Here is a 57,671-nt window from a genome sequence, read left to right on the forward strand (position 1 = left end):
AAATGCTTCTCCATTTGGTGTGCTAGAAACGCCAAGCTCTTTTCGGGTATTTGGCAAATATTCGTTTTCAAAAAACTGTTTAATTTTTTGATATTCACCAACTACATTATTTTTAACACTAGTTTTTGCCACTTTTATGACGGAATCTTTGTATGTTTCCGAGAATGATTCAGGTAAATTTAAAAATGGTTTGTAAAATTCACTTTTGGTAACATCTGCAACAATATGTTTATCATAAGTAATGTTGTAATTATTAAATATAGCACTAGGTTGCGCCATTCCCTCTTTTACTGCAGTTTTTAATAAGCTAAAATTATACGAAACTCTATTTGGCAAATCCTCTAATCTTTGAAGATAGTTTTTTACTTGTTTTTTATTTTTAAAACGAGTGCTTGCCATTCTACTAAAATTTAAATGAAACGCATTCTCATTTGTAATTGTATTTAAATACGTTTTGTAATTGTGTGCGTCTATTTTATCCTGTAATACAAAAAGCAATAAATCTTTAGATATTTTATCAGACTCAGATAAACCTTCAGATGAAATCTGGTCCAATTCCTTTATTAGATTTTTAGAAAACTCGGCCTCAGCTTGATAATATTTTGCTGTGTTCTCAACAGATGCATACCGGTCAAATTCATATTTTCTATCTGATTCGTACCTATTAATGATCTCCTGTAGTTGCTCAACTTCTGTCGTTTTTTCACATGAGAACAAGACCAATAGTAATGTTAAAAATGTGAATTTTAGATTTTTCATTTGTTATTGTATTATAGAGTCCCGTTCATATTTCTTTTAATTCCCAGTGGATTCTCATTCTGTAGTTCTGCTGGCAATAAATGATTTGGCCAATCTTGATAACTAAAAGGACGCACCCAACGTTTTATAGAAGCGATCCCCACGGCAGAAAAACGACTATCTGTTGATGCTGGATATGGCCCTCCATGAACCATAGATTCACAAACCTCAACACCCGTTGGCACACCGTTAAAAATAATTCTACCAACTCTATTTTGTAGTGCCGCAATTACAGCTTGATAGTTGCTCACTTCGTTTTCATCAGAAATAACGGTTCCTGTTAATTGCCCTTCTAAACTCACAATTACTTGTTCTAATTCATCGGTGTCTTCACACTGAACAACCATTGAAAAAGGTCCAAAAACTTCTAAATGTAAGGTAGCGTTTTCTAAGAATGTTTTTCCATCAACTGAGACAACTGCTTGTTGTGCATAATTATTTTCAACATCAGATTCATAATTTGCTGTAACACGAACATAATCTTGAGAAACTACCTTTTCTTTATTGGCATTGTATCCTTTTTTGATGTTGGGATGCAACATACAAGAAGGATTTATATCCATAATTTCTTGGGATAAATTATTAACAAAAGTGCTCAAAGCATCACTTTTAATTCCTAATAATAAACCCGGATTTGTACAAAACTGACCTGTTCCTAAAGTGATCGAACCTGCATACGTTTTTGCAATTTCTGCTTGTCTATTTTCTAAGGCTTTTGGTAAAATTACTACAGGATTTATACTGCCCATTTCTGCAAACACAGGAATTGGTTCAGCTCGTTTAGCGGCTAAATCTAACAAGGCTCTTCCTCCACGAATACTTCCTGTAAAACCAACTGCTTTTACTTTTGGATTCGAAACTAATTGTTGCCCAACCTCTATTCCACTTGAATTTAGGTTCGAAAAAACGCCATTTGGCATTCCTGTTTTTTTTGCTGCTTTTACAATTGCCGACGCTACCAAAGCTCCTGTTCCCGCATGCATTGGATGCGATTTTACAATCACCGAACAACCTGCGGCTAATGCTGCTGCTGTATCTCCACCTGCGGTTGAATATGCTAAAGGGAAATTACTTGCTCCAAATACCACAACTGGCCCTAAAGGAATTAGCATTTTTCTGATATCCGATTTTGGCATTGGTTCTCTGTTTGGCTGCGCAGCATCTATAGTTGCTTCCACCCAAGACCCTTCTGCTACTAAATTTGCAAAACTTCTTAATTGCCCAACGGTTCTGCCTCTTTCTCCTTTTGCTCTTCCTTCTGGCAAACCAGTTTCTGAACAATACATTTGAATTAGTTCATCATCTAATGCTAAAATTTCATCTGCAATTGTGTTTAGAAATTCGGCTTTTTTAGTTCCTGATATTATTCTGAATTCTTTAAATGCCTCTGAAGCTAAATCAACTGCTTTATTTATTTCTTCTATTGATGCTTCTGTAAAAACAGTTTCGTTTTCTTTATTTAATTCTGGGTTATAGGTTTTAAATGTTTTATTGCCTTTGGCTGATTCTAAATTACCTATGTAGTTTTTTCCTGTAGTCATCTTTACTTATTTTTTTAATGCTTTTTTTCAAATTTACTCATTTATAAGCTACTTTTTTTGATAATAGGTGTTTTTGAAGTAATACCTTGAAATGAAAAACCTTTTCTCATAACCATCTCTAGAATTATGAAAAACGTGTTATAAAGCTTCCATTATGCTTTCTGTAGAAACGAACCTTTCTCATTTTTGAATATTTGAAAAGATCAACTTATTAAGTCCAGAACTTCAAGTCTTTCTTTCGCCAATATATATCTTGCACGTACATCATCAATTTGCTGTTTCGTTAATTTCTTACCAAAAGTACGCAGCCCTCCAGCAACATCATTATGATGAATTCCCATAGCAAGCTTAAGATATTCCATAAGCAGCGGCTGAGCATCCAGATACGATAAGGAATTTAAAGCCTGAGAAATTTTGTTTGCCTTAGCCCATTCTCCATTTAAAACATGCTCCTGCATAGTAACACTTGCTTTAGGGAAGATCGTACCTACACCTGTAATTCCACCACATGCTCCAGCGAGCCCTGCATGAACTGTGACTGTGTCTACTCCTGCCAAAATTTTTAAATCTTTGTTCTCTAACATCAGCGTTTCAATAATTGAAACATCTATGGTCGATATTTTAAGAGCAGTTACTTTAGGCAGCACAGAAAGTCTTAAAAGAAGGTCAGTTGAGAGTGCATGATAACCTGCTGCATCAGGATTGTTATAAGGCATAATTGTTACGCCTACATCTTTTGCAGTTGCTTCAGAGAGTGCATAGTACTCATACATTTCTTTTTCAGAAGGAACCGCCTTCGTTTTTGGTGGCATAACCATGACGGTATCAACTCCTACTGTTGCAAGTCCTTCAATGATTTTTGCAAGTTCTTCCTTAGTTTCTGCTGAAGCTCCGCTGATTAAAGGAACATTGTATTCTTTAGCAACCTCAGAAAGGGATTTCAATAAAGAAAGACGCTGTTTATTGCTCAGGTAGCTATTCTCACCTAGAGTACCAGAACCTACAAGTCCGCTCATTCTGCTTCCGCCCTTTCCTTGAACTTTTAAAATACCTGCGGCCTGTTTTTGTGTTGCATCAAGGTCAATTTCAAGAGCGCCGGATTTTGACTCTTTCAGCCATGTAAACACTGCAGGCATTACACCATCCCAATTACATTTCATTTTGCTATAATTTGTTTGATATAAAATTATGAATCCTAATTCTTTTAAATTAGGATTAAACTATTCAATTTTAATACTATATTATCCTTAGCAAATACCAAAAGTGTATTTTTGAATAACTTTGTATCAACAATAAGTTAACTTCCATGAAAGTTTTACCTTTTAAAATTCCGAAGCCAGAAAATAATGCATTGATTTATCAAGAAGATATTGAATTTGTTTTTTACGATAAATTACATCAACATGAGGAGATTCAGATTAGTTTTATTGAAATAGGAACAGGAACTTTATTGGTAGGAGATACCATTTCTAGTTATGCTGAAAATGATATTTTTATTTTAGGAAGTAACTTACCGCACGCTTTTAAGAGCGATAAGAAGGAAGCAGAAAAGTCTAAAATGTTGACTTTATTTTTTACTAAAACTTCTTTTGGGGAATCCTTTTTTGAATTGAATGAGTTTACAGAAATTAAGGGTTTCTTTTCAAAATCTTTACAAGGTTCTATTCTGAAAACCAATCAAACTGAAATTATTAAACTCTTTTTAAGATTAAAAAAGGCCTCTAAATTTGAGCGTTTTATGTTGTTTTTAAAGATTTTAAAAATTATTTCTAACTTTAAAACCGAACCGCTTTCTAGTTTTGTTCATCGTAAAAAATATTCTGATACTGAAGGGAAAAGAATGAGAACTATTTTTGAATTCACGATGGAAAATGCCCATCAAAAAATTTCTTTAGAAGACATTGCGGGTATTGCAAACATGACTAAAAATGCGTTCTGCAAGTATTTTAAAAAGCGAACAAATAAAACCTATATTAGTTTTTTAACAGAAGTAAGAATTGAGAATGCTTGTAAGTTTTTAAAATCTAAGGAAGAATTTTCAATCGGGGATATTGCTTATAAATCAGGATTTTATAACATTTCAAATTTTAATAGAAAATTTAAAGAAATCAAGAAAATGACACCTTTACAGTATAAATTTTATCATGGAATTTAAGTAAATCTGCTCTGGTCAAGAAAACTAAATTAAGCTACTTTACAGTGCCTCTAATTCTTTTTGTAATTTCTTAGTCAGTCCTTTTACCACTAAATCATAAGAATGGTTGATGAGTTCTTTAACCAAAGCGTCAGAAACATCCGCAGTATTTATGGTTACTGTGTTCCAAAGTCTTTTGTTCATATGCCAGCCAGGCTTAATGCCTTCATATGCTGCTCTTAACTCTTCTGCTTTGTCTGGATCACATTTTAAGTTGATACTTTCTTCTCTTTTTTCCCAAGCATCTAAACTCGATAATGCAAACATTTTATGCATCACTTTAAAAACTAAAGTAACCTCGTCAAAAGGAAAATGTTCCGTGACTCCCTTTTTAGCTATACAAAAATCTCTTAACTCTTCGATATTCATTTTTGGTTTTTTTGGTTTTTGATAAGAAATAATTATCTGGATATCATTTTTAAAAGATATAAAAATATAATTAAAATGAACTTTTAGGAATTTAAAAGTATCTTTATAAAACCAAATCTACAATAAATTTATGATGGAGCAGGAATTTTTAAAACATACATCACTTATTAGTTATTCCGCTAAAAGTTATCAAAAAAACTATTATGAATCTGTTTCAGACATTATTTTATCTAATAAAACGCCTTCTACAGAATGGATAAATACCTATGGAAATAAATATTCAGAAATTTTTAAGACGATTGTGGCAAATAACAACTTAGATGATTTTTTAATGAAATTATTTATGGATGATGAACATTCTAATAAAGTGATTTTACTAGACGATTTGGTTTTTGTTTCTACTCGGGTATTAATTACAAAAAGTGAAACCTTAGAATCTGAACAAATGCTTTTTGTGGTTTCCTCTAGTTATTTATGGAGTATTCAGGAAAAAGTTGGTGATTATTTTGATTGGATTCGAGAGCGTTTAAAAGGGAATAAAGGAATCGTTAGAAGAAAAAAAACAGACTATTTATTGTTTTTAATTTTAGAATCTATTGTTGATAATTACCAAGAAACCTATCAAAAAAATGCAGAATTAAGTGCTGATAAATTAAACTCTACTCAAATAAAACCTACTCCTGAATTTACATCTTTGGTTGAAAAAAGAAAACAGGAATTGTTCAATTTTAAGAAAGCAACCCTAAGTTTACGCGATACGATTATCAAATTAGAAAAAATAGAAATCGATAATTTTAATGTAAAATATTTTAGTGAATTAAAAGAACAAACGAGTAATTTAGTTTCTAATATCGATTTTGAGTTGCAAGAATTAGAAAGTAAAATCAATTTAATTTTTAGTATTCAAGGACATCGTTTAAATGAGGTGATGAAAACGTTGACGATTTTGTCTGTGATTTTTATTCCGCTTACTTTTTTAGCTGGAATTTACGGAATGAATTTCGAGAATATACCAGAACTAAAATTCAAATATGGATACTTCGCTTTATTGGGAATTATGGTTTTAGTAACTTTTGGTGCCGTTTGGTATTTTAAACGTAAGAAGTGGTTTTGAGAATTATTTAGTTTGTTTCTAAAATTAAAAAAACAAAACCTTCCTAACTCTGCATATACAAACCTGTGCTGAACTTGATTCCGTATTGAGACTCCGCTATTGAAACTTAGCTATTAAAAATAGTTGACAAACATTAAAAACTTAAAAAAACCATTCAAAACTGTGATTTTTAAAAAACATTTACGAATAATGGTATATAAACAATAGCCAAAAGTGAGTTCATTAAAGAAAACAGAGAGATTTCAAAAAATCATACAAGAAAACAAAGGAATCTTATATAAAGTTATCAATATATACTGTAAGGGTATTGAAGACAAAAAAGACCTAGAACAAGAAATATTGATTCAGTTATGGAGTTCTTTAAAAAACTACAATGAAAACTATAAACTCTCTACTTGGATTTATAAAATAGCAATGAATGTTTCAATTTCTTTCTATAGAAAAAACAAACTTAGAAATACCACAACACATTTACCGATTGATTCAATCTTCATAGAAGGAGAAGTTGATCAAGAAACTGATGAGTTCAAACATCAAAAAAAAGTTTTAAATATATTCATTGATAAACTAAATGAATTCGACAAAGCGATAATCATACTTTATATGGAAGAATACAACTATAAGGAAATTGCTGACATCATTGGTATTTCTGAAACAAATGTAGGAACTAAAATCAATAGAATTAAGAAGAAACTTAAAGAAAAAATAAATTAGATTATGGATTTAAAAGAATTTAAAGAAGTTTGGAAAAAAGAGCAGAATGAACTGATTTCTAGAATTGATATTAATGAAAAAAAAATTGGTGAGTTAGAATTTGAAAAATCAAAAAATGAATTTGACAAATACATAAACACATCTATTATGGGTAGAAACTTTGCATTGATTTATTTTATGATATCAATTTTGCTTGCGTCCCAATTATTTAATGATGAACTGTATAGTATTCCTGCTCTTATTGGAGGTTTTGCGATGCTTTTCTCTTTCTTTCAACATTTACCATTAAAGAAACCCAATTATAGTTTAATGACTATTATTGAATTACAAAGAACAATTAATTCTTTTAGAATACATACATTAAAATACTCAAAATTTGATACTGGAATTGTTATTCTATGGCTTTTATCAATAATACCTGTTTTACTTAAATTAAGTTTTAAAATTTCTATTTTAAGCAATTTCTATAGTTTAATTATATATAGTTTAATTGGAGTCATCGCTATTATAATTATAATAAAATACTTGCCTTTTGATGTTTACAAAAAATGGGATTTAGAATTGAAAAATGCTGAGAAACAATTGAATGAGGTTAGAAAATTTGAAGCAGAATAGCGTTTGGCAACAAAAAAGTATAAAATTTATGGTAACTTTAAAGAAAAATTGTAAAACCAAAACAACCAATTAACATTTGTACTAGACTGAAAATCTTACGGCTTTTAAGCCGCACAAATCTTATACAATCCCGTTCGGGAATTCTTATAAAGAAAATCATAAAACAACTAAAAGTTTCAATATATAGAAACTTTTAGTTAGCTTTGTTGTCTAAATTGCAAAAAAGGAATGAACCCTAAATTTGAAGTTATATTTTTAGAACAAGCTATTGAATTTGTGGAAAATTTAGACAATAAAACGAGAATGAAAATATTCTATAATATTGATAAAGCTAAATTGACCAATGACCCTAAACTCTTTAAAAAACTAAAAGATGAAATTTGGGAATTTAGAACAAAATATAGCGGAATTCAAATTAGACTTTTTGCTTTTTGGGATAAATCTGCGAAAACGGAAACATTAGTAATATCAACTCATGGAATTATTAAAAAAGTAAATAAAGTCCCAAGATCAGATATTGAAAAAGCAGAAAAATTGAGAATAGATTATTTTAATCATAAAAAACTTTAAAAATGGAAACTTCTAAAAAAATGAGAATGATGAGTTTAGACCAACTTAAAGACAAACATCTTGGAGAAGTTGGAACAGATGAAAGAGATAAATATGAATTTGACTTAAAAATTGAAATTCTTGGAGATATGATAAAATCTGTAAGAAAAGAAAGACATTTAACTCAGGAACAATTAGGTAAATTAATTGGAGTGCAAAAATCTCAAATATCAAAACTTGAGAGAAATACTAGAAATGTTACCATTGAAACAATTTTGAAGGTATTTAAAGCTCTGAAAACGAATATCAAATTTAGTATAGAAATGAACGAGGAAGAATTTAAAATAGCTTAAAAGTGCTACTAGTAATAAAGTGCAAAATTAATTGCTTGCTCTTTATATACTTCTGAAAATCCTCGCGACTTTCTATCGGTAATTTTTATTCCGCTTACCTTTTTAGCGAGAATTTACGAAATAAATTTCGAGAATATTCCTAAACTTAAAAACCCAAATGGCTATTTTATTTTATTGGGTGTTATGGTTTTAGTAACCTTTGGTTCCGTTTGGTATTTTAAACGTAAGAAGTGGTTTTGAGAATTATTTAGTTTGTTTCTAAAATTAAAAAACCATACTTTCGTTAAATGCGTATTCTAAACTACATGATGCGCAACAAACCAAAATCTGAAAAAATATGAATTCTTATGCTGACAGTAAACAGAAGAATAAAAGCCAATCGTTAGCTAGTGAATCTTTCCAAAAGAAGAGCAGTAGTGAATCTAATTTTCAGTTTGTAGATAACCGACCTGAAGCTGTTGCGCAAAGAAAACTGCAAAATATAGCTAATAATAGTATGCAAATTGCGCAACTAAAAGGTTTTCAAGACATGGCTAACAATAGCCATGAAGTCGTTCAAAGAATTGGTTGGGACGACTTATTGGAAGCGGGTACTGCTATTGCCGATCAGCTTCTTGGGGAGCGGACCGCAGAAGCTGTGGTCAGTGCTGTGAATCCTTATAACGCATTGTCGCTTGGAGAGCGTGCAAGCTTAATTTTGGCTGCCACTGCAAACGCAACCATGGCAAACTTATCAACTGTGATGGGAGCTCTTGGTGCTGATCCTCAACTTATAAATCTTATAGAAAATGCTGAGGAAGCGAGAGACATCGATGAGTTGGGTCGATGAAAATAGTTCAAAAAATCAATGTGTTTTTAATTTTGCTTTAAATATTCTATTTCATGATCCCATGAAGCCTATAATTTTTAAGAAAACAAAGCATATTACATAGAATAAAAGCAAATAAAATAGGAGTATTCTCACGTTAGCGAATTCTAATAAATTCCTCCAAAATAGCTAAACTCTCTTCAGGATTTTCTTCCATAGGAACGTGTCCTGAATTTTCTAAAACAACCAATTTTGAGTTTGGTAAAGCTTTATCCATTCGTTTTCCATTATCTAAAGGAATCCAGGTATCTTTTGCTCCCCAAATTAATAGTGTCGGAGTTTGGATACTTTTCAATTTTTCTAAATTTGATTTTGTTCCTAGCTTAAAATCTATTTTTGCTCTATCTATAAAGGCTTGTCTATTGCCAACTCGTAAAGCCATTTTATGATAACGTGTAATTAGTTCATCAGTAATTTTAGATTCATTGCCATACACTTCTTTCATGTTTTTTTTGATGAAGAATTTTGGTGTCACATATAAAAATAGTGAATTTAAAACAGGCGTTTTTGCCATTTTGAAAATAGCAGGTTGTTCTTTGTTTGTGGGCAATCCGCTTGCATCAATCAAAATTAGTTTTTCTATTTTTTCAGGATGTTCGGCTGTATAATTCCACGCAATATTTCCGCCTAAGGAATTTCCTGCTAGATGGAATTTATCAACTTTAATTTCCTCTAAAAATTGGTGTAAAAAGTTGGTATAGGCTTTTATAGAGTAATCTGCATTTTTATTGGGACCTGTAATTCCGAATGCTGGTAAATCCATTCTTATGACTCTATAATTTTTGGTGAGCTGTTTTGTCCAATCGTTCCAAGTATGCAAAGAAGAAGCTGTACCATGCACTAAAACAATAGGAAATCCTTTTCCTTCATCTCTATAATGCACTTGCATTCCGTCTATTTCTATAAATTTAGAATGCTCTTTTGCATATTCCTTTTTTAAATCATCTACAGAAATATCGGCATAAAAAATACTACTGATGAAGAGCATTAAAATCACTAAAACTGTGTAGAAATAATATTTTATATTTCTATTTTTCGTCATTCTTATTTTATGATTTCATACAAAATAGGTTTGCTTGGTGTGGCATCATTTTCAAAAGGAGCAATCATTAAATTGAGTAAATATTCGCCATCCTCTACGGAGTTAGGAACATAAATAAACTCAGTAATTGTAGCATCCATTCTGATTTCGCCATCTGTATTCCAAAATGCATTATGTGATAATAACTGTCCATCATCTTTTTCTTTATCTACTGATGGTAAATCAATTAACAAATGTTTTATGCCTTTTTCTCTTAAATAAATAGCCGCTTTCTCAGACAGATATGTTGGGTTTGTATCTGAATATCGCATACTCTTTTTCTCCTCTAAATTAGGCAACGTTCTGATTACAATAGCATCACGTTTTTTGTTTCTCAAGGCATTTTTTAGTTGTTTAACGCCAATCAAAAAATCTCCATTATGAAACAAAGGAGCAATTGTAACAACTTCTGCTAAGAAAATAAAATATTTTAAATTTTTATTTATTGAATGTACTTTCTCCGTAATATGACCCACACATTCTGTGTGTGTAATATGTGAATGTGGATTAAATTGAATATTATTAAAATTAACAACGGCACCATTCGCAACGCTTATTTCATAACCATCTTGTGTTTCCGCAGAAATCTTTGGATCATCCGCGTACCAAGCATTTATATTCTGTTTTGATACATCAATCGGAATTGAAATATCTATTGGATTAGAAATATCTACCTCTATTTTTCTTGAATTATATTCTATAGTTGCTTTCATTTATGCTGAACTTGTTTCAGTAATTTTTTAGTTATTTTCTTACATTTTAATTACGCTAAATTTAGCATAAATAAATCTGACGCCAATCCGTCAGACAAAAATTTTCCCTTTTTAGTAGTTTTTAAAACATCGTTTTCAATATACAATAATTCTTGTTGAATAAACTTTTTAGATTGCATTTGTAAATATTTTGAATAATTGTTTCCGAAATCTCTTTCTATTTTTGATAAAGAAACTCCCCAAATTGTGCGTAAACCTGTCATTACATATTCATTATATCGATCTGTTACAGTTAACGTTTCTCTTTGAATTGCCAATTCGTTTTGATTTATTTTTTTTATATAAATAGCATTATTTTGTACATTCCAACTTCGTTGTTTTCCGTTAAACGAATGCGCTGCTGGCCCTATACCCAAATACGATTTACCTAACCAATATGCCGAATTATTTTTACTGAAAAAACCTGCTTTTCCAAAATTTGATAATTCATAATGTATAAAATCTGCTTTGCTTAATTCTTCTGTAAGAATTACAAATTGTTCTTCTGCTTTGTCATCATCTACATTTTTAATAATTCCTTTTTTTATAAAATTTGCCAACGCTGTTTTTGGCTCTACGGTTAAAGCATAACTAGAAATATGTGGTACTCCAAAATTTAACGTAGTTTGAATATTTTCTCTCCATTGTTCGTTTGTACAATCTGGAATTCCGTAAATTAAATCTACAGAAATATTACTAAAATATTGTGTTGCAATTTGCAAACATTCGATAGCTTCATTAGAATTATGTGCTCTATTCATCAATTTTAAATCGTGTTCAAAAAAAGATTGTACACCAATACTCAATCTATTTATTTTTGATTTAGAAAGCTCAATTATTTTTTCTTCTGATAAATCATCCGGATTTGCTTCTAACGTAATTTCTGGGTTCTCAACCACAATAAAATTACTATAAACAGCTTCTATCAATCTATTTATTTCTTGGGTTGATAAAATACTTGGCGTTCCTCCACCAAAATAAATGGTTTCAATAGTTGCTCCATTTAATTCACTTTTTCGTAATTCAATTTCTTTGATTAAGCAAGATATTAATTCGTCTTTCTTTTTTAAAGACGTTGAAAAATAAAAGTTACAATAGTAACAAGCTTGTTTACAAAATGGAATATGGATGTAGATACCAGAGGCCCCATCTAACTTCCCCAAAGGGGAAGAATTCTCACTATTATGAGACGACTCTAAATATGATTTTTGTGCCAAATTTGTTTATTTTTTCTTTCTCAAATTTACAACGATTCCGCTTTTTGAGCCCCCTTTGGGGGTTTGGGGGCTATTCTGTTTAACGAAAGAAGCCCAACCTGTATAGTTTTTTCCTCCCACAACTTTTCCAGAATTGTAAAAATGACAAACGGCTGCTGCTAAACCATCTGTAGCATCCAAATTTTTAGGCAAAGTTTTTAAATTTAAAAGCGATTTTAACATTAAAGCCACTTGCTCTTTACTAGCACTTCCGTTTCCGGTAATCGACATTTTAATTTTCTTTGGTAAATATTCTGTAATCGGAATTTCTCGAGACAATCCTGCCGCCATGGCCACTCCTTGCGCTCTACCCAACTTTAACATGGATTGTACATTTTTACCAAAAAAAGGTGCTTCAATCGCTATTTCGTCCGGATTATAAGTGTCAATTAATTCGATCGTTCTTTCAAAAATTAACTTCAGTTTTAAATAATGGTCTGTATATTTGGTAAGCATTAATTCATTCATTTGAATAAACTCCATCTTTTTACCAATCACCTTTATAATTCCGAAACCCATAATGGTGGTTCCTGGATCTATTCCTAAAATAATTTTTTCTACTTTCAAAAATTACGAGGAGTTAAAATATTGCCGTTAACAGTGTTTCTGCCTTAAACCAAAGCAATAAAGCTAGCGCTAATAACAAGACTAACATGAGTCCTTTTTTAGGCTTTGATTCTTTCTGTTTCCCAAATTTTCTTTTAAATTTCATTTTATATAATTATTTTGAAATTATTTGTGAATATAAAAATATTTTCGATTCTATTTCGATGAAAAATGGTAATCACTAGAACCGACAAACCGCAAACTACAACGATCAACTGTGAATTTTCACAACAACTGTAAACTGCAATTGCCTTTTACGATCTATTTTTAGTAGCTCTTAACATTTCTCTTTTTCCCGGAGGTCCAGGCAATCTTTCTACCATAAAACCAACAGTTTGCAAGGCTCTTCTTACACTTCCTTTTGCAGAATAGGTGACTAAAATACCCTTAAATTTCAAAGCCGTATACATATTCTGAAAAATTTCTTCCGTCCATAATTCAGGTTGATTTCTAGCACCAAATGCATCGAAATAAATTAAGTTGAAGACATTTTCATCTTGAATATCCGCAAAAAATTGTTTCCTTTTCGTCAGCTGAAAATCTTTTGAAATAGCCAATTTATCTTCCCAAGAAATCTCATGCATGGCATCAAAAATTAATTGATGTTCAGACGCATTTAATTCAGAAACATAATTGAGTTTTTGAATTTCATCCGCTAAAACAGGGTATGCTTCTACCCCGACATACTCTATTTTTACTTCTTTTTTAATGCCTTCTAAAAAAGTAATAAAAGCGTTTAAACCAGTACCAAAACCAATTTCTAAAATCGAAATATTGCCTTTAGATTCAGATTCAAGTTTTGAGCAAACAGGTTCAAACCCACTTTTTATAAAAACATGATAAGCCTCTTGGATAGCGCCATGCTTAGAATGATATTGCTCATCCCAATCTGGTAAATGAATGGTTGTAGAACCATCTGAAGTTATCAAAATTTCTCTTTTCACGATTTATGGAATCAGTAATTTTTTAATTTTTGGAATCGGTCCAATGCAAGTCGTTTTATGACAAGCAATACAGCTGTTAATTGTATTGTTATGTTTTAAAACCAAAGAATCTTTAGAACTTCTAAAAACTTGTTGATAGCTGTCTAAATAAAATTCTGAAAAAGCCTGAAAGGAAGCATCTCTATCCGCCGGATCTGTAAGTGTTGCCGTGTGAATGTTTGCAAACTTTTTCGAAAAATTCACTGGCGTTTTCCCTTCTAAAATAAGCTGTTTATTTTCTAAATTCGCATCATACATTTGTAACATTAAAGCAGCCATTTCTGACTGCTTGTATAGATTACTTTTTTTTATTTGTACTTCCGTCTCTTTTTTAGAAGAACACGCAACGAGCAATACCAATAAAAATATATAAAATAAACTTTTCATTATTTTTTTAACAGAACACCATTCGCCTCAAAAGCAAACTCAATTTTTGGTGCTGTAATCATAGCGATTTCTTCTTTTGATTTCCCTGCATCTTCTGCATAATGTTGCAATTCTTCTACAGAAGTTTCTTGTACAAAAGCTTTTCCTTCTAAAATAACCTCTCTGTCTTTAGCATCTAAAGGCATAAAAAAACCATATTCTTTAAAACGAACCATCGTTTCCTTTTCGCCCACTGGCAACTTCATCCAACATCCTTTTTTAGAACAAACTTCATCTATTTTTGACGCAAATTTTGCAGTAATCGTATCTCCTACTTTCATGTTATTAAATTTTGCCAACATTTCATCAGCAGACATTGCTTTTTCAGCTGTAATTTTATCACCAAAAGCATCAAAATTCATCGCTACTTGATTGGTCTCTTTCTTTTCAGAATTTTCTGTTTCACCCTTTTTACATGCAGAAAAAACTAAAAGTGCCACGGCACAAAATTTAACAAAATTTCTCATAATATAATTATTTAACATTTAAAGAACAAAAGTAATAAATTTACGCAGAAAACGAGTGAAATCTTTGAGATTTGAATACTTAAATTTAGTACATTTGTAGCCTAAATAACCATAAAGAAATGACACCAAATATAGAAATTAATCGTATTAAAGAATCTAAGATTGACTCTGTAGACTTTAACAATTTGCCATTTGGAAGCGTATATTCTGATCATATGTTAGAATGTGATTTTATAAATGGAGCATGGCAAACACCTGTTATTAAACCTTATCAACCAATATCTCTAGACCCTTCTGCAAAGATTTTTCATTACGGACAATCTATTTTTGAGGGAATGAAAGCGTATAAAGATGTTGATGAAAACATTTTACTCTTTAGACCTACTGATAATTGCAAACGCTTAAATAAATCTGCTGAACGATTGGTCATTCCGCAAATTCCTGAAGCTATTTTTATGGAAGGTTTAAAGCAATTATTAAAAGTTGACAGTGATTGGATTCCTAAAAACGAAGGAAGTTCTTTATATATAAGACCTTTTATGTTTGCTACGGGTAAAGGTTTTCATGCCTCACCAGCAGATGCTTATAAATTTATTATTTGTACGGCTCCTTCTGGCGCTTATTTTGCTGGAAAAGTAAAAGTTCTTATTGAAGAAAAATATGCAAGAGCTGCAAATGGTGGTGTTGGTTTTGCAAAAGCTGGTGGAAATTATGCTGCCCAATTTTACCCAACACAATTGGCTATTGAAAAAGGATACAATCAAGTAATTTGGACGGATGACAATACGCATCAATTTATTGAAGAAGCTGGTGCAATGAATATTTTTATCCGAATTAATGACACTTTAATTACGAGCCCAACAAGCGACCGTATTTTAGACGGAATTACGCGTAAAAGTATTTTACAAATAGCCGAAGATAACGGCATAGCAACTGAAGTAAGAAAAATTTCTGTAGGTGAAGTTGTAGAAGCTGCCAAAAACGGAAATTTAAAAGAGATGTTTGGTGCTGGAACAGCTGCAGTAATTTCTCCAATTGCTGGTTTTGGATATCAAGAAAATGATTTTGAATTACCCGTATTAGAGAATCCCTATGCGGCACAATTAAAGAAATTAATTACAGACATACAAACTAACAAAAGCGAAGACCCTTATGGATGGAGGGTTTTAGTAGAGTAGTTTCTATTTAAAATTTTATATACGAAAGCATCAATTTTATAATTGGTGCTTTTTTTGTAGCTTTCACCGTCAAATATTTTTTCATGAAAACCTTTATTTATATTCCGATTTGTTTCATTTTCCTGATGTCGTGCCATCAAAAAAAAGAAAATAAAAAGATTGGCTACGAGCAATACATCACTGTTTTAGGAATTGCACAAGATGGCGGTTATCCTCATATTGGTTGCCAAAAAGTATGTTGTGCTGATTTCTATGCAGGAAGGAAAGAAAGAAAAAGTGTTGTTTCGCTAGGTTTGGTTGATTTGCAAAACCAACAAAAATGGATCTTTGAAGCAACTCCAGATTTACATACCCAATTGGCCGATTTAGAACAAAATCATCTAAAAACAAAGACCATTATTAATGGTGTTTTTTTGACCCATGCGCATATTGGTCATTACACAGGGCTCATGTATTTTGGACGAGAAGCTTATGGCAAAAAAGATATTCCTGTTTTTGTCATGCCAAAAATGAAAGCGTTTCTAACCAATAACGGTCCTTGGAATCAATTGGTTTCCTTGCAAAATATTATGCTCAATGAGCTACAATCAGACTCCACTGTAATTTTGAATAAAAAACTAAAAGTGACTCCTTTTTTGGTGCCTCATAGAGATGAATTTTCTGAAACCGTAGGCTACAAGATTGAAGGCACTCATAAATCTGCCTTATTTATTCCTGATATTGATAAATGGTACCAATGGAAAAAGAACATTCTTGAAGAAGTCAAAAAAGTAGATTACGCTTTTTTAGACGCCACTTTTTTAAATCAGAAAGAAGTAAAAAGAGCGATGATAGAAGTACCGCATCCATTTATTGACGAAACGATAAACTTGTTTAAAAACGAATCTTTAACAACCAAAAATAAAGTAATTTTCATTCATTTTAATCATACAAATCCTGCATTGCAAAAAAATAGTAAAGAACGAATAGCAATAGAAAAATTGGGATTTCGTTTTGCTACCGAAAAAAATAACTACGAACTTTAATAACTTATAAATCACAAAAAATGATAAAACCCATTCTAATTTATTTTTTACTCATCATTTCAATATCGATACAAAGTCAAGAAAAAGAACATACTTTGCAAGCTATTCAAACCACTATTCAGAATTATTATGATGGTTATATAGAAAGAGATCTCAACAAACTCAATAAAGCATTTGATACCGTGAACGGCACGATGAAAATTCCTATTTCAAAAGAAGATCAAACCATGGGTTATAAAAATGCATTCTTTAAAGATTTAATGCCTATTTGGGGAAACCGGGAAAAATTATCAAAAGAAACACTAGAAAATTGTGCTCTAGAAATTTTAAATATCGATGTGGTTGCTACTCAAATAGCAAGTGCAAAAATGCGTATGAAAGTAGATTTAGTAACTTATATTGATATTTTATCGCTTCAAAAAATAAATGGTTTTTGGAAAATAACGAATAAAATTTATATCGTAGAATGAGTATATTTTAGTTTAAAAAGAACTTAAGAAACTTATAATATAGCTTTGTTTATTCATTGCTATACTATTTTTCATGCCCAAGACACTGTATTTTTCATAAAAAAAAACTAAATTTGTTTTCAACCCCCAAGAAAACTCATATGTCTGACTTCTCTAAAACAAGAGTAAAACTAGTATCTAACCTTTCTTTTTTCACTACAATTATTACCGCTATTTGGTACTTTGTTGCTCGATCTATAAACTTGATAGCTTTGAGTAATTGTCTTGGAATTACAGTAATTCTATTTGTTTTATCTGCAATTATTGCTAAAAAAGGAAATCTCGCAATTGCTAGAATATTGTATTTACTGGCCTTAAGCTTTAGTGTTTCTCTTACGGCTTCCTTTATTGGCAGGCCAGGAAGTGTAGAGTTTGTTTTACTATTTGCTATCGGACTTCCTTTTTTGCTTTTTTCTTTTAGAAGAGAACCTTTTTCTGTTGGTTTTTTTGCAATTCTGCCCTGTATTTTCTGGATATTATTGCAACTTACAGATTTCAAACTTTTTACAAAACAGCAAATGAACCCTGAATTAGCTCGAGATTTTATTTATCCCATTTCTGTCATTAGCACAATTGCATTAGCAACGTTTCAATTAATTTATTTCTCTTTACTAAATGGTCGATATTTTGCTAAAATACACAACAAAAAAGATGAAGCTATTGAGGCATCTAATGCGAAGTCTCAATTCTTAAGCACTATGAGTCATGAAATTAGAACTCCTTTAAATGCTATTATTGGTTTATCTTATATCTTAAATGAATCGAAACCACCAGAAAATCTAAAAGAAAATATAGAAGCCTTAAATTATTCGGGTAAAATTTTATTGAATTTACTAAATGATGTGTTAGATTTTAGTAAAATGCAATCGACAAAGATAGAGCTAGATTTAATTCCTACTGACATTCATAAAGCCATACGACAGATAAAAAAAACGCATGAAGCTAGTTGTTTACGAAAAGGAATTACATTAAGTTTAGAGATAGATCATGATATACCAGTTGTTTGGCTAGATATCGTTCGCTTTAATCAAGTTATTAACAATCTGGTTTCTAACGCTATTAAATTTACCAAAAAAGGAGGTGTATCCTTAGTGATTAAAAATAAACCTGCTGATGACCATCAAATTATATTAAATACTACAGTAAAAGATACTGGCATTGGTTTAACACCAGAGCAACAAGAAAAAATATGGGATGCTTTTACCCAGGCTTCTAGCAGCACAAATAGATTGTATGGTGGTACTGGTTTGGGGCTTTCTATTGTAAAAAGTATTATCACCGCGATGAACTCTAGTGTAAAAATTGATAGTTCTATAGGAAACGGCAGCAGTTTTTCTTTCGATTTAGCCTTAAAAATAGCCTCTAAAGACGAACTACTAAAACAAACTGAAAAGAAAGATCGTAATTTTACAAATAAAAAAGTTTTATTAGTTGAAGATAACCTCATCAATGTAATGGTTGGAAAACAAATACTTGAAAAAGCAGGTTTAAAAGTAGAGGTAGCGAATGATGGAAAAGTAGCTGTAAATATGGTTCAAGAAAACCATTATGATACTGTTCTTATGGACATTCAAATGCCTATTATGGATGGATATACAGCATCTTCAGAAATTCGAAAATTTAATACTACGGTTCCAATTTTAGCACTTTCGGCTTCTGTTTTTATTGAAGTGAAAAACAAAATTCAATCCTGTGGTATGAACGGTTTTATTTATAAGCCCTTTGACCCAGAAGACCTTTTGGATAAAATTGAAGAAACCTTTTAATTGTTTTTACTTTTGATGCTCAATTGAATCAAACAAAAATAAAAATTAGGGTAGCCACCTCAAATCCTCTCGATTTATTTTTATTGATTTCGTTTATAGCAAATAACTAAGGGTATGTGTAAAATGATGGTAGCCCTATTTTCTAAACCTAAAATTTTATAGATCCAAAATTCCACTAATATTTGGTTTAGAGTAATTTGGTCCTTTTAAAACTTTACCATCTTCTCTATAAATTGGTTTGCCATTTTCACCTAACTTACTCATGTTACTTCGTTGAATTTCATTAAAAACAGCCTCTATTTTATCTTGCATTCCGTGTTCTATAATAGTTCCACATAAAATATACAACATATCTCCCAAAGCATCTGCAACCTCTACCAAATCATTGTTATTGGCAGCTTCTAAATATTCTTCATTTTCTTCTTGCATCAAATTAAACCGCAATAAATTTCGATCTTCGCCAATATGGGCTACAGGTTCATTGTTCATGTTTAATTTAAAAGCTGTGTGAAATTCAGTTACTGCGGTTATTTTACTTTTCATGTATTTATATTTTAGCGATTCTCGTTTCCAGTAAGCAACTGACTGTCAATTTCTTGTAATAACACCATTGATCATTTGCAATTATTGGTAGAAATATATCGAAGTAGCAGTGCTTTATTTTTTTTGTTTTTATTGATTTATAATGACATCCGAGTTAAATTACAAATGCCGTTCTTACTTTTATTCGTAATTTTGCAAGCAACAATATATAGAAACTTTATGAAAAAATAAAACATCATAAAGGCAAAATATTTTAAACCTTATAAAGAATAAAAAGAATGTTTTTAGGTGCTTATTTTACAACAGGAAGAATTATTTTTATAATTTTCTTTGTACTTGCTTTTGGTTCGCTCATTGTTTGGAGTTACAGAAAAGATCTTAAAAATCATCATCGATATTATAAAGATGCTGGTAAGAAGGTGGCAATTTATGGCGGCATTATTATTGCTGTTTTCGTTGCCATTCGTTTTATATTTGGCAACTAATTTTTACATTTTTTCTACTTCACTTAATTTATCGTGATCTAAAACCGTGAAACCTTCAGCATCAAAACTAGAGGAAGGCACGTATTTTACATCGATCAAAACATCTTTAAAGTCATAGTTATGAAGTTGATATACCTTTTGTGAAAAAGATTCTTCATGATAATTTATGAGTAAGTAAAGATGTGCATCTAAGTTTTTAATTTCTTCTTTCGAATAGGTAACTAACGGACTTTCAGCATTAATTTCATGCACAATTGTCCATATGGTTGGCAAGTACATCACTTTATTCCGCTCTAAATCTAGTGTATGAAAACGACGTTTAAATTCGCCATGCTCATCTTTTTCTGAAATCGACAGTGTTACTGTAATTTCTGGCTCTATCATCACCGTTTTCCGGCTGTTCATCAATCTAAACATTAACGCCCTATGCCCTTTAAAATCTCTTATAATAAGATTTTTACTGAATTTTAAAGACGCTTTAGGTTTTGAAAAACGACCATACAATAAACCGGTGATAAAAGAAAAACTTAACAAACCAATCATCGCTTCAAAAGCTGCAATTAAATTGGCTGTAATTCCTTTTGGCGCAATTCCCCCATAGCCCACAGTCGTTAATGTTTGTGCACTGAAGAAAAATCCGTTTAAGAAATCTGCAAAAAAAGTTCCTTTTGTTTTCGTAATTTGTTCAATACCTATGGCCACATATAGCAACCCAAAAAAGACATTAAAAAGTGTGTATACCAAAATGATTAACAAGAAAAATTGCGACCAAGAAATATCAACAAAAAAGGTATATAAATCATTTATATTTCTTTTTCTGTTGATGTGATTTACATTACTGCCTCCATCATCATTGATAATACTCTTCGCATTTTCTTTTGTATTATAACCAAAACCTGGGTCTCTTGTTTTTCTTGCCATTTATTTTAAGAATGATTCGCCTAGTATTTTTTACTGTTTTTTAAACGAAACCAAGCTATTTTATGTCGTTGTGTATAGATAAAAAAGCAACCAATGTCTAATAAAAAATAAAATAAACTAATACCACTTGGCGGATTATTACTTGGCAAAAACTCAAAAACTTCAAAACCAATATTTGGCCATTTCCAGCAACCAAATGCAGTGCCTCCTATTTCTAAAATGGCGACTAAAATATACATCGTATAAAAAAACAACCGATCTTTTGGTCTTTTTAAAAGCAATAGAAAAACACAAATAGTCATCACAAAACCAAAAACATCTTTAAAAAAAATCAAATAAATAGTGGCAAAAATTGCGATAACGATTGCTAATAATTGCTCTATAGCTTTATGATACTTTCTAATAATAGAAGCTTTACTAAACATAAAAACTCTACCATACAAAGCTGCATGACCAATTGGGACATACCATGGAACATTTTCTAATCGGTAGGTGTACATATTTAATCCTCTAGAAAAAAAATATTCACCTATAAAACCTAAAATAACTGCATAGATCATTAATTCTTTTATTCTAGGTGTGGCTCTTACAAAAAAAATAAAAAAACCAAGAAGCATCAGTATATTAATCCATATTTGCGAGTTCGATATATTGGCGGCAAAATAATTACTATCAAAAAAAAGCACAAAAACAAAGAGTATAAACAGTCCTATTTTCCTATTAAAAACAGCTATAATTTGTTTTAAATCTTCCTTAGGAATCGAAAATACTAGCATTAATTTGGATATTTAAAACAGTCTGTTGTATGATCATTTACCATGCCCACAGCTTGCATATAAGCATACATAACGGTAGCCCCCGTAAACTTAAATCCTCTTTTTTTTAAATCTTTAGACAGTTGATTAGAAATTTCAGTAGTTGCAGGGACTTCTAATCTGGTTTTAAATTGATTTATGATGGGTTGATGATTTACATAACTCCAAATAAATGTAGAAAAAGAACCAAACTCTTTTTGGATATCCATAAATAACTGTGCGTTGGTAATGGCGCTTCTAATTTTTAATTTATTTCTGATAATCCCCTTATTTTGCATCAATTGATTGAATTTACTTTCGGGATATTTTGCAATCTTTTTATAATCGAAATCATCAAATGCCTTTCTAAAATTTTCTCTTTTATTCAAAACAGTAATCCAACTTACACCCGCCTGAAAAGTTTCTAAAAGTAGAAACTCAAACAAAATAGCATCATCATAAACTGGAGTTCCCCATTCATAATCATGATATTCTTGATATAATTTACTTTCTGTAACCCAAAAACATCGGTGTTGCATTTACTCTATTTTTATAGGTTTAATAGCAGTTTGCCTTTCATTTACATAGTCAAATGTATCATCTCCAAAAAAACCTGCCTCTTCCAACATAATTCTAATATCCTTATCCCATTCTTTAATAAAAACTGTGGTATTTAATTCAATGGCATACGCCGTATTTTTTTGAAGCGGATAATCACCATTAAACGGCACTCCTTCCTGAGAATCCCACATACCAATGGTTGTACCAGCACTATGTCCATATTTTCCTAGGGGATGGGTATAAATTGAAGGCCTCAATCCTTCTTTTTTTCCTTGGGATAAAGCTTGTGCTAAAATGTCATTCCCCGTTTTACCAAATTTCATATTGCTCGTTAAAATATCTTGAATCCTATTTCCTTTTTTAAAAGCATCCGTCAGGAAATCAGGGACCTCTTTTTCATCTATATTTAAAACATACGCATGCTGCTGGCAATCTGTATTTAAACCAATGTAGGTGATACCAAAATCGCAATGTAACAAATCTCCTTTTTGAATTATCTTTTCATCTTTCGCTTTTGAAAAAGACTCAATATGAGATTTTAACGCTTCATTATTTCTTTGTACATCTATGGTAGGATGAAACCATGTTGCTAAACCTAAATCGGTTACTTTTTGACGCAGATACCAAACTAAATCTTCTGTAGTAGTTTCTCCGGGAACAATTGTGTTCTCAGAAAAAGTTTCATCAATAATATCATGGGTAATTTTTACTAAATCTCTAAATACAGCCAATTCTTTTTCAGTTCTAGTTTCTATCCAAGCAATCGCTAATTTTTCTGCAGAAACTAATTTAGAACTCATTTCATCCGGTAAATTTTCTTTCAATTCATCATAATCCGTTTTCACCAAACCGTCTGCCAATGCAAAATATTTAGAAAAATTAACACCTATTTTATTTGGATTTCTTTCTTTGATAATGTCCACCAACGCTTTCCATTGATTGGGTTCTTTTTCTTTATCCCAAGCAGATTGTATGCTTTTACCAATATCATATCGGGCAACAGCTAGTCTTTCTAGCGTGTTTTTTTCTTTATTTCTATAAAAAACAATGATGGTTCTTCTTCTAGCATTTAACCAAGTTGCCGGCAACATGGTTTTTAAAACAGGATCTTCATTGTATTCTCTTGAAATTAATAACCACATATCAAGACCCGATTGATCCATTAATTTTGGGAGTAAATTTACAAATCTATCTTCTAAAAGTTCATCTTTTAAAGAAGCCCTATCTACCTCGCTTAAAATTGAATATGTGTTTTTTTCTGGCTCTTTTTGGGAACATGAAAAGGAAATGCTCAAAAAAAATACTGCTACTATGATATACTTCATCTACAAATAATTAAGGTTTAAAATTAATATTTAAAGAATTAAAAACGGTATGTTTTTAAAATAATTTTTCAATTTTTAAATAGATTTACCAACTAGAAGAAGCTCTGAATGCTTTGTAGGTTTTCTAATTTAAAGAATTAACGTGTTTTTGATAAATAATCAGGAAACAAAATAAATACAGCTGAATAGGAATAAATGGATCTAAATTTAATATCTTTAACTTCTATGAAATATTTAAAACAAATACTCGTACTTTTTATTTTTGGAATCTTTTTTTGGGCATGTGGCTCATTACCAAACAATAAAGCATCTGAAATTAAGGAAGAACCTGTTGTAATTGCGAATGACAGTTTAGAATATGAAATTACAATTATTGATATTGGTTTTAATTATTACCTGAATGCAATTGCGCAACCTAAAGGTTTTTACTCACAAGATTATCTTGAAACTAGAAATAGAGTTTGGGTAACTACTTGGAATATGAGAGCTCAAAATCCTGGGCAATTTGACCCCAATATTTATGAAAATATCATTGATTATCAGCCGAACATAAATTATGGCTATGATGTAAACTACAAACTATTCAATTACTTTTTGTTTGCTCAAAGAAAATATAAAATGAATTTAGGTGGGGGCTTTCGAACAGATCGGATTAATTGATGATTTTTTCATACCGCACAAAACTATGCGCTAATGTATTTTTTTCATCCATATCGAAATCTTCTCTTTCTGTTTCTTTCCAAATGTTTAAATCTATTTCAGGAAAAAAGACATCTGCATCGAACTCCTTGTGCACTTGCGTAATATCTAAAACATCAGCCAAATTATTTTCAATAGCCTTCTGATATATCTGAGCTCCACCGATGATAAAAATATGTACCTCTTCTTTTGCCATTTCCAAAGCCTGTTCTAAACTGTGTGCAATTAAACACCCATCTTTAACATAATTTTTATTTCTGGTGATGATCACAGTAGTTCTGTTTGGTAAAGGCCTACCAATAGATTCAAAAGTATTTCTACCCATTAAAATATAATGACCAGTCGTTCGTTTTTTAAAACGCTTTAGATCTGCAGGTAAATGCCAAATTAAATCATTATTTTTTCCTAAGGCATTATTTTTTGCAATTGCTGCTATTATCGTAATCATCTTAATTTGCTATATAATACCCATTAAACTTTACTTTAAAAGGGAGTATAAACTCTATGCTCACTTCTTTATGATCCTTTTGGGCTAATTTTTCTACTTCAATTTTCTCAATAGCTTCCATAAATTTTTCATGAAGCTTCTTTTTTTTAATATTTGATTTTAAAACTTTCAACTTTTTATTTTTATCTAATCGAATTTTAAAGTAAAATTTTACATCCGACTTAAAAGAGCTTTGAGTTTTAGGGTCCAAACTTTTAATGATTTCTTTTTGCATAAAAGCGTTAAAACTAGCCTTATTATTTTTTAGAGAATCTACAACTTTTCTATGCACAAATTCAGGATAATGATCTACTTCTGTTAATTTTACTGTTGTATTTTTATCAAAATGTACATCTTGCGAAAAAACGGTCATCGAAAAACATAAAAAAAGGACTCCTAATATATTTTTCATCGTACAAAAATAAGTCAAATGTTTTGAGATTTCACGTTTTTTAATAAATTACATAAAAAAGAACGCATTAACGAAACCGTTTTCGAGCTAAAATTACTAAAAATAAAGCAAAAAGAAATGCTATTAATTTTAAAAAACCAATAATTAAATTCTACTTTTATTTTGAATTATCTGTAAATAATATATACATTTTATAAAACTGATAATTTTTTCTTCTTATTATCGCATATAGTTTGTAATAACAATCTTCTTACCTACATTTACCCTATAATTTAATCTAATAATTATGGCAATTAAAAAACAATTTTTAAAAAGTAAACCAGTTTGTAAAGTAACTTTTACGGTACCTGCTGAAGAAGCTAGTAGTGTTGCAGTAGTTGGAAGTTTTAATGAGTGGAATGTAGAAGCGACACCTCTTAAAAAATTAAAAAATGGATCTTTTAAGGGTACTATTGATTTAGAAACAGGCAGTTCTTATGAATTCAGATATTTAGTTGACGGCGAATATGTTAATGAACAAGAAGCAGATGGTACTGTTTGGAGTGATTTTGCTGGCGCAGAAAACAGCTTATTAAGCTTATAACTGCATGTAAGCATAAAATAAAAGAGCTTTGAATTAATTTTGAAAGCTCTTTTTTGCTTTGGCAGTAGTTTCTATATCGCAACGACTCCTTTTATATGAGGATGAGGATTGTAGTCTGATAGCTCAAAATCATCAAACGAAAAATCTTCTATGTCTGTGATATCTGGATTTATTGTCATTTTTGGTAAAGGCCTAACATCTCTAGACAACTGTAATTCTAATTGTTTTATATGGTTGTTATAAATATGTGCATCTCCAAAAGTATGGATAAAATCACCTGCCTCATAACCACAAACTTGTGCAATCATCATCGTAAACAAAGCATAAGAAGCAATATTAAAAGGAACTCCTAAAAATATATCTGCACTTCTTTGGTACAACTGACACGATAATTTTCCTTCAGAAACATAAAACTGAAAAAAGGCATGGCAAGGAGGTAGCGCTGCTTTTCCATTGGCAACATTATCAGCAAAAGAAATGCTGGTATCTGGCAATACTGATGGGTTCCAAGCAGAAATAAGCATTCTTCTAGAATCAGGATTTTTCTTTAAAGTATCAATCACTTCTTTTAACTGATCTACTTCATCGCTGTTCCAGTTTCGCCATTGGTGGCCGTAAACTGGACCTAGATCTCCATGTTTATCCGCCCAAGAGTTCCATATTTTTACACCGTTTTCTTGTAAGTATTTAATATTCGTATCCCCTTTTATAAACCAAAGCAATTCATAAATAATAGATTTTAAATGTAACTTTTTAGTCGTTACCATCGGGAAACCCTCACTTAAATCAAAACGCATTTGATATCCAAAAACACTTTTTGTTCCGGTTCCTGTTCTATCTCCTTTTTCGTTTCCGTTTTCTAAAACGTGTTTTACTAAATCGTGATATTGTTTCATAAGCCCATCTGAATCTTCCCAAAGGGAAGAAACACTCTTGTGTTAAAAATTAACTGTAAAAATAGAAAAAGCATCAGTAATTCTATAATTTATTTTTTTAAACCTATTTAAAAAGTCAATAAAGTTATACAAAATTACACCAATACTTTAGAAGTTTAACAATACATTTCAGAAGGTTACGGCGTAATTTCATAGGGATTATTGTTCTTTCCTTTATTCTGAAAATATAAAATATTTCTTCCCTAAAAATTGAGTTTTTTACTTGAACTTAAGTTATAATTGTGGTAAGAACCGTAAAAATTAATGACCTTTTATTTATTTTCCATTTCAGGGAAATATCCTCAAGGAAAAGTGGATTTACCCTATAATCATTCCTGCAATGGTTGCAGACATTAAAGAAGCAATGGTACCCCCTAATAAAGCCTTCATTCCAAATTCTGATAATGTTTTACGCTGACCTGGCGCTAAAGAACCTATCCCTCCTATTTGTATCCCTATCGAGGCGAAATTTGCAAAGCCACATAACATATACGTTGCCATAATGATAGATTTGTTAAACGTTAAATGCGTGGCACTTGCTACGTTTTTTAATTCTGCTAGTTGAATATAACCGACAAACTCACTTGCCGCCAATTTTATCCCTAATAATTGTCCCATTAAAGCAATATCTTCGGATGCAACACCAATTAGCCACATTAAGGGCGCAAAAATATATCCTAAGATGGCTTCTAACGAAAGTGCTTCATAAGCAGTATTTACTGCCATCCAAGAGTTTAGAGTTGTAATATCTCCTACCCATCCTAAGATTCCGTTAAGCATAGCAATTACAGCGACAAAAACCAATAACATTGCACCGACATTTACCGCCAATCGCAAACCCTCTGTAGTTCCGTTTGCAATGGCATCTAAAATATTTGAGCCTATTTTTTCTTGAGAAACTGTAACATCTGTATTGACTTCTTCCGTTTGCGGGTACAACATTTTAGAAATTACAATAGCGCCAGGCGCTGCCATTACAGAGGCTGCTAATAAATGTTTGGCAAAAATGAGCTCTAATTCCTTATCACCACCACCCAAGAAGCCAATATAGGCCGCCAAAACTGCTCCGGCCACTGTTGCCATACCTCCAATCATCACCAATAACATTTCTGACCTATTCATTTTCTCTAAATAAGCTTTGATTAGCAATGGTGCTTCGGTTTGCCCTAAAAAGATATTTCCGGCAACAGACAAACTTTCCATCCCAGAGATTCCTAAAAATTTTGACAATCCAATTGCCAATATTTTTACCACTTTCTGAATAATTCCTAAATAAAACAACAAAGAAGTTAGTGCCGAGAAGAATATAATTGTTGGTAATACTTGAAAAGCAAAAATGTATCCAAATTTATTCATATCACCAACCATACCTGCAAATAAGAATTCACTACCAGCTTTGGTATATTCTAAAATTTCAATAAAAATACTCCCAATAAATTCGAATATTTTCTGAATAAATTTTACTTTTAAAACCCCCACTGCAATTAATAATTGCAAGGACAAACCAATTCCTACTTTTTTCCAATCGATGGCTTTTCTGTTACTGCTGAATAAAAAAGCGATTAAAATCAGAGCAAACATTCCTAAAACTCCTCGCCATAAACTATTTAAAGAAAACCCTTGACTCGGAATAATTTCAGTTAATGTAGAAACTACCTCTGTATTTTGAGAAAAAGTTGAAATGGATAAGAAGCAAAAAACAAAAACAAGTATTTTTTTCATGATAAAAATGTAATTTTAAGAACGCTTACTTATCTCGTCTCTTATTTTTGCTGCTAATTCGTAATTTTCATTATCCACGGCAGTATGTAATTGCTTTTGTAATTCTTTTAAAGTAAGATTTGAAAAATTGCCAGTATCTTTAATGTCTACTTTCTCTGTTTCTAGCGATACCTCCTTAGACCCAAACTTATTTTCAATGGCCATTTCTTCATCAACTTTTAGATAAATTCCCGCTTTATCTATAATATTTTCATACGTAAAAATAGGTGCATCAAACCGAACAGCAATGGCAATAGCATCAGAAGTTCTTGTATCTATGATTTCTTCTTTGCCTTCTCTTTCACAGATTAAACTAGAAAAGAAAACACCATCTACTAATTTATGAATAATAACCTCTTTAATATTGATATCAAAAGCATCAGAAAATGTTTTGAATAAATCGTGCGTAAGTGGTCTTGGTGGTCTTATTTCTGATTCTAAAGCGATGGCTATCGATTGTGCTTCAAAAGCTCCGATTATTATAGGCAAGGTTCTTGCCCCATCTATTTCACTCAAAACCAATGCGTAAGCACCACTTTGAGTTTGGCTGTAAGAAATACCTTTAATGGTTAATTGTATTAAACTCATATATTTTGATCCAAAAAACGATACTATTTAAAATTGATATCGTCATTTACTGTCATTATAAACAATTAAAGTTCTCTTTAAATTGAAATCGACTTCATAAAAAAATCAAGTTCATCAGAACTGTTAGCAATGACAAAATTCTTTATTTTTGTTCTTCTTTTTGACGGCACAATTTAATAAAAATAATAGATTGATAACTTTTATTTCATCAGTTTTTAAAAAAGAAAAATCCTATTGATAATTATACCAAGAGGATTTTATGCATAAACTATGTTTGAATATTTGAATTAAGCTTGCTTAAAAGCTTTTAACTTCTCGATTAATTTGGGTACAACCTCAAAAGCATCACCAACAATACCGTAATCTGCAGCTTTAAAGAAAGGTGCTTCAGGATCTGTGTTAATGACTACTTTTACTTTAGATGCATTAATACCTGCCAAATGCTGAATGGCTCCAGAAATTCCGATGGCAATATACAAATTAGTCGCTACAGGCTTCCCGGTTTGACCTACATGTTCTCCGTGAGGACGCCATCCTAAATCTGAAACAGGCTTAGAGCAGGCTGTAGCGGCACCTAAAACACCAGCTAATTCCTCAATCATACCCCAATTTTCAGGCCCTTTTAAACCCCGTCCTGCAGAAACAACTACATCTGCATCTGCAATCGTTACTTGTCCTGTAACTCGTTCTACTTTTTCAGATTTTACACCAGAATCTGCAATTGTAGCATCAAAACTTTCTGTGGTTCCTGTTACTGGGTTTTCAAAAACTCCGTAAGAATTTTGAGCAACTCCAATCACCTTAGTATCCGCTGCTATTACTGTATTGCTAAAAGCTTTGTTAGAAAACGCCTTTCTTTTCACAGTAAAAGGACTTGTAGAACTCGGCAACGCTACTACATTAGAAACATAACCTGCATCTAGTGCAACTGCTAAGATAGGTGCAACATGCAAAGTATCGATACTAGAATCTAAAATAACTACGGATGAATTTTGAGCATCTGCAACTTGTTGAATTACCGAAGCATATGCTTTTGCATTAAAAGTTGATAAAGCATCGTTTGTAACTGAAAATACTTTGTCCGCTCCATAGGTATACAAAGTTTCTGTATTATTTGCATTTATGGTTACAACAACTACAGTACTTCCGAGTTGTTCTGCTACCTTTTTTCCATAAGAAACTACTTCAAAAGCATTTTTCTTAAATTTTCCGTCTGTTGAATTGGCAAAAACTAAAACTGACATATTTTATATTGTTTTTTATCCTGAACTCGTTTCAGGAATTTATTATTGTTCGTTAAATCTTAAGAAAGACACTGAAACAAGTTCAGCTTAATTTATTTTATTTTTGCAAAAAAAAATTAAATAACTTTTGCTTCGTTATGCAATAAGTTAATCAACTCATCTATATTATCTGCAGCTACTAACTTTACGGCTCCTTTTGGCGCTGGCTTTTCAAATGATGCTATAGATGTGGCATTTTCCCCTGCAACCGGTTCTAAAACTTTTAAGGGTTTTTTACGAGCCATCATAATTCCGCGCATATTTGGAATTCGCAAATCTTTCTCTTCTACAATTCCTTTTTGACCTGCAACGACCATAGGCAAAGAAGCTGTTAAAGACTCATTCCCGCCATCAATTTCTCTTGTTAATGAAACTGCAGTTCCATCAACTTCCATCCCTACACAACCATTTACAAAATTAAAATCTAATAAAGAAGCTAACATCCCAGGAACCATTCCTCCATTATAATCTATGGATTCTCTTCCTGCTAAAACCAAATCATAACCTCCATTTTTCACAACTTCTGCCAATTGTTTTGCAACCGATAACCCATCAACAGACTCCATATTTACACGAATCGCATCATCAGCACCAATTGCCAAAGCTTTTCTTAAGGTAGGTTCTGTAGCAGCTGTACCAACATTTACAACAGTTACACTTGCACCTTGCTTTTCTTTAAACCACATGGCTCTTGTTAAACAGAATTCGTCGTATGGATTAATCACAAACTGAACTCCGTTTGTATCAAACTTTGTATCATTTTCTGTAAAATTAATTTTTGAAGTAGTATCAGGCACATTACTTATACACACCAATATTTTCATAATTGTATTTTTTAATCTTTGTTAGAAGGCAAAGCTACATCTTTTTTTTAAAAAATACTATGCATGCATAGTATTTTTGTTTTATTTAACAATTTTCGAAAACGATTGAGTAATTATAGTAACTCAAAAATGTTAGTTTATAAAATGGAACTAAAAAAATTGATAATTATTTGCTTACTTTTGCTATCAATAATATTTACAACGAAAATATAGATGAAAACAGTTCAATTCAGAGAAGCAATTTGCGAAGCAATGAGCGAAGAAATGCGCAGAGATGAAAGCATATATTTAATGGGTGAAGAAGTTGCCGAATATAATGGTGCTTACAAAGCAAGTAAAGGAATGCTAGAAGAATTTGGCGCTAAAAGAGTTATCGATACTCCGATTGCTGAATTAGGTTTTGCAGGCATTGCTATTGGTTCTGCCATGAATGGTAACAGACCTATTGTAGAATATATGACGTTTAACTTCTCTTTAGTAGGAATTGATCAAATTATAAATAACGCAGCAAAAATTAGACAAATGTCTGGTGGGCAATTTAATTGTCCTATTGTGTTTAGAGGTCCTACAGCTTCTGCAGGTCAATTAGGCGCTACACACTCACAAGCTTTTGAAAACTGGTTTGCAAATACACCGGGTTTAAAAGTAATTGTACCTTCGAATCCTTATGATGCAAAAGGTTTATTAAAAGCAGCCATTAGAGATGATGATCCGGTAATTTTTATGGAATCTGAGCAGATGTATGGCGATAAAATGGAGATTCCTGAAGGAGAATATATCATTCCTATTGGAGTTGCAGAGATTAAAAGAGCTGGTACAGACGTTACCGTGGTTTCTTTTGGAAAAATTATAAAAGAAGCTTATAAGGCAGCTGAAGAATTAGCCAAAGAAAATATTTCGATCGAAATTATCGATTTAAGAACGGTTCGCCCAATGGATCATGATGCTATTTTAAAGTCTGTTAAAAAAACAAATAGGTTAGTCGTTTTAGAAGAAGCATGGCCTTTTGCAAGTGTTGCTTCAGAAATTACCTATAGAATACAAGATCAAGCATTTGATTATTTAGATGCACCCATCAAAAGAATTACAACCGCAGATACTCCTGCACCTTATTCTCCTGTATTATTAGAAAAATGGATTCCGAATCATAACGATGTTATCAAAGCTGTAAAAGAAGTTTTGTATATTAAATAAAAAAAAATAAATAGCTCCTATAAAAATCCTTTTTGATCCCTTTCAAAAAGGATTTTCTTTTTGATAAGAAGATTTACTCTAAATTACTTAAAAATCAAAAAGCTTTCTGAAAAAAATCTTTTAAAGAGTCTTTATTTCGTTATTTTTGTTTTTCATTAAAATTAAAGAAATAAAAAATACAATGGTTAGAGAAGACGAGACTACATTTGATGTTTTAGTAGAAATTCCTAAAGGAAGTAGAAATAAGTATGAATACGATTTTGACTTAAATAAAATTCGTTTTGATAGAATGCTATTTTCTTCAATGATGTATCCAGCAGATTATGGTTTTGTACCAGAAACCTTAGCGCTAGATGATGATCCTTTAGATGTTCTCGTTTTAGGGCATGAACCAACATTTCCTATGTGTGTGATGCAGGTAAAACCCATTGGAGTTTTTCATATGACCGATGAAAAAGGACCCGATGAAAAAGTAATTTGTGTTCCTGTCTCAGACCCTATTTGGAACGGAAAAAAAGATATTTTTGACTTAAATCCTCACAGACTAAAAGAAATTGAACACTTTTTTAAAGTGTATAAAGATTTAGAAAAGAAAAAAGTTGATGTCGGTGGATGGGGAGATGCTGCCGAAGCTATCCAAATTTTTCATGATTCTGTGAAGAGATATAATGAAAGTGAATACAAAAAGACTAATAAATTCAAGATTTAACAAAATTTACAATACTATTTTATCAACCTCTTAAAATTAAACATTTTAAGAGGTTTTTTTTATTCTGATTTTCTTACTTTAGCATCCGTTTTAAACTAATCAAATTAAAAATATTTATGGAGTCAATGATGATTTACATGCCAATTGTAATGGCAGTTTTAGGCTTAATCTATATGTGGATTAAGAAATCTTGGGTAATGAAACAAGATGCAGGAGATGGTAAAATGAAAGAAATTTCAGATTATATTTACGAAGGTGCACTCGCCTTTTTAAGCGCAGAATATAAATTACTCGCTATCTTTGTAGTAATTGTCAGTGTTGCATTAGCCGCTGTATCTTTTATAGTACCTACAACACACTGGTTAATTGTAATTGCTTTTATTTTTGGAGCTGTTTTTTCTGCTTTTGCAGGAAATATAGGAATGAAGATTGCTACCAAAACAAATGTTAGAACTACACAAGCTGCAAAAACAAGTTTACCAAATGCTCTAAAAGTATCTTTTGGTGGCGGAACCGTAATGGGTCTTGGAGTTGCTGGTTTGGCTGTTTTAGGTTTAACAATATTCTTTATTATATTTTATAACTACTTTATGGGCGGTGCAGAAGGTGTTTTTTCTGTTGATAAAATGACCATCGTTTTAGAAACCTTAGCTGGTTTTTCTTTAGGTGCAGAATCTATTGCATTGTTTGCAAGAGTTGGTGGAGGAATTTATACAAAAGCAGCAGATGTTGGTGCTGATTTAGTGGGTAAAGTAGAAGCTGGAATTCCAGAAGATGACCCAAGAAACCCAGCCACAATTGCAGATAATGTTGGTGATAATGTTGGTGATGTTGCAGGAATGGGAGCCGATTTATTTGGTTCTTATGTTGCAACAGTTTTAGCAGCCATGGTTTTAGGAAACTATATCATTAAAGATATGGGAGGTTCAATCGATGATGCTTTTGGCGGAATTGGTCCTATTTTATTACCAATGGCAATTGCTGGAGTTGGAATTATCATTTCTATAATTGGTACAATGTTGGTGAAAATTAGCTCTAATGATGCTAAAGAAGACCAAGTAATGGGCGCTTTAAATAAAGGAAACTGGACTTCTATTATATTAGTTGCAGGAGCTTGTTTTGGTTTAGTTACTTGGATGTTGCCAGAAACAATGACTATGGAGTTCTTCGGAGAAGGACCTCAACAAATTTCTTCTATGAGAGTGTTTTATGCTACCTTAGTTGGTTTGGTTGTAGGTGCTGTAATATCATCAGTAACGGAATATTATACAGGCTTAGGGAAATCTCCAATCTTAAAAATAGTGCAACAATCATCAACTGGAGCAGGAACCAACATTATTGCAGGTTTGGCAACCGGTATGATTTCTACATTTCCATCTGTATTATTATTTGCAGGTGCAATTTGGGCTTCTTATGCTTTTGCAGGTTTTTACGGAGTTGCTTTGGCAGCTTCTGCAATGATGGCTACAACAGCAATGCAACTAGCTATCGATGCTTTTGGACCTATTGCCGATAATGCAGGTGGTATTGCTGAAATGAGTGAACAAGAACCAATTGTAAGAGAACGTACCGATATTTTAGATGCTGTTGGAAATACAACTGCTGCAACTGGAAAAGGTTTTGCCATTGCCTCTGCGGCATTAACTTCATTAGCTTTATTTGCTGCTTATGTAACTTTTACAGGAATTGACGGAATTAATATTTTTAAAGCACCAGTTTTAGCCATGTTATTTGTTGGTGGTATGGTACCTGTGGTATTTTCTGCACTGGCAATGAACGCCGTTGGAAAAGCTGCTATGGAAATGGTACAAGAAGTAAGAAGACAGTTTAAAGAAATTCCTGGAATTATGGAAGGAACTGGAAAGCCTGAATATGATAAATGTGTGGCAATTTCTACGGAAGCTTCTTTAAGAGAAATGATGTTACCAGGTTTATTAACTATTGGTTTTCCATTAATTATTGCTTTTGTTCCAATGATTTTTGGAATGGATAATTTAGCAATTGCAGAAATGTTAGGTGGTTATATGGCTGGTGTTACTGTTTCTGGTGTACTTTGGGCAATCTTTCAAAACAACGCAGGTGGTGCTTGGGATAATGCAAAAAAGTCTTTCGAAGCTGGGGTTGAAATCAATGGAGAAATGACCTATAAAGGTTCTGAAGCACATAAAGCTGCGGTAACTGGTGATACTGTTGGAGATCCGTTTAAAGATACTTCTGGTCCTTCCATGAATATTTTAATTAAACTTACCTGTTTAATTGGCCTAGTCATTGCACCTATTTTAGGTGGTCATGTTGCTGATGCTCATGCTATCCATGATATTAAAAAGGAAGTTATTATAGAACAAAACAACCAAAACGCTATTGCAACATTAATTACGACAACAACAATTGATGGAAAAACAGTTACTGAAACTCAAAAAATTGAAGGAACGATAGCAGAAATAGAAAAGAAAGCAAATTTAGCTGGAGAAATTGTTTCAATGGATGTGAAAAAAAATACAGAAACTACCGAAAAAGAAATTGAAATTATTATTGAGAAAAAATAATAATTTTCTTTTTCATAGCTTATTAAAAACCACACCTAGTGTGGTTTTTTTTGTGAAATAGAAAAGAAAAAAGGGCGTTTTATTGCGGTTATTTCAATGTAGAATTGGCATAGGAAACGTAAAAAGTAAAAAAAAGAATAGTGCGTATTAAAAAGCTGATTAAAAATTATTGTTGTCCGATAAAAGTTAAAAAGACCGCTTTCGCTGTTAGAATCAAGAACAAAGACTTGAATATAACTAACTGAAAAACAATAGTATTACGATTTTAAATTTTTCGATACATCATAAATTCTAAAGCGGTTTTAATAGCAAGGTGTACTACTTTAAAAACTCTTGAAAATCAAGACTATCAATACTTTAAAACACTTTAGCTAATTTTAATCGGTCAACACTAATTAAAAATTATTGCATCCTCCTTTTCCATGAACAGCATGTAGCGATGATGCTATAAAACATATTAAACTAGGATAGGTTTATCAGGATTCTTTTTATCTGCCATCATAGACTTCAATTAGGCTTAGCAAGAAACAAAAATTAAATTATCTTTATACTTTTTTAAAAATTGTGCCAGTATGGTAGAAATTGAAATAATTGCTGATAGCCCAAAAGAAACCATAAATCAAATAAAAAATGTTTTAGGCGGCTCTATTCAAGAAAACTGGGGAGAATTTACCTTAAGGATTGAGAATGAAAATGCCACTGGAAACATCCGATATATCCCTTTTGATTGGGGAGTAAATCTGTTAGATTTCGACATTACATTTCATAAAGAAATCATCTTTAAAATTAAAGCACATCGTAAATTTAACCCCATAAGATTCATATATCCTTCCTTAGGATCTTTAAAACATCGATTTGGAGTTCACATCAAAGAAATACCGGTTAATCAGTTTCAAACTTTGATTTTTACCAATAAAAATGGGGGTCACAACTATATTCACTATAGAAAAAATGAACCCTTAGAAATTAATGTAATTCAGATTGTTAGAAAAGAATTTCTTGCAAAAAGCACCACAAATGTAGCCAGCTTAAATAACAAATTATATGAAGTTTTTGTAGATACAGATCATCAGCATAGATTTGCCCATTATGGTACTTTAAACTTAAAAATGGCCGACCTTATTAAAGGTTTAAAAGCCGTTAGAGGAAATGGAATGTTGCGTATTCTTAAAATTGAAGCTAGAGTGTACGAAATGTTATCTCTTCATATTCAACAACATAACAGTTTCTTAAAAGATTTTTTACTACAAACATCACTTATGAAAAGTGAACTAAAAACTATTCGTAAATTTGGGAATAAAATATTAAAAAAACCAGCAAAAGACTACACGTTAAATCAACTTTCTATAGATTCTGGCCTTACTCAAGCCAAATTACAAGACGGATTTAAATTTATATACAAAAGAACGGTTACAGAATATATACGTCATATTCGTTTAGAATTTGCTAGAGATCAACTAAAAAATACAGACTTAAATATTTCTCAAGTAGTTTACAGTATCGGTTTTAGTAGCAGAAGCTATTTTTCAAAGATTTTTAAAGAAAAGTATGGGTATACTCCGAATCAGTTTAAGAAAAAAATAGCAGCAAAAACTTAAAATAAAAATTCTGAAATTCATATCTTGAATGTCAGAATTTATACTATTTAAAATTACAAGTAAGAATATAAATCAGAAGAAACTATCTTTTACATCTCTTACTAATTTTTATTTGAATATTTTTTTAATGAGTAGTAAAACACCATACCTACTTGCATATGTAAAAACACTGCTTAAAATATTGATAGGCCTTAAAGTATGTTCCACATCACTTTTTACTATTTTTAATTCTTCTATGGCAATTTGCTGTTCTAGTGATAACTTTTTTAAGTCTCTATCTATTTCATCAAAACTCTCGTATATTTTCATTATGTTTTTGTTCTTTAGGCGGATTCTTTAAAGAATGTTTTAGACATTTTTATAATAATCTTTTTATCAAAATATTTTCTAAAAAGATATAATAATAGCACAAAAAACAGCATTAGTAAGCCTATTATTAAGTAGCCTAAAGCTATATTTTGTAAATATTCACCTAGCGCAATAGCGCCTGAAAGAGCTATAAAAATAAATCCTAAAAAAAAGACCCCTCCTAGAATAAATAGTTTGGTTAGCATACTAATCGATAAGGTAGTCATTTGAAATACCTTTAGCTTAGAATATGCATAAGACTTATTTATAAGCTCTTTTCCTGCGCTTGAGCCTTTATCTGCAGAATTGTTTAAATCATCAATTATGCTCATATACTAAGCAGTTTTTTGTAATTTCTTATTTTTCTCTTTTAATTCTCCTAATTTTTTCTCTAAGACAGTAATTACATCTTCTGCTTTATGACTCACATTAGATACTACATTTTCTAATTGCGTATCTAAACTTTCTTTACTATCAGATACCCTAGAGGTTACTTGCTCTGTAATTTGTGATGCTTTCTCTGCTATTTTGTCTTTTGCTGCTAATGCTTCATCAGATATTCTTTGTCTTGTAACAATTCCCTTTTCAGGAGCAAATAAAATACCTAAAGTTGCACCAATTACTGTTCCCGCTAATAATCCTACTACTGTGTTGCTACTTTTGCTCATCTTTTTATATTTTTAATGATTATACTTAATTTTTATATACATTTATAGTACAGAACAAAGCTAACTTAAAAAGTTTTGACTTTAAATGATCTAGATCATTTAAAGTACACTAAATAAAAATAGGTAAATATTCTATAAGAATTATTTCTCTAATCTAATATGAACTATTTTATTTATTGGCTAACTCTGCAAACTGCGTTGCGAAATGAAAAACAATAGTTGCTGGTTTGTAGTTTTTTGTGATAATTTATCTATCGACGCAGCAGTAAGTTGTAAAACTCTTGGATAACCGCCAGTAACTTGGCAATCTTTCATTAAAATAATTAACTTTCCCGAAGGCGTTAATTGCACAGTGCCTGGCTGAACTGCTGATGTTAAAATGGACGGCAAACTATTATGAATAATTTCATTAAGTCGAAAACCCATTCTATTATTGTCTTTTGAAATTGTAAAAGGTTGTTCCGCTATTTTTTCCTGTTGATCTCTATTAAGCAACTCAAATTCTGGTCCTTTAAAACAGTTAATTTCTTGAGCATCGAAATGAGACTTTACAATTTTTAGAGAAGTATTTGAACTTTCTAAATCGTTACCATAAGCAATGATTGGCAATATACAATTTTTTCTGATAATAACGTCATTAGTAATATGTTGATAAAAACTTCTACTATTTAAAATTACTTCTGATTGAAACCCAAATTTAACGGCCAAATAGGTTCTTACACCATACTTAATTTTTCCAAAGGATAAAACATCGTTTTTTTGAACTTTAATTCTAGAATTCAGAATGATTAATTTATCATTTATTTTTGCCGAAAAATCTGCACCCGAAATACAAATAATAGTTGCTGTTAAAAATTGTAATTCACAACCTCCAAAAGTAATTTCTAAAACAGCATCTTCAAGATCATTATTTAAAATACTGTTGGCGATATTTGCTGAATACTGATCCATAGCACCAGAAACAGGAACACCTACCGAAGCAAAACCAACTCTGCCCCTATCTTGAATTGATGTATAAAAACCAGCTTTTAAAACTTTAATCATGTTGTAAAGTTTTAAAAATTTGAAATGAATTCTCTATGATTTCCTTCTCAATTTGATGATATTCTTCTATAGAAATAGAAATAAATTTTATCTGATCTCCAGGCTTTGCAAAACAAGGATTCGCTTTTTTAACATCAAAAAAAATAATCGGAGTTTTACCGATAATATTCCAACCACCCGCAGCATTAGATGGATAAATTCCAGTTTGTTGTCCGCCAATACCCACAGCGCCTTTTGAAACATGCAAACGTGGATTTTCTTTTCGATCAAAAAATAACTTTTTATCCAATCCGCCTAAATAGAGGAACCCTGGCAAGAATCCGATAAAAAAAACAGTATATATTTTTTCTGAATGTAATTTGATAATTTCTTCAATTGCTAAATTGGATTTTATTGAAATTTCTTCTAAATCAATTCCGAATTTTAAATCATAACAAACGGGAATTTCCCATAAAAAACGCTCTTTTTGTTTGCTTTCAAACTCTAAATTGTAAATGAATTGTAACCTTTCCACTTCCTTTTTAAAATCAGGAATAGAATTTTTATATTGTAACGTAAGTGAATTATACGCAATGATAAAATCTGTAAACTGATGCTTATTTTCAAGACTTATTTTTTCTTTAAACAGCATGATATCGTTTAAAATTTTTTCATCAATACGTGTTTCCCATTCTATTAAAATGGCGTTATCTCCGAATGGCTTATAGGTTAAATTGTTAATCAATTTTAAATCCTTCTTTTTTTAAGTTCTCAGATACATATGCTGCAATTTCAATGGCATTTTCCGTATCTCCATGAATACAAAAAGTATCTACCTTTATCTGTTTTTCTAACGAGGAAATTGCTTGTACTTTTCCGTTTTTAGCCATATTAAAAACATGCTTAAAAACATCTTGTTTATGTGTTATTAAAGCGTTCTTTTCATTTCTAGAAACCAACGTTAAATCGTCATTATAATTTCTATCTGCAAAAGCTTCATATTTTATTTTTATAGAGTTTTGAAGCGCTACTTTTTCTATAAAAGAATTATAAGGAACGTACAAAAAAACATCCTTCATATATATTTTAATGCTATTTACAAACAAATTTGCTAAATTTTCATCTACAGTAATGGCATTATACAAAGCTCCATGTGGCTTTATATGATGTAACTTTTCATTAAAAAAAGAGACTCTTTTTAAAAATAAATTCAATTGATTTTGGATGCTCGTTTTTAAAGCAGCTTCTGACATAGGTATTAATTTTCTTCCAAAATTTTCTGTATCCGGAAAAGACGGATGTGCTCCTATTTTTACTTGATACGCTCTCGCTAATTCTATGGCTTTATCAATCGATTTTACAGTTCCAAAATGACCTCCACAAGCAATGCTGCAGGAAGAAATATGCGGCATTAACAAATGTTCATTGTTCATCCCTTCGCCAACATCACAATTGATATCAATACTATTTATTATCTTTTTAATCATTTTATAAAGCTTACAGCATTTTTATTCTTCTCAAAAACCCTCAATCTGGGGATTAAAAATTAAAAACTTTTAAAATACCTTTTGCTCCCAAAAATATGGTAATTATTAAAATTACGAAACCTATAATATTTTGTGTTTTGGTATTCACAAAATTCCCTAACACATTTTTTTTATTCATAATCCATAATAAAATCCCTGCAATTATGGGTAATAACATTCCGTTTGCAACTTGAGCAAACTTTATAATTTCGATAGGTTTTATGCCTATGGATGAAAAGAAAACCCCTAAAAAAAGTACTAGCATCCAAACCATTCTAAACGACTTAGATTGCATGGTTCCTTGCCAACCCAAACAACCTTTTGCCACATAAGCCGCCGCTAAAGGCGCTGTTATTGCAGAGGTTATGCCAGCAGCGAATAAACCTAAAGCTAAAAAATAAGTCGCAAACTCGCCATACAAAGGTGCCAATCCTTTTGCTAAATCTGCGGCATTTGTAATATCTTTAAACGGAATTGCCGCTGCCGAAATTATGATTGCCATAGAAACTAATCCGCCTAAAATAATCGAAATAATAGTATCTTTTTTTGCAAATTTTAAATCTTCTTTCGTCTTCCAGCGTTCTTTTACTAAAGACGCATGTAGAAACAAATTATAAGGTACAACGGTTGTGCCAATTAAACCAATAATGGTAAGCAAACTTTTTTCTGGAAACTTCGGAACAAACATTCCTTTTAAAATAGCAAAAATATCTGGTTTTGTAACAATTGCAGTCAATACAAAAGAAAAACTCATTAATAAAACTAAAGAAATTAATGCTTTTTCTAAAAATTTATAATTGCCAATGTATAATAAAATAAAAGCGATGAAGCCTATTACAATACTCATAAAGTTTATGGAATAAGAACCAACATCAACCTTAAACTGACCAAAAATAGTTTCTAAACCTAAAATTCCGCCACTAATATTTCCGGCTTCATAAGATGCGTTGCCCACAACAATTGCCAACAAAATTAACATAATGACAAACTGTTTTAAAAACGGAATTTTAATTTCTTCTCTAATGACCTCCGACAATCCTTTTTGAGAAATAATACCCAATCTGGCAGCCATTTCTTGCAAAACGATGGTTGCGATTATAGAAAGTAACATTGCCCATAACAAATTGAAACCAAAATTTACCCCAGCAAGGGTGCAAAGTGTTACTGTTCCTGGACCAATAAATGCGGCGGCAATTAAAGTTCCGGGGCCAATATTCTGAAACCATTTTTTTATCATCAACAAAAAAGTTTAATTGCTGGAATAAAGATACTTTTAAAAAACAAAAACACCTCAAAATTGAGGTGTTTTGTAAAAATATAGTAACTTAATACAAATTCTCGGGAAATAAAATCCAAAGATCCCGCTGAAAAAAAGCGGGATTAGTTCAATTAAAAATTTTTAATGTGTTGTTTCACCACTTATAAAAAATGAGTTTCACTAATTTAATGTGAATAACGTTGCGGACCACCTCTGCGGATTTCTTCGTTCGCAAACTCTTCAAACTGTTTAAAGTTTACTCTAAAAGCATTCGATAATTTAAACGCTGTATCGTAATACGCTTCATCATTATTCCAAGTAGATCTCGGACTTAATAATTCAGTAGGAACTCCAGGACAACTTCTAGGCTGTGCCACTCCAAAAACAGAATGAATATGATAATTTTCATAAGTATAATCACTTAAATCACCATTTAAGACAGCGGTTATCATGGCACGTGTATATTTTAAAGGCATTCTTCTACCAACGCCATATTTACCACCAGACCAACCTGTATTCACCAACCAAACATTTACACCCGCTTCTTTCATTTTCTTACTCAACATTTCTGCGTATTTCGTGGGATGCAAAGGCATAAACGGAGCGCCAAAGCAAGCTGAAAAACTTGGTGTAGGTTCATTTACACCAGCTTCTGTTCCGGCAACTTTTGCGGTATACCCCGATATAAAATGATACGCAGCCTGAGCTGGTGTCAATTTAGAGATTGGAGGCAAAACGCCAAAAGCATCTGCAGTTAAAAAGAAAATATTTTTTGGATTTTTACCGATAGACGGTTGCTGAATATTATCGATATGATAAATAGGATAACTAACTCTGGTGTTTTGAGTAATACTAGTATCTGCAAAATTGATAACACCATGCGCATCCATTTTTACATTTTCTAGAATGGCACCTTTTTTTATGGCTGCAAAAATTTCTGGTTCTTGCTCTTGAGATAAATTAATCACTTTTGCATAACAACCACCCTCAAAATTAAAAACGCTATTTTCTGCCGTCCAACCGTGTTCATCATCACCAATTAAACTTCTGTTTGGATCGGTTGATAAGGTTGTTTTCCCAGTTCCAGATAGCCCAAAGAAAATAGCAGTATCGTCATCTTTACCCACATTTGCAGAACAATGCATGGGTAATGTGTCTTTAAAAACAGGAAGTATAAAATTTAATGCAGAAAAAATTCCTTTTTTAATTTCGCCTGTATATCCTGTGCCACCAATTAAAGCAATTTTTTTATTAAAATTTAAAATTGCAAAGTTATGTTGCCGTGTTCCATCTTCTTCAGCATTTGCCATAAAACCGGGTGCATTTATTACCGTCCATTCAGGAGAAAAACCTTTTAGTTCTTCTTCAGTTGGGCGTAAAAACATGTTGTAAGCAAACATGTTGCTCCAAGGATACTCGTTTACAACTCTAATATTTAGCCTGTAATTTTTGTCAGCACATGCATAACTATCTCTCACAAAAATTTCTTTCTCTGACAAATAATCAACCACTTTAGCATATAATTTATCAAATTTATCCTCTTCAAAAGCAAGATTGATGTCACTCCACCAAACTTTATCTTTTGTGATATCATCTTTTACAATAAAGCGATCCATGGGTGAACGCCCTGTAAATTCTCCTGTATTTACGGCAATGGAACCTAATGAAGATTCTACTCCCTGTCCTTTTTCCAACGTTTCTTTATGCAACTCACTAGATGTTAACTGATAACGAACAGTTGCATTTTTGATTCCTAGACTATTTAACGAAATCGATTTCGTATTTGTATCTACCATATCAATATATTTTATGTTTTTATAGGATGTAAAATTAAACAATATTTTAAAACAGCCTTATTTAAAAAGAAGAATTATCAATTTTTTATTCCTTTCGATGCTTTTTTACGAATATCACAATCATTGAAATCCAACCGATTATAAAAAATAAGCCTCCCAAAGGAGTGATAAACCAAATAGATGAAGCGGTAACGGAAGTTAGCTGAATCATGTAAATAGACCCTGAGAAAAAGAGAATTCCCGCAAAAAAAAGATAGCTTAAAGCGTTTTTTTGTTTCTTCGAAAACCCATCATATGTATTTAAAAAGAGCACAATAATAACATGATACATTTGATAGCGAACTGCGGTTTCAAAACTTTGTAATTGATCTGGAGTTAAAGTTTCTTTTAAAGCATGTGCTCCAAAAGCACCAAGAATAATAGCTAAAGCACCAAAAAAACACGTAATAATTAAATTTTTAAACATTTTTATTCATTTTTGTTAAATTTTAAACAAATTATGTACCTTCGTATCCATACAAAAATACAGCTTTCTTTTATGAAAAACATATTGATTATTGGTTCTGGGAAATCGAGTTCATCTTTAATAAAATATTTATTAGATAGCTCTGATAAAGAAGATTTACGACTAACGATTGCTGATATTTCGACTGCCAATGCCGAAAAACTTATCAATAAACATCCCAATGGAAAATCGATTGTTTTAGACGTTTTTGATAAAAAGCAACGTGAAAAACTTATTCAGAAATCAGATATCGTAATTTCTATGTTACCAGCTCGTTTTCATATAGAAGTTGCAAAAGATTGCATCACTTTTGGCAAACACATGGTTACAGCCTCTTATATATCCGAAGAAATGAAAGCGCTAGATAAAGCCGCAAAAGCAAAAGGTTTGGTATTGATGAATGAAATTGGTTTAGACCCTGGTTTAGATCATATGAGTGCTATGAAAGTACTACACAACCTTAAAGAAAAAGGCGCAAAAATGCTGCTTTTTGAATCTTTTTGTGGTGGTTTAGTAGCGCCAGAAAGCGATACAAATTTATGGAATTACAAATTTACTTGGAACCCTAGAAATGTAGTTTTAGCGGGGCAAGGAGGTGCTGCGATGTTTATTCAAGAAAACACATATAAATACATTCCTTACCATAAATTATTTAGAAGAACCGAATTTTTAGAAATTAGCGGTGGTGGTAAATTTGAGGCGTATGCAAATAGAGATTCTTTAAAATATAGAAGTGTTTATGGTTTGGACAACATCCCCACCATGTATCGAGGAACGATAAGAAAAGTAGGTTTTTCTAGAGCTTGGAACATTTTTGTACAGTTAGGGATGACGGATGATTCTTATACTATTGAAGATTCTGAAAACATGAGTTACCGAGATTTTGTGAATCTATTTTTAGCCTATTCTCCGTCAGATTCTGTGGAATTAAAATTACGTTCTTATCTAAAAATAGATCAAGATGATGTGATGTGGGATAAATTACTAGAATTGGATATTTTTAATCCGAATAAAAAGATTGCATTAAAAAATGCAACTCCTGCACAAATGCTTCAAAAAATACTACAAGATTCTTGGACTTTACAAGAAGAGGATAAAGATATGATTGTAATGCAACATCTTTTTGGTTATGAAATTGATGGTAAAAAAGAACAGATAGAAAGTAGTTTGATTGTTTTAGGAGAAAACCAAACCTATACTGCCATGGCAAAAACAGTGGGGTTACCCGTTGGAATTGCTGCTTTAAAAATTTTAAAAGGCGAAATAAAAACTCCTGGTGTACAAATACCCATTACCAAAGAAGTGTATAAACCTATTTTAAAAGAACTAGAAAACTACGGAATTAAATTTACTGAAAAAGAAGTACCTTATTTGGGGTATAACCCTAATAATGTAATTGGTTAAAAACAAGTTTTGGCAATGAAGGTTACGAAAAAAACATCTCTATTAAGGAAGTTTTTTCAGTTCTTATTCATAACAAAGCGGCTACATTTTCAAATAAAAATCCTTCGTTAAATGGATGTAGTCTTCTGTGTATTTGTGACGATCCGTTTCAATGATTAAATGTTCTTCTTCGATTTCTGATTTATGAAAAGAAAAGGCCATTAAACTTCTTTTTACTTCGGATGTTTGATTTCCTTGCACTCGGCAAACTCTATTTAAAAGTAACTTATTTTTTTTAGCCAAATTGATAAAACTCTCTTCTTCTTTAAAGGGAATAATCACGGAAAAAGATCCGTTTTCGGATAAAATTTTTGAAACGCCCAAAAGCAAATTTTCAAAGGAAAGTGCGCTTGTAAATCGGGCTTTATTTCTTGCACTTACTTGAGTTTCAAAATTATCATTATAAAAAGGTGGGTTAGAGAGAATTAAATCGTATGTTTCCTCCTCTTCAGCAATTTCATCTGCAAATTCCTGAAAACTTGAATGATAACAATACAAACGATCTCCCCAATCAGACTTCTCAAAATTATCTACAGTTTGTTCGTAGGCACTTTCATCAACCTCAACCGCATCAATTGTCATGGCATCCGAACGCTGCGCCATCATTAAAGCAATAACTCCCGTACCTGCTCCAATATCTAAAATTGTATCCGGATCATTAGCTACAGAACACCAGGCTCCTAACAAAACACCATCCGTACCTACTTTCATAGCTGTTTGGTCTTGATGAACGGTAAACTCCTTAAAATGAAATGGTTTCATAGGTACATCCTTTTTATTTGAAGTAATCATAACGCTAATTTACTAAAGCACTTTTTGTTTCGCGTTTAAAAAAGCAAATATAATCTTAAGAAAAAAGAATACACTATTAATTCTCTTACTTTCCCTTTTATAAAAAACGCATGAAACTGTTCTTGAAGAACTCGCTAAAATTTAAAGAAATTGTAAATAGAACTTTAAAGGTTATAGAAAATATCAGTAGTAAAAAGCAATCTCTTCAGTATAAATTCTCATAAAATGATTATTTAATAGTGTAAATAATTTTAAAGACAACTTTCATTTTTAATAAATTGACTATTTTCGTTCTATAATTTTAGTTTATTTTGAAAAAAGTATTTTTAGTAGGTTGCATTCTATTTCTTTGCGGTTGCTCCTCTTTATCTGAAGAAAACATCGATGCTCTCAATAATAATGTTGAAATTGAGTTTTTAACAAAAGAACCAAATTTCGATAAAATTACCATTAGTTATTTTATTGATAATACAAGGCCTTACTCTTTAAATTCATACACCTTTTCTTATGATGAAAATGGTGATCCTTTGCCACTTAAAATTACGTTAGAAAATTATACCTCTAAAATTATTGATGGTGAAGCCTTTAGAGAAAATCATAGTCCGGCAGAGCTTTCTGTAAAATTGTATGTAAATGGTCAATTAATTTTGGAAGACGCCAGCAAAGGCACTGCCGAAACTTTTGCCACTGTAAAGTTTAATTATACCATTCCAGATTAACTCTTTATCAACTCGTTTTCCAATTCTTCTAACGTTTTTCCTTTGGTTTCTATGACAAACTTCATTACAAACAATAAAGATAAAAAAGCCATAAACGCATAAATTGCAAAGGTACCTGTTGGTCCTAAATTTGTAAGTTCCCATGGAAAAAATTGAGTTACGGTATAACTTACAAGAGAATTAAAAAATCCTACCACAGAAATAGCAATTCCTTTAATATTCCTTGGAAATATTTCTGATAATAACGTCCACATAACAGGACCCAATGAAATGGCAAAAGCAGCCACATATAATAAAATTGCTACCAAGACTAGATTGGCATTAATTGATATAAATTTTTTCACTTCATTCCTCTTAAAATTATGCAATTGATGTTCGTTAAGCACAACGCCAACACCTGCAAACAAATCATTTTGAGACGTATAAGAAGTGTTTTTAAGGCTTTGAATCGCTTTTTTAATTGCTACATTTTCAATCTTATTGATGTTTTCTTCATTAAAACTGTAAGACGCATTGTTAAATGCCAATGTTGCCATAGATAAAGCCACCGTCATCGTTACCGTTCCTATAATTAAAAGTGGTTTACGCCCTAATCGATCGATCAGCCGAATCGCAATTAACGTAAATACTAAATTGGTAAGTCCTACCACAATGGCCTGTAAAAATGAAGAATCCGTGCTTCCTCCGGCTTGTTCAAAAATAGTGGGTGCATAATAAAAAATGGCGTTTATTCCTGTTATTTGTTGAAAAAATGCAATCCCAAATGCTATAATAATAATTGTTCGCATCCTAGAGCTGAATAGTTGAGAAAAAGTACCTTTCTCTTCTTTTTTATCAATCCCTCTTTGAATTTCTTTAATAGTTTCTTTAGCATACTGGATACCCCCAATTTTTACTAAAGTGACTTCTGCAACCTTAACAAGACTAAATTTCTGAATCAACCACCTCGGACTTCTAGGAACTGCAAAAAGAGCCAGAAAATAAATAAATGCAGGAATTGCCTCTACGCCAAGCATCCATCGCCAACTTTCACCTTCTAGATCCTTTAAAAAATAATTCGAAAAATAGGCTATAGAAATCCCTAAAACAATGTTTAACTGATTTAAGGATACTAAGCTACCTCTTAATTTAGGAGGAGCAATTTCTGCTATATAAATTGGCGCTATTAAAATAGCACCACCAATGCCGATACCTCCAATAATTCTGGCAATAATAAATTCTACATAATTCGTTGCCAAAGCAGACCAGATTGCAGACACTGTAAATAATATAGCCGTTATAATCAATACTTTTCTTCGTCCGAATCGATCGCTCAAGGGTCCTGCCGTAATATTTCCGGCCATGGCGCCGAAAATAACACATCCAACAGAAAAACCCAGTTCCCAGTCCGTCATATTAAAATAGGTATTAATACCGCCTATAGCTCCTGAAATAACTGCGCTGTCGAAGCCTAAGAGAAATCCACCCAGGGCTACAATAAAACTAATGAAATAGGTATACGATTTTTTCATTTTATCTGAATATTAAAAATTGCTGTATTGCTAAAATACAAAGGCTATTTTCTTTTAATTATTGTATGATAATGTTTGTATGGAATGTGGTCATAATTTTAGTCTTGAAGTTTTTAAATCAATTGTAATTGAATAGTTCAACGTTTCATCACTCAAATTCATGGCTACGATTGCAATATTATCGTTTTTATTTTTAAAAGCGGTTGAAATTATTTTATTTGAACAAGAAAAATTGCTAGTTCTTGATGTATTTTCTGCAGATTTATAAAATATGTTACATGCTTTAAAACACGCTTTACCTAGGCTATTTTCGATATTCATGTTTTACCCAATCCACCTCCATTACCCATTCTCCTGTCATAGGTGAATCTGTAATTTTAGCAAAATTTAAAATGGCGAACATCTTTTCAGGATACTTATCTCCTTCCCCAATATTTCTATAAATTTCTTTATCATCAACACGATACACTAAATCGCTGCCCTCCCATTCTACAGAATATGTATGATACTCATTTAAAGTAACATCAAAACCTTTTCTTAAACTCCACCAATCCCCTTTATCACATTCTCCCAAACTTTTAATTGCACCGGCAGTAAAATGGTCTTTTTGATGATCTCCGTGATGTTCAAAAATATCTATTTCACCAGAACCTGTTAATGGCCAACAAACATTTTCATCGGCTTCTTGCACGGGAGATTCATTATTTTGAGCTCCAAGAAGCCACCAAGCCGGAAACATGCTTGCTTCTCCATTACTGGCTAACTTTAATTTCGCAGTCCATTTTCCTTTTATAAATTCTTTTTTATTTTTTGAAACAATTCGTCCTGCTACATACTGCGTCTCTGGGTGCTGTTTTCCGTTTTTATCTAAATTATCACACGGCCTTGGTTTGCCTGTATCTACAACTTTCAATTTTAAAGAACCATCACTTACTTCTCTTGTTCCGAATTCGCCGTCTGGCACATAACAATGTGTTTCATTATTGACCCAAATACGCTGGTCTTGCCAATTTTCTGAATTAAATGTATCAAAATTATCTATAAAATCAACTTTCCATACAGTAGATTCCTCTGTATTCGTAGCCTCTTTTTTTTCTTTTGTTTTGCATGATATGATACCAATTCCTAAGATTATGAAGCTTAATAAATAGTAATTTGCTGTTTTCATATGGCTGTTTTAATGATTAATTTTTGTTTAATGTTTTGACCAATTGTATTTTTTATTGCAACTTTTTTATCGATTTGGGTTTTATAATTTATCATTCAGTAAATTTCAATTGATATCATCGACATTAAAGTATTTAATTTTTTAACATTATTCGAAACGTTCTGTTCGGACTTTTAAACCCTGCATTTTTCAAATCAGTCGTAATACTTTAAATGATGATCATAGATTCAAATCTAACAAATTTTAAAGAATGTACAAAAATCTAATATGTAACGTTTTGGTAGCTTTATTTTATGAATCTTAAAAGTAACCAAACATTCGGAAAAATAACCTATCGCATTCAAAAAATTCTAAAGACATTACAAAATATAGTACGTCATCAATATTTTGGTTAACACTAAAAGAGGATTTAGAACCTTTAAGCAACACTCTTTTTATTCGCTAAAGATAAATGTGAACATCTGTATTTTTTTAAAAAAAATTTCAATAAAAGTTAAATTCCTCTAAAGTTTAATTACAATTTATTAACTTGGGAACATGTTTTGTTTGATGAAAATTTTGACAACAAGATAATCAGTTTTAAACCAACTTAATACAAATTTAATGAAACGTAGAAAATTTATTCAAGCTGCAGGATTAAGTGCTGGAGCTCTTTTTATGCCATCACTTCTTAGGGGAAATAATATTCCTGTAGAAGCATTGCTCGCTCCAGGAATGGATGTGTTAGTAAAAAAACGATTAGCAGATATTGCTTTAAATACAGCTAAATCCTTAGGTTCATCGTATGCAGATGCAAGAATTGGTCGGTATTTAAATCAATATGTGTTTACGAGAGAAGATAAAGTAGAAAATGTTGTAAATACAGAGTCTTTCGGTATCGGTATTAGAGTGATAGCCAATGGTACATGGGGTTTTGCTTCTACGAATGATGTTTCTGAGTATGGTATTAAAAAAGCAACAGAACAAGCTGTAGCAATTGCCAAAGCGAATTCTAAAATACAAAAGGTACCCGTAGTATTAGCGCCGGTAAAGGCTCATGGAGAAGTTTCTTGGAAAACACCCATTAAAAAAGATTTTAAAGAAGTTCCTGTAGGAGAAAAAGTAGAATTGCTTTTAAATGCAAATGCTGAAGCGATGAAAAACGGAGCTAACTTTGTGAACTCTGCTTTATTTATGGTAAATGAACAAAAATATTTTGCTTCTACGGATGGTTCTTATATTGATCAAGATGTGCATAGAATTTGGCCAACTACTGGAGTTACGGCAATAGATCGTTCTGCAGGTAAGTTTAAAACCCGCCAAGGATTAAGTGCGCCCATGGGATTAGGTTATGAGTATATGGATGGTTTAGCTTCTGAAAAGATTGCAGGACCAAAAGGAACAGGCCTTATTGGTTATAGAAATAGTTATGATATTATTGAAGACTCCATATTAGCAGCGAAACAAGCTAAAGAAATGTTAACAGCAAAATCTGTTGATGCTGGTAAATATGATCTTGTACTAGATCCTAATCATTTAGGATTAACTATTCATGAATCTGTAGGTCATCCATTAGAACTAGATCGTGTATTGGGTTATGAAGCCAATTATGCAGGAACTAGTTTTGCTACTTTAGACAAGTGGAAATCTGGCGACTTTAAATATGGAAGTGATATTGTAAACCTTGTAGCAGACAAAACATATACAGGCTCATTAGGTGCAGTTGGTTATGATGATGAAGGTGTAAAAACAAAACAATGGGACTTAGTTAGAAATGGCGTGCTAAAAAACTACCAAGCCATAAGAGATCAGGTTCACATGATTGATCAAAACGAATCTCATGGCTGTTGTTATGCCCAAAGTTGGAATGATGTTCAATTTCAGCGTATGCCAAATGTTTCATTAGAACCAGGTAAAGAAAAGTACAATGTTGATGACATGATTAAAGATGTAGAAAAAGGAATTTATATTGCTGGTAGAGGTTCTTATTCCATAGATCAACAACGTTATAATTTTCAATTCGGTGGAACTGTATTTTATGAGATTAAAAACGGAAAAATTGTAGGCATGTTAGATGATGTTGCTTACCAATCTAATACTCAAGAATTTTGGAATTCATGTACTAAGATATGTGATGAAAGTGATTATCGAATATTCGGATCATTCTTTGACGGAAAAGGCCAACCTTCTCAGGTAAGTGCGGTATCTCATGGTAGTTCAACTACACGTTTTAATAATGTTAATGTTATTAATACAGGTAGATCTATTTAATCAATAGTTTTCAATAAATACAAAATACAATGGCAATATATACAAAAGAAGAAGCAAGAAAAATAATGCAGAAAGCGTTAAGTTTTTCTACTGCAGATGCTTGCGAAGTTAACTTAAGTGGAAGCGAAAGTGGAAATATTCGTTATGCAAGAAATACAGTTTCTACAGCAGGTCACAGATCAAACCAAACATTAGTTGTTCAATCTAATTATGGAAAACAATCGGCAACAGCAACGATCGATGAATTTGATGATGCATCACTTAAAAAAGTAGTAAAACGTTCTGAAGAATTAGCGAAAATTTCTCCAGAAAATTCAGAATTCATGGGGATTTTAGGGCCGCAAATTTATGATGAATCTGTGACCCATATTGATGCAACTGCCAAAATTACACCAGATTTTAGAGCTCAGGTTGCAAATAGCAGCATTGAACCCGCTGCCGCACAAGACGTTACAGCTGCAGGTTTTTTAAATGATTCTGCAGGTTTTTCTGCAATGATGAACTCAAAAGGGTTGTTTGCTTATAACAAATCTACAGATATTAGTTTTACTGTTACCATGAGATCTAATGATGGTACAGGTTCTGGTTGGGTAACTAGAGATTATAATGATGTCAATAAGTTTGATGCGGCAGAGGCATCAAAAATTGCAATTGATAAAGCCATAATGTCAAGAAAAGCAAAAGCAATTGAACCAGGAAAATACACTGTAATTTTAGAACCCGCAGCATCTATTGGTTTACTAAGTAGAATTGGTGGAGCACTAAATGCAAGAACTGCAGATGAAGGAAGAAGCTTTATGTCTAAAGAAGGTGGTGGAACCAAATTGGGCGAAAAAATTGTTGATGAACGTGTAAATATGTGGTCAGATCCTTTAAATAAAGAGGTGCCCACAGGAACATGGAATGGACAAGGAATGCCTTTAAAGAAAATGAAATGGATAGAAAACGGGGTTGTTAAAAATTTAGCTTACGACCGTTTTTGGGCAAAGGAAAAAGGGGTTGATCCTGTTCCTTTTCCTTCAAACTTTATTATGGAAGGTGGAGACGCATCCCTTGAAGAATTAATAAAAAGCACTAAAAAAGGAATTCTTGTTACAAGATTATGGTATATACGTGGAGTTGATCCTCAAACCTTATTATTTACAGGTTTAACGAGAGACGGAACTTTTTATATTGAAAACGGAAAAATTAAACATCCAGTAAAGAATTTCAGATTTAATGAAAGTCCAATAATAATGCTTAACAATCTAGAAACATTGGGTCAACAAGTAAGAATTGATGGTAATTTAATTCCATATATGAAAATTCGTGATTTTACATTTACAAGTTTATCAGATGCTGTATAGCATTTAATTAAAAGATAAATTTAAACTGGTTGTATTGATGTTTCTTTACAACCAGTTTTATATTTACTCAACTTAAAGAAATAAAAGTGTGTCAATAAATAATCAATTCTTTTTTACAAGATTACAGTATGAATCTGGAGATTGGGATGTAGATCAAAGAATGCCTTCTAACATCTTAAATTCATTAATAGAATACACAACATTAGAGGTGGATACCAAAGAAAATATAATTCCTTTAAGTAGTGATGCTATTTTTAAATGTCCTTTTTGTTATTTGTCTGGCCATAAGTTAGTTCAGTTTACAAAATCAGAAAAAACTAATTTTAAAAAATATATAGAAAACGGGGGGTTTGTTTTTGTTGATGATTGTAACCATGATATTGATGGCCTATTTTCTAAATCTTTTGAAAGACAAATGGAAGCTATTTTTGGAGTAACAGCTTTAAAAAAAATACCCAACAATCACGAAATTTATAATATCTTTTTCAAGTTCGAAAACGGACCACCAACAACCTCACAAGAACTAAATGGCTGGGGAGATGATATTGTGCATGAGTATTTAAAAGCTATTGAAATTAATGGAAGAATCGGTGTACTTTTTAGTAATAAAGATTATGGTTGTGAGTGGGATTATGATTTTAGAAACAAACGTTGGTATAAAATAGATAATACAAGATTTGGTGTAAATATAATTATGTATGCATTAACATCATAAAATTAAATTATGAATAACGAATTGAAACAATTAGAAAGGGAAGTTAATTTATTAACAGAAAAACTAGTTGCATTAAAAAAAGAAATTGGTAAAGTAATTATTGGGCAAGAAGAAACTATTGAACAAATGATAATTACGTTCTTAGCTGGAGGTCATGCACTTTTAGAAGGAGTTCCTGGATTGGCAAAAACATTAATGATAAATACATTAGCAAAAACCGTAGCCCTTAATTTTAAACGCATTCAATTTACGCCAGATTTAATGCCATCAGATATTATTGGAACAGAAATTTTAGAGGAAAATCAACAAACAGGAAATAAACATTTTAAGTTTAATAAAGGAGCCATTTTTGCGAATATTATTCTTGCTGATGAAATCAACAGAACTCCACCAAAAACACAAGCAGCGCTTCTAGAGGCCATGCAAGAGTTTGAGGTTACTTATTCTGGAAAAACTTATAAATTAGACAAACCTTTTTTTATCCTTGCAACACAAAATCCGATAGAGCAATCTGGAACTTTTCCTTTGCCAGAAGCACAGTTAGATAGATTTCTCTTATATATTAAAATTGAATACCCAACAGCTTCTGAAGAAACCAAAATATTAAAAGCAACCACTAGTTCTATGAAAGTTACTCCAAAAAAAGTTATTTCCGGAGAAGAAATCATAAGATTACAACAATTGGTAAGAGAAGTACCCATTAGCGACGATTTAATAAACTACGTAAGTACTATTGTTAGAGCAACAAGACCTGCAAGTTCTAATAACGAATATGTAAAAAAATGGGTAAGTTGGGGAGCAGGACCTAGAGCAGGCCAAGCCATGATTTTAACAGCCAAAGCAAGAGCATTAACGCAAGGTAGATTATCGGTAACCTTAGAAGATATTAAGCGCGTTGCATACCCAGTTTTACGCCATAGAGTTATCGTAAACTTTAGAGCTGAAGCAGAAGGTGTTTTTTCTGATCATGTTACCAAACACTTACTTTCTACAATCTTACCACACTCTAAATAAAACATTGTGAAACAAGACTATCATCAATTATTAAAACCAGAAATTATCAACACCGTTTCGGGGTTAACTTTAATTTCTAAAATAATTGCTGAAGGTTATTTAACGGGTTTAAATCATAGTGCAAGAGTTGGTTATGGCATGGAGTTTAGTCAATATAGAGCGTATGAAAATGGAGATGATCTAAGACTTTTAGATTGGAAAATGTTGGCTAGATCTGGCAGATATTACATAAAACAATCAGAAATTGAAACCAATGTTTCTATCAAATTTATTTTAGATGCAAGTTTATCGATGTTACACAAAGAAGATGGCCTTACAAAAATAGACTTTGCCAAAGTTCTAATCGCTTCTTTGTCTTATTTAGCTCAAAAACAAGGTGATGCCGTTGGACTTTTTGCGTTAAATGAAAAAAGTTTTATAAGTCTTCAACCCAAAATACAAAAACAACATTTTAATAGATTGCTCGCAGAACTTATTGAAATAAATAATGAAGGAAAATGGCCTAATGACACCCTTAATTCAGATAAATTACATGATAGAGCTCATAAAGAATTAGTGTTTTTTATAACGGATTTATATGAACATGACAAAGAACTTACAAATTTTATCAAGCAGCTGAAAACAACCAAGAATGAGGTAGTGGTTTTGCATCTTTTAGGCAAGAATGAAGCGAATTTTAATTATAAAGGCTCTGTAACTTTCGAAGATTTAGAAACTGGAAATAAATTAAAGGTGGATACAAAAGAAGTAAAGCGAACGTATTTAAAAAATGCGGAATTGATGATGAATCAAACAAAAGACTTTTTACTAAAAAACAAGATCAACTATCATTTATTTCAATTAGATGAACCTATCCATAAAGCTATAAAATTCTTTATTGATAAAAGAACTAAAATGAATTAACATGAGCTTTGTGAATCCAACATATCTGTGGGCTTTTTTAGGACTATTAGTTCCTTTAGCGATTCATTTTTGGAGCAATAAAGAAGGTAAAGTTATTAAAATAGGGAGTATACAATTTTTAGAAGCTTCAGATTCTTCTCAATCAAAAAGCATTCAATTAAATGAATATGTATTATTGCTTTTACGTTTACTTTTAATGAGTCTTTTAGTTTTACTTTTAGCAGAACCACAACTAAACCAAGAAAGTAAAAACACTTCTCTCACTTATATTGTTGAGCCTTCGTTATTAGAAAATAGTGCTGTGAAATCTATGATAGAAACGATTGATTCTGATACCCAAATTAGAGTGCTCACATCAAAATTTCCTGAAATTGAACTTTATAATTTTGATAATGAGTTAAAAGTCACTCCAAATTATTGGCAATTAACTGAACAAATGGAAAGCTTAAAAACTGACAGTATTGTTGTGTTTACAAAAGGGTTACTTTCTGGAATTAAAGGTTTAAGACCAACCATAAACAAACCTATAAAATGGATTGTTTTAGAAGACGAAAAAGCAGAAAATGTAGCGCCAGTATTGGCTTATAAAAATGATTCAAAAATTAAAATTGTTTCTGTTAAGGTTACTTCAAATCATCTTTCTTTTCATAAAAAAATAGTGCCAATAAATTCAAAAAATATTATTATTAATGATGCTAAAGATAGCATAACCATAAACTCAAAAAAGTTACCTCTCAAATTAACGCCTAAACTGAGTGTTTTAATTAATTATGATGAAAATTTTAGTGATCAATTATTTTATATGGAAGCTTCTCTCAGAGCTATAGAAAAGTATGCTAATCAAGAGATTAAAATTGAGAAAACTCAAGGTTTAAATAATAAAAATTTAGAGTTATACTCACTTGTCATTTGGCTTTCTAAAGAAAATCACCCTACATTAAAAACGAAACTATTAAAATATTCTCCTGATAATTTAGCTTTAAATGCTATTGAAAAAAGCGATACAAAAAATACATTTTATCTAACCAATTTACAAAGCGCAAAAAAAATTATTGAAAACGATTTTACAGAGCAGTTATTTAAAATCTTAAACCTTGATAAGATTGATAAAAGTGAATTCAATAAGATTGATGAACGTGTAATTTCTGAAAAAGAAATCCAAACTAATTTTAAAAGTTCATCAAAAAAGAGCACAAATTTAAGCTTAATAACCATTACCAATTGGTTGTGGATGCCTTTTATATTTTTCTTAATTGTCGAAAGAATTTTCGCTA

General features: G+C 31.5%; 64 protein-coding genes (2 of these 64 only partly in view). 27 read left to right on the top strand and 37 right to left on the bottom strand.

Features of this window, described 5'->3' with window-relative positions; translation table 11 throughout:
• The 3 genes from K8354_RS12230 to K8354_RS12240 form a co-directional block, all read right to left on the bottom strand.
• A protein-coding gene (locus K8354_RS12230) for a DUF885 domain-containing protein (protein ID WP_223440136.1) crosses the window boundary here: on the bottom strand, nucleotides 1-759 show its 5' portion. It extends 963 nt beyond the left edge of the window; the window shows 759 of its 1,722 coding nt (coding positions 1-759); its start codon is at nucleotides 757-759; its stop codon lies off the left edge, out of view.
• Between the two features lie 11 nt (nucleotides 760-770).
• A complete protein-coding gene (locus tag K8354_RS12235; protein WP_223440138.1) occupies nucleotides 771-2,339 on the bottom strand; it encodes an aldehyde dehydrogenase (NADP(+)) in 1,569 nt (522 codons plus the stop codon).
• Nucleotides 2,340-2,542: 203 nt separating this feature from the next.
• The gene (locus K8354_RS12240; RefSeq protein ID WP_223440140.1) at nucleotides 2,543-3,499 is read right to left on the bottom strand and encodes a dihydrodipicolinate synthase family protein; all 957 of its coding nucleotides are present in this window, start codon (nucleotides 3,497-3,499) and stop codon (nucleotides 2,543-2,545) included.
• Nucleotides 3,500-3,645: 146 nt separating this feature from the next.
• Here K8354_RS12240 and K8354_RS12245 point away from each other — a divergent pair, with 146 nt between their 5' ends.
• Nucleotides 3,646-4,494, top strand: a complete 849-nt coding sequence (locus K8354_RS12245; protein WP_223440141.1) for an AraC family transcriptional regulator — start codon at nucleotides 3,646-3,648, stop codon at nucleotides 4,492-4,494.
• A 39-nt stretch (nucleotides 4,495-4,533) separates the two neighbouring features.
• Here the strand turns inward: K8354_RS12245 and K8354_RS12250 are convergent, their stop codons facing one another.
• Nucleotides 4,534-4,902, bottom strand: a complete 369-nt coding sequence (locus tag K8354_RS12250; protein WP_223440143.1) for an MmcQ/YjbR family DNA-binding protein — start codon at nucleotides 4,900-4,902, stop codon at nucleotides 4,534-4,536.
• 133 nt (nucleotides 4,903-5,035) lie between these two features.
• On the opposite strand from K8354_RS12250, the gene K8354_RS12255 reads away from it, so the two are divergent.
• The 7 genes from K8354_RS12255 (at nucleotide 5,036) to K8354_RS12285 (ending at nucleotide 9,076) form a co-directional block, all read left to right on the top strand.
• On the top strand, nucleotides 5,036-6,016 hold the full coding sequence (locus K8354_RS12255) for a CorA family divalent cation transporter (RefSeq protein ID WP_223440145.1): 981 nt from the start codon (nucleotides 5,036-5,038) through the stop codon (nucleotides 6,014-6,016).
• Between the two features lie 213 nt (nucleotides 6,017-6,229).
• A complete protein-coding gene (locus tag K8354_RS12260) occupies nucleotides 6,230-6,730 on the top strand; it encodes an RNA polymerase sigma factor (RefSeq protein ID WP_223440153.1) in 501 nt (166 codons plus the stop codon).
• Between the two features lie 3 nt (nucleotides 6,731-6,733).
• Complete coding sequence (locus K8354_RS12265) at nucleotides 6,734-7,345, top strand: hypothetical protein (RefSeq protein WP_223440155.1); 612 nt, start codon at nucleotides 6,734-6,736, stop codon at nucleotides 7,343-7,345.
• Nucleotides 7,346-7,573: 228 nt separating this feature from the next.
• Nucleotides 7,574-7,915, top strand: a complete 342-nt coding sequence (locus K8354_RS12270) for a type II toxin-antitoxin system RelE/ParE family toxin (protein WP_223440157.1) — start codon at nucleotides 7,574-7,576, stop codon at nucleotides 7,913-7,915.
• A gap of 2 nt (nucleotides 7,916-7,917) precedes the next feature.
• Nucleotides 7,918-8,247, top strand: a complete 330-nt coding sequence (locus K8354_RS12275; protein ID WP_223440159.1) for a helix-turn-helix domain-containing protein — start codon at nucleotides 7,918-7,920, stop codon at nucleotides 8,245-8,247.
• Nucleotides 8,248-8,328: 81 nt separating this feature from the next.
• Nucleotides 8,329-8,487: a CorA family divalent cation transporter gene (locus K8354_RS12280; protein WP_437440128.1), complete on the top strand. Its 159-nt coding sequence runs from the start codon at nucleotides 8,329-8,331 to the stop codon at nucleotides 8,485-8,487.
• A gap of 97 nt (nucleotides 8,488-8,584) precedes the next feature.
• On the top strand, nucleotides 8,585-9,076 hold the full coding sequence (locus K8354_RS12285; RefSeq protein WP_223440161.1) for a hypothetical protein: 492 nt from the start codon (nucleotides 8,585-8,587) through the stop codon (nucleotides 9,074-9,076).
• Between the two features lie 136 nt (nucleotides 9,077-9,212).
• Here the strand turns inward: K8354_RS12285 and K8354_RS12290 are convergent, their stop codons facing one another.
• The 7 genes from K8354_RS12290 to K8354_RS12320 form a co-directional block, all read right to left on the bottom strand.
• Entirely contained in the window at nucleotides 9,213-10,157 is a 945-nt protein-coding gene (locus K8354_RS12290; RefSeq protein ID WP_223440163.1) for an alpha/beta fold hydrolase, read from the bottom strand.
• Nucleotides 10,158-10,159: 2 nt separating this feature from the next.
• The gene (locus K8354_RS12295; protein WP_223440165.1) at nucleotides 10,160-10,909 is read right to left on the bottom strand and encodes a cyclase family protein; all 750 of its coding nucleotides are present in this window, start codon (nucleotides 10,907-10,909) and stop codon (nucleotides 10,160-10,162) included.
• A gap of 50 nt (nucleotides 10,910-10,959) precedes the next feature.
• Complete coding sequence (gene hemW, locus K8354_RS12300; RefSeq protein ID WP_223447679.1) at nucleotides 10,960-12,111, bottom strand: radical SAM family heme chaperone HemW; 1,152 nt, start codon at nucleotides 12,109-12,111, stop codon at nucleotides 10,960-10,962.
• 60 nt (nucleotides 12,112-12,171) lie between these two features.
• A complete protein-coding gene (ruvC, locus tag K8354_RS12305; protein WP_223440181.1) occupies nucleotides 12,172-12,771 on the bottom strand; it encodes a crossover junction endodeoxyribonuclease RuvC in 600 nt (199 codons plus the stop codon).
• 293 nt (nucleotides 12,772-13,064) lie between these two features.
• On the bottom strand, nucleotides 13,065-13,754 hold the full coding sequence (gene mnmC2, locus K8354_RS12310; RefSeq protein WP_223440188.1) for a tRNA (5-methylaminomethyl-2-thiouridine)(34)-methyltransferase MnmC2: 690 nt from the start codon (nucleotides 13,752-13,754) through the stop codon (nucleotides 13,065-13,067).
• 3 nt (nucleotides 13,755-13,757) lie between these two features.
• The gene (locus tag K8354_RS12315; protein ID WP_223440190.1) at nucleotides 13,758-14,180 is read right to left on the bottom strand and encodes a hypothetical protein; all 423 of its coding nucleotides are present in this window, start codon (nucleotides 14,178-14,180) and stop codon (nucleotides 13,758-13,760) included.
• Nucleotides 14,180-14,686, bottom strand: coding sequence for a DUF4920 domain-containing protein (locus K8354_RS12320; protein WP_223440192.1), 507 nt, complete (start codon nucleotides 14,684-14,686; stop codon nucleotides 14,180-14,182). The genes K8354_RS12315 and K8354_RS12320 overlap by 1 nt, the downstream gene beginning before the upstream one ends.
• 119 nt (nucleotides 14,687-14,805) lie before the next feature.
• Here K8354_RS12320 and K8354_RS12325 point away from each other — a divergent pair, with 119 nt between their 5' ends.
• From K8354_RS12325 to K8354_RS12335, 3 genes are all read left to right on the top strand, one after another.
• A complete protein-coding gene (locus K8354_RS12325) occupies nucleotides 14,806-15,864 on the top strand; it encodes a branched-chain amino acid aminotransferase (protein WP_223440201.1) in 1,059 nt (352 codons plus the stop codon).
• 83 nt (nucleotides 15,865-15,947) lie between these two features.
• On the top strand, nucleotides 15,948-16,889 hold the full coding sequence (locus tag K8354_RS12330; RefSeq protein ID WP_223440203.1) for an MBL fold metallo-hydrolase: 942 nt from the start codon (nucleotides 15,948-15,950) through the stop codon (nucleotides 16,887-16,889).
• Between the two features lie 20 nt (nucleotides 16,890-16,909).
• Nucleotides 16,910-17,359 carry a nuclear transport factor 2 family protein gene (locus K8354_RS12335; protein WP_223440205.1) on the top strand — a complete coding sequence of 150 codons (450 nt, stop codon included), beginning with the start codon at nucleotides 16,910-16,912 and terminating at the stop codon, nucleotides 17,357-17,359.
• A 136-nt stretch (nucleotides 17,360-17,495) separates the two neighbouring features.
• Here K8354_RS12335 and K8354_RS12340 read toward each other — a convergent pair whose 3' ends face one another.
• Nucleotides 17,496-17,897 (bottom strand): hypothetical protein, encoded by a 402-nt coding sequence (locus K8354_RS12340; RefSeq protein WP_223440206.1) that lies wholly within the window; start codon nucleotides 17,895-17,897, stop codon nucleotides 17,496-17,498.
• Nucleotides 17,898-17,916: 19 nt separating this feature from the next.
• Here K8354_RS12340 and K8354_RS12345 point away from each other — a divergent pair, with 19 nt between their 5' ends.
• A complete protein-coding gene (locus tag K8354_RS12345; RefSeq protein ID WP_223440211.1) occupies nucleotides 17,917-19,164 on the top strand; it encodes a response regulator in 1,248 nt (415 codons plus the stop codon).
• A gap of 156 nt (nucleotides 19,165-19,320) precedes the next feature.
• Here the strand turns inward: K8354_RS12345 and K8354_RS12350 are convergent, their stop codons facing one another.
• On the bottom strand, nucleotides 19,321-19,707 hold the full coding sequence (locus K8354_RS12350; RefSeq protein WP_223440218.1) for a pyrophosphohydrolase domain-containing protein: 387 nt from the start codon (nucleotides 19,705-19,707) through the stop codon (nucleotides 19,321-19,323).
• 278 nt (nucleotides 19,708-19,985) lie between these two features.
• Here K8354_RS12350 and K8354_RS12355 point away from each other — a divergent pair, with 278 nt between their 5' ends.
• The gene (locus K8354_RS12355; protein WP_223440226.1) at nucleotides 19,986-20,192 is read left to right on the top strand and encodes a hypothetical protein; all 207 of its coding nucleotides are present in this window, start codon (nucleotides 19,986-19,988) and stop codon (nucleotides 20,190-20,192) included.
• 3 nt (nucleotides 20,193-20,195) lie between these two features.
• Here K8354_RS12355 and K8354_RS12360 read toward each other — a convergent pair whose 3' ends face one another.
• Genes K8354_RS12360 through K8354_RS12375 form a run of 4 tightly spaced genes read right to left on the bottom strand, consistent with a single transcriptional unit; the run spans nucleotide 20,196 to nucleotide 23,793 of the window.
• Nucleotides 20,196-21,113 carry an ion channel gene (locus tag K8354_RS12360; protein ID WP_223440228.1) on the bottom strand — a complete coding sequence of 306 codons (918 nt, stop codon included), beginning with the start codon at nucleotides 21,111-21,113 and terminating at the stop codon, nucleotides 20,196-20,198.
• A 20-nt stretch (nucleotides 21,114-21,133) separates the two neighbouring features.
• Nucleotides 21,134-21,889, bottom strand: coding sequence for a hypothetical protein (locus tag K8354_RS12365; protein WP_223440230.1), 756 nt, complete (start codon nucleotides 21,887-21,889; stop codon nucleotides 21,134-21,136).
• Nucleotides 21,889-22,446, bottom strand: coding sequence for a DNA-3-methyladenine glycosylase I (locus K8354_RS12370; RefSeq protein WP_223440232.1), 558 nt, complete (start codon nucleotides 22,444-22,446; stop codon nucleotides 21,889-21,891). The genes K8354_RS12365 and K8354_RS12370 overlap by 1 nt, the downstream gene beginning before the upstream one ends.
• Complete coding sequence (locus K8354_RS12375; protein WP_223440240.1) at nucleotides 22,447-23,793, bottom strand: M24 family metallopeptidase; 1,347 nt, start codon at nucleotides 23,791-23,793, stop codon at nucleotides 22,447-22,449.
• A gap of 225 nt (nucleotides 23,794-24,018) precedes the next feature.
• On the opposite strand from K8354_RS12375, the gene K8354_RS12380 reads away from it, so the two are divergent.
• Entirely contained in the window at nucleotides 24,019-24,453 is a 435-nt protein-coding gene (locus K8354_RS12380; protein WP_223440242.1) for a DUF6146 family protein, read from the top strand.
• Here the strand turns inward: K8354_RS12380 and K8354_RS12385 are convergent.
• Nucleotides 24,446-24,940, bottom strand: a complete 495-nt coding sequence (locus K8354_RS12385; RefSeq protein WP_223440244.1) for a dihydrofolate reductase — start codon at nucleotides 24,938-24,940, stop codon at nucleotides 24,446-24,448. The two genes, K8354_RS12380 and K8354_RS12385, sit on opposite strands and share 8 nt — an antisense overlap.
• 1 nt (nucleotide 24,941) lies before the next feature.
• Complete coding sequence (locus K8354_RS12390; RefSeq protein ID WP_223440246.1) at nucleotides 24,942-25,391, bottom strand: hypothetical protein; 450 nt, start codon at nucleotides 25,389-25,391, stop codon at nucleotides 24,942-24,944.
• A gap of 286 nt (nucleotides 25,392-25,677) precedes the next feature.
• Here K8354_RS12390 and K8354_RS12395 point away from each other — a divergent pair, with 286 nt between their 5' ends.
• Nucleotides 25,678-25,974 carry an isoamylase early set domain-containing protein gene (locus K8354_RS12395; protein WP_223440248.1) on the top strand — a complete coding sequence of 99 codons (297 nt, stop codon included), beginning with the start codon at nucleotides 25,678-25,680 and terminating at the stop codon, nucleotides 25,972-25,974.
• Between the two features lie 71 nt (nucleotides 25,975-26,045).
• Here K8354_RS12395 and K8354_RS12400 read toward each other — a convergent pair whose 3' ends face one another.
• From K8354_RS12400 to K8354_RS12420, 5 genes are all read right to left on the bottom strand, one after another.
• A complete protein-coding gene (locus tag K8354_RS12400; protein ID WP_223440255.1) occupies nucleotides 26,046-26,870 on the bottom strand; it encodes a thymidylate synthase in 825 nt (274 codons plus the stop codon).
• 357 nt (nucleotides 26,871-27,227) lie between these two features.
• Nucleotides 27,228-28,631: a NupC/NupG family nucleoside CNT transporter gene (locus tag K8354_RS12405; RefSeq protein ID WP_223440259.1), complete on the bottom strand. Its 1,404-nt coding sequence runs from the start codon at nucleotides 28,629-28,631 to the stop codon at nucleotides 27,228-27,230.
• A gap of 15 nt (nucleotides 28,632-28,646) precedes the next feature.
• Entirely contained in the window at nucleotides 28,647-29,258 is a 612-nt protein-coding gene (locus K8354_RS12410) for a bifunctional nuclease family protein (RefSeq protein ID WP_223440260.1), read from the bottom strand.
• Between the two features lie 287 nt (nucleotides 29,259-29,545).
• Complete coding sequence (locus K8354_RS12415; protein ID WP_223440263.1) at nucleotides 29,546-30,502, bottom strand: electron transfer flavoprotein subunit alpha/FixB family protein; 957 nt, start codon at nucleotides 30,500-30,502, stop codon at nucleotides 29,546-29,548.
• A gap of 116 nt (nucleotides 30,503-30,618) precedes the next feature.
• Nucleotides 30,619-31,365 (bottom strand): electron transfer flavoprotein subunit beta/FixA family protein, encoded by a 747-nt coding sequence (locus K8354_RS12420; RefSeq protein ID WP_223440265.1) that lies wholly within the window; start codon nucleotides 31,363-31,365, stop codon nucleotides 30,619-30,621.
• Nucleotides 31,366-31,578: 213 nt separating this feature from the next.
• On the opposite strand from K8354_RS12420, the gene K8354_RS12425 reads away from it, so the two are divergent.
• The 4 genes from K8354_RS12425 to K8354_RS12440 all read left to right on the top strand — a co-directional run bounded on the left by K8354_RS12425 (nucleotide 31,579) and on the right by K8354_RS12440 (nucleotide 37,412).
• The gene (locus K8354_RS12425; RefSeq protein ID WP_223440267.1) at nucleotides 31,579-32,559 is read left to right on the top strand and encodes a pyruvate dehydrogenase complex E1 component subunit beta; all 981 of its coding nucleotides are present in this window, start codon (nucleotides 31,579-31,581) and stop codon (nucleotides 32,557-32,559) included.
• Between the two features lie 181 nt (nucleotides 32,560-32,740).
• Nucleotides 32,741-33,268, top strand: a complete 528-nt coding sequence (locus K8354_RS12430) for an inorganic diphosphatase (RefSeq protein WP_223440269.1) — start codon at nucleotides 32,741-32,743, stop codon at nucleotides 33,266-33,268.
• Nucleotides 33,269-33,384: 116 nt separating this feature from the next.
• Nucleotides 33,385-35,814, top strand: a complete 2,430-nt coding sequence (locus tag K8354_RS12435) for a sodium-translocating pyrophosphatase (RefSeq protein ID WP_223440278.1) — start codon at nucleotides 33,385-33,387, stop codon at nucleotides 35,812-35,814.
• 572 nt (nucleotides 35,815-36,386) lie between these two features.
• Nucleotides 36,387-37,412: a helix-turn-helix domain-containing protein gene (locus tag K8354_RS12440; protein ID WP_223440280.1), complete on the top strand. Its 1,026-nt coding sequence runs from the start codon at nucleotides 36,387-36,389 to the stop codon at nucleotides 37,410-37,412.
• A 108-nt stretch (nucleotides 37,413-37,520) separates the two neighbouring features.
• On the opposite strand, the gene K8354_RS12445 is transcribed toward K8354_RS12440, so the two are convergent.
• From K8354_RS12445 to K8354_RS12485, 9 genes are all read right to left on the bottom strand, one after another.
• Nucleotides 37,521-37,721: a hypothetical protein gene (locus tag K8354_RS12445; protein ID WP_223440282.1), complete on the bottom strand. Its 201-nt coding sequence runs from the start codon at nucleotides 37,719-37,721 to the stop codon at nucleotides 37,521-37,523.
• Between the two features lie 14 nt (nucleotides 37,722-37,735).
• Complete coding sequence (locus tag K8354_RS12450; RefSeq protein ID WP_223440284.1) at nucleotides 37,736-38,092, bottom strand: hypothetical protein; 357 nt, start codon at nucleotides 38,090-38,092, stop codon at nucleotides 37,736-37,738.
• Between the two features lie 3 nt (nucleotides 38,093-38,095).
• Entirely contained in the window at nucleotides 38,096-38,428 is a 333-nt protein-coding gene (locus K8354_RS12455) for a YtxH domain-containing protein (protein WP_223440286.1), read from the bottom strand.
• Between the two features lie 180 nt (nucleotides 38,429-38,608).
• Complete coding sequence (locus K8354_RS12460) at nucleotides 38,609-39,472, bottom strand: 5-oxoprolinase subunit C family protein (RefSeq protein ID WP_223440288.1); 864 nt, start codon at nucleotides 39,470-39,472, stop codon at nucleotides 38,609-38,611.
• Nucleotides 39,465-40,196: a 5-oxoprolinase subunit PxpB gene (gene pxpB / locus K8354_RS12465; RefSeq protein ID WP_223440298.1), complete on the bottom strand. Its 732-nt coding sequence runs from the start codon at nucleotides 40,194-40,196 to the stop codon at nucleotides 39,465-39,467. The genes K8354_RS12460 and pxpB overlap by 8 nt, the downstream gene beginning before the upstream one ends.
• The gene (gene pxpA / locus K8354_RS12470) at nucleotides 40,189-40,938 is read right to left on the bottom strand and encodes a 5-oxoprolinase subunit PxpA (RefSeq protein WP_223440306.1); all 750 of its coding nucleotides are present in this window, start codon (nucleotides 40,936-40,938) and stop codon (nucleotides 40,189-40,191) included. The genes pxpB and pxpA overlap by 8 nt, the downstream gene beginning before the upstream one ends.
• A 52-nt stretch (nucleotides 40,939-40,990) precedes the next feature.
• Nucleotides 40,991-42,214, bottom strand: coding sequence for an Nramp family divalent metal transporter (locus K8354_RS12475; RefSeq protein WP_223440311.1), 1,224 nt, complete (start codon nucleotides 42,212-42,214; stop codon nucleotides 40,991-40,993).
• Nucleotides 42,215-42,420: 206 nt separating this feature from the next.
• Complete coding sequence (pckA, locus tag K8354_RS12480; RefSeq protein WP_223440312.1) at nucleotides 42,421-44,031, bottom strand: phosphoenolpyruvate carboxykinase (ATP); 1,611 nt, start codon at nucleotides 44,029-44,031, stop codon at nucleotides 42,421-42,423.
• Between the two features lie 85 nt (nucleotides 44,032-44,116).
• A complete protein-coding gene (locus K8354_RS12485) occupies nucleotides 44,117-44,497 on the bottom strand; it encodes a DUF423 domain-containing protein (protein ID WP_223440314.1) in 381 nt (126 codons plus the stop codon).
• 72 nt (nucleotides 44,498-44,569) lie between these two features.
• Here K8354_RS12485 and K8354_RS12490 point away from each other — a divergent pair, with 72 nt between their 5' ends.
• On the top strand, nucleotides 44,570-45,940 hold the full coding sequence (locus K8354_RS12490; protein ID WP_223440322.1) for a saccharopine dehydrogenase family protein: 1,371 nt from the start codon (nucleotides 44,570-44,572) through the stop codon (nucleotides 45,938-45,940).
• 81 nt (nucleotides 45,941-46,021) lie between these two features.
• Here K8354_RS12490 and K8354_RS12495 read toward each other — a convergent pair whose 3' ends face one another.
• Entirely contained in the window at nucleotides 46,022-46,741 is a 720-nt protein-coding gene (locus tag K8354_RS12495; RefSeq protein ID WP_223440324.1) for a tRNA1(Val) (adenine(37)-N6)-methyltransferase, read from the bottom strand.
• A 341-nt stretch (nucleotides 46,742-47,082) separates the two neighbouring features.
• On the opposite strand from K8354_RS12495, the gene K8354_RS12500 reads away from it, so the two are divergent.
• Complete coding sequence (locus K8354_RS12500; RefSeq protein ID WP_223440326.1) at nucleotides 47,083-47,490, top strand: hypothetical protein; 408 nt, start codon at nucleotides 47,083-47,085, stop codon at nucleotides 47,488-47,490.
• Here K8354_RS12500 and K8354_RS12505 read toward each other — a convergent pair.
• The 3 genes from K8354_RS12505 to K8354_RS12515 form a co-directional block, all read right to left on the bottom strand.
• Nucleotides 47,487-49,001: a sugar porter family MFS transporter gene (locus K8354_RS12505; RefSeq protein WP_223440328.1), complete on the bottom strand. Its 1,515-nt coding sequence runs from the start codon at nucleotides 48,999-49,001 to the stop codon at nucleotides 47,487-47,489. The two genes, K8354_RS12500 and K8354_RS12505, sit on opposite strands and share 4 nt — an antisense overlap.
• 90 nt (nucleotides 49,002-49,091) lie before the next feature.
• Complete coding sequence (locus tag K8354_RS12510; RefSeq protein ID WP_254713056.1) at nucleotides 49,092-49,211, bottom strand: glycoside hydrolase family 30 beta sandwich domain-containing protein; 120 nt, start codon at nucleotides 49,209-49,211, stop codon at nucleotides 49,092-49,094.
• A 94-nt stretch (nucleotides 49,212-49,305) separates the two neighbouring features.
• Nucleotides 49,306-50,169, bottom strand: a complete 864-nt coding sequence (locus K8354_RS12515; protein WP_223440330.1) for a glycoside hydrolase family 16 protein — start codon at nucleotides 50,167-50,169, stop codon at nucleotides 49,306-49,308.
• A 603-nt stretch (nucleotides 50,170-50,772) separates the two neighbouring features.
• Here K8354_RS12515 and K8354_RS12520 point away from each other — a divergent pair.
• From K8354_RS12520 to K8354_RS12545, 6 genes are all read left to right on the top strand, one after another.
• The gene (locus K8354_RS12520; RefSeq protein ID WP_223440332.1) at nucleotides 50,773-52,419 is read left to right on the top strand and encodes a TldD/PmbA family protein; all 1,647 of its coding nucleotides are present in this window, start codon (nucleotides 50,773-50,775) and stop codon (nucleotides 52,417-52,419) included.
• Nucleotides 52,420-52,448: 29 nt separating this feature from the next.
• Complete coding sequence (locus tag K8354_RS12525; RefSeq protein ID WP_223440334.1) at nucleotides 52,449-53,765, top strand: TldD/PmbA family protein; 1,317 nt, start codon at nucleotides 52,449-52,451, stop codon at nucleotides 53,763-53,765.
• Between the two features lie 94 nt (nucleotides 53,766-53,859).
• Nucleotides 53,860-54,480 carry a DUF4159 domain-containing protein gene (locus K8354_RS12530; protein WP_223447683.1) on the top strand — a complete coding sequence of 207 codons (621 nt, stop codon included), beginning with the start codon at nucleotides 53,860-53,862 and terminating at the stop codon, nucleotides 54,478-54,480.
• A gap of 9 nt (nucleotides 54,481-54,489) precedes the next feature.
• Nucleotides 54,490-55,494 carry an AAA family ATPase gene (locus tag K8354_RS12535; RefSeq protein WP_223440336.1) on the top strand — a complete coding sequence of 335 codons (1,005 nt, stop codon included), beginning with the start codon at nucleotides 54,490-54,492 and terminating at the stop codon, nucleotides 55,492-55,494.
• 6 nt (nucleotides 55,495-55,500) lie between these two features.
• A complete protein-coding gene (locus K8354_RS12540; protein WP_223440338.1) occupies nucleotides 55,501-56,397 on the top strand; it encodes a DUF58 domain-containing protein in 897 nt (298 codons plus the stop codon).
• A 1-nt stretch (nucleotide 56,398) separates the two neighbouring features.
• Nucleotides 56,399-57,671, top strand: partial view of a BatA domain-containing protein gene (locus K8354_RS12545; RefSeq protein WP_223440340.1) — the 5' portion only. Its footprint extends 17 nt past the window's final position; only the first 1,273 of its 1,290 coding nucleotides appear in the window; the start codon lies at nucleotides 56,399-56,401; its stop codon lies beyond the right edge, outside the window.

The organism is Polaribacter litorisediminis (assembly GCF_019968605.1).
In the GTDB taxonomy this organism is placed as follows: domain Bacteria; phylum Bacteroidota; class Bacteroidia; order Flavobacteriales; family Flavobacteriaceae; genus Polaribacter; species Polaribacter litorisediminis.

Bases quoted from the DNA above. Each gene is read 5' to 3' on its own strand.
- K8354_RS12235 (WP_223440138.1), bottom strand. From the start codon at position 2,339: ATGACTACAGGAAAAAACTACATAGGTAATTTAGAATCAGCCAAAGGC.
- K8354_RS12240 (WP_223440140.1), bottom strand. From the start codon at position 3,499: ATGAAATGTAATTGGGATGGTGTAATGCCTGCAGTGTTTACATGGCTG.
- K8354_RS12245 (WP_223440141.1), top strand. From the start codon at position 3,646: ATGAAAGTTTTACCTTTTAAAATTCCGAAGCCAGAAAATAATGCATTG.
- K8354_RS12250 (WP_223440143.1), bottom strand. From the start codon at position 4,902: ATGAATATCGAAGAGTTAAGAGATTTTTGTATAGCTAAAAAGGGAGTC.
- K8354_RS12255 (WP_223440145.1), top strand. From the start codon at position 5,036: ATGGAGCAGGAATTTTTAAAACATACATCACTTATTAGTTATTCCGCT.
- K8354_RS12265 (WP_223440155.1), top strand. From the start codon at position 6,734: ATGGATTTAAAAGAATTTAAAGAAGTTTGGAAAAAAGAGCAGAATGAA.
- K8354_RS12270 (WP_223440157.1), top strand. From the start codon at position 7,574: ATGAACCCTAAATTTGAAGTTATATTTTTAGAACAAGCTATTGAATTT.
- K8354_RS12275 (WP_223440159.1), top strand. From the start codon at position 7,918: ATGGAAACTTCTAAAAAAATGAGAATGATGAGTTTAGACCAACTTAAA.
- K8354_RS12285 (WP_223440161.1), top strand. From the start codon at position 8,585: ATGAATTCTTATGCTGACAGTAAACAGAAGAATAAAAGCCAATCGTTA.
- K8354_RS12290 (WP_223440163.1), bottom strand. From the start codon at position 10,157: ATGACGAAAAATAGAAATATAAAATATTATTTCTACACAGTTTTAGTG.
- K8354_RS12295 (WP_223440165.1), bottom strand. From the start codon at position 10,909: ATGAAAGCAACTATAGAATATAATTCAAGAAAAATAGAGGTAGATATT.
- K8354_RS12315 (WP_223440190.1), bottom strand. From the start codon at position 14,180: ATGAAAAGTTTATTTTATATATTTTTATTGGTATTGCTCGTTGCGTGT.
- K8354_RS12320 (WP_223440192.1), bottom strand. From the start codon at position 14,686: ATGAGAAATTTTGTTAAATTTTGTGCCGTGGCACTTTTAGTTTTTTCT.
- K8354_RS12325 (WP_223440201.1), top strand. From the start codon at position 14,806: ATGACACCAAATATAGAAATTAATCGTATTAAAGAATCTAAGATTGAC.
- K8354_RS12330 (WP_223440203.1), top strand. From the start codon at position 15,948: ATGAAAACCTTTATTTATATTCCGATTTGTTTCATTTTCCTGATGTCG.
- K8354_RS12335 (WP_223440205.1), top strand. From the start codon at position 16,910: ATGATAAAACCCATTCTAATTTATTTTTTACTCATCATTTCAATATCG.
- K8354_RS12345 (WP_223440211.1), top strand. From the start codon at position 17,917: ATGAACCCTGAATTAGCTCGAGATTTTATTTATCCCATTTCTGTCATT.
- K8354_RS12350 (WP_223440218.1), bottom strand. From the start codon at position 19,707: ATGAAAAGTAAAATAACCGCAGTAACTGAATTTCACACAGCTTTTAAA.
- K8354_RS12355 (WP_223440226.1), top strand. From the start codon at position 19,986: ATGTTTTTAGGTGCTTATTTTACAACAGGAAGAATTATTTTTATAATT.
- K8354_RS12360 (WP_223440228.1), bottom strand. From the start codon at position 21,113: ATGGCAAGAAAAACAAGAGACCCAGGTTTTGGTTATAATACAAAAGAA.
- K8354_RS12365 (WP_223440230.1), bottom strand. From the start codon at position 21,889: ATGCTAGTATTTTCGATTCCTAAGGAAGATTTAAAACAAATTATAGCT.
- K8354_RS12370 (WP_223440232.1), bottom strand. From the start codon at position 22,446: ATGCAACACCGATGTTTTTGGGTTACAGAAAGTAAATTATATCAAGAA.
- K8354_RS12375 (WP_223440240.1), bottom strand. From the start codon at position 23,793: ATGAAGTATATCATAGTAGCAGTATTTTTTTTGAGCATTTCCTTTTCA.
- K8354_RS12380 (WP_223440242.1), top strand. From the start codon at position 24,019: ATGAAATATTTAAAACAAATACTCGTACTTTTTATTTTTGGAATCTTT.
- K8354_RS12385 (WP_223440244.1), bottom strand. From the start codon at position 24,940: ATGATTACGATAATAGCAGCAATTGCAAAAAATAATGCCTTAGGAAAA.
- K8354_RS12390 (WP_223440246.1), bottom strand. From the start codon at position 25,391: ATGAAAAATATATTAGGAGTCCTTTTTTTATGTTTTTCGATGACCGTT.
- K8354_RS12395 (WP_223440248.1), top strand. From the start codon at position 25,678: ATGGCAATTAAAAAACAATTTTTAAAAAGTAAACCAGTTTGTAAAGTA.
- K8354_RS12400 (WP_223440255.1), bottom strand. From the start codon at position 26,870: ATGAAACAATATCACGATTTAGTAAAACACGTTTTAGAAAACGGAAAC.
- K8354_RS12405 (WP_223440259.1), bottom strand. From the start codon at position 28,631: ATGAAAAAAATACTTGTTTTTGTTTTTTGCTTCTTATCCATTTCAACT.
- K8354_RS12410 (WP_223440260.1), bottom strand. From the start codon at position 29,258: ATGAGTTTAATACAATTAACCATTAAAGGTATTTCTTACAGCCAAACT.
- K8354_RS12415 (WP_223440263.1), bottom strand. From the start codon at position 30,502: ATGTCAGTTTTAGTTTTTGCCAATTCAACAGACGGAAAATTTAAGAAA.
- K8354_RS12420 (WP_223440265.1), bottom strand. From the start codon at position 31,365: ATGAAAATATTGGTGTGTATAAGTAATGTGCCTGATACTACTTCAAAA.
- K8354_RS12425 (WP_223440267.1), top strand. From the start codon at position 31,579: ATGAAAACAGTTCAATTCAGAGAAGCAATTTGCGAAGCAATGAGCGAA.
- K8354_RS12430 (WP_223440269.1), top strand. From the start codon at position 32,741: ATGGTTAGAGAAGACGAGACTACATTTGATGTTTTAGTAGAAATTCCT.
- K8354_RS12435 (WP_223440278.1), top strand. From the start codon at position 33,385: ATGGAGTCAATGATGATTTACATGCCAATTGTAATGGCAGTTTTAGGC.
- K8354_RS12440 (WP_223440280.1), top strand. From the start codon at position 36,387: ATGGTAGAAATTGAAATAATTGCTGATAGCCCAAAAGAAACCATAAAT.
- K8354_RS12445 (WP_223440282.1), bottom strand. From the start codon at position 37,721: ATGAAAATATACGAGAGTTTTGATGAAATAGATAGAGACTTAAAAAAG.
- K8354_RS12450 (WP_223440284.1), bottom strand. From the start codon at position 38,092: ATGAGCATAATTGATGATTTAAACAATTCTGCAGATAAAGGCTCAAGC.
- K8354_RS12455 (WP_223440286.1), bottom strand. From the start codon at position 38,428: ATGAGCAAAAGTAGCAACACAGTAGTAGGATTATTAGCGGGAACAGTA.
- K8354_RS12460 (WP_223440288.1), bottom strand. From the start codon at position 39,472: ATGATTAAAGTTTTAAAAGCTGGTTTTTATACATCAATTCAAGATAGG.
- pxpA (WP_223440306.1), bottom strand. From the start codon at position 40,938: ATGATTAAAAAGATAATAAATAGTATTGATATCAATTGTGATGTTGGC.
- K8354_RS12475 (WP_223440311.1), bottom strand. From the start codon at position 42,214: ATGATAAAAAAATGGTTTCAGAATATTGGCCCCGGAACTTTAATTGCC.
- pckA (WP_223440312.1), bottom strand. From the start codon at position 44,031: ATGGTAGATACAAATACGAAATCGATTTCGTTAAATAGTCTAGGAATC.
- K8354_RS12485 (WP_223440314.1), bottom strand. From the start codon at position 44,497: ATGTTTAAAAATTTAATTATTACGTGTTTTTTTGGTGCTTTAGCTATT.
- K8354_RS12490 (WP_223440322.1), top strand. From the start codon at position 44,570: ATGAAAAACATATTGATTATTGGTTCTGGGAAATCGAGTTCATCTTTA.
- K8354_RS12495 (WP_223440324.1), bottom strand. From the start codon at position 46,741: ATGAAACCATTTCATTTTAAGGAGTTTACCGTTCATCAAGACCAAACA.
- K8354_RS12505 (WP_223440328.1), bottom strand. From the start codon at position 49,001: ATGAAAAAATCGTATACCTATTTCATTAGTTTTATTGTAGCCCTGGGT.
- K8354_RS12515 (WP_223440330.1), bottom strand. From the start codon at position 50,169: ATGAAAACAGCAAATTACTATTTATTAAGCTTCATAATCTTAGGAATT.
- K8354_RS12520 (WP_223440332.1), top strand. From the start codon at position 50,773: ATGAAACGTAGAAAATTTATTCAAGCTGCAGGATTAAGTGCTGGAGCT.
- K8354_RS12525 (WP_223440334.1), top strand. From the start codon at position 52,449: ATGGCAATATATACAAAAGAAGAAGCAAGAAAAATAATGCAGAAAGCG.
- K8354_RS12535 (WP_223440336.1), top strand. From the start codon at position 54,490: ATGAATAACGAATTGAAACAATTAGAAAGGGAAGTTAATTTATTAACA.